This is a genomic window from Oerskovia sp. NPDC057915 (assembly GCF_042887685.1).
Lineage (GTDB): Bacteria > Actinomycetota > Actinomycetes > Actinomycetales > Cellulomonadaceae > Oerskovia.
The window spans coordinates 64,025-121,695 of record NZ_JBHVOS010000011.1 but is presented as its reverse complement, the minus strand read 5'-3'; the positions used below and the strand labels follow the sequence as shown (position 1 = coordinate 121,695).

Genomic DNA, 57,671 nt, shown 5'->3' with positions numbered 1-57,671 from the left:
GGCGGCTGACCGGGGCGCAGGAGCGTGGTGCCGTTGGTCGTGTTGAGGTCGCACACCAGCACGTGCCACCCCTCGAGCTGGATCTCGACGTGCGAGCGCGAGATGTCCTGCTCCGGGCTCGGCACCGCGACCAGGCGCGGCAGGTCGTTGCTCTGCGCTCGCGTCGTGCGAGGGCGGCGTCCGAGCACGACGGGGCGGTCGAGCTCCACGACCTGGCCGTTGGAGAGCGTGAAGCGGCCCAGCGAGGGCCGGGTCACGAGGTGGGCGTCCCCCACCAGGACGTGTGCGCAGCGCCCGCAGGTCTCCCGCGACGGGGGGTTCGCGTGACCGTCCAGGCACGTGCGGGCCAGGATCTGCTGCGAGCCCGGAGGAGCGGGCGGCGCGAAGCTCGGCCCTGCAGCGGAGGTCGGACCTGCGGCCGGGCTGCCGACCGGCGCGGGACCTGCCGCAGGGACGACGGCAGGGAAGGGCACGACGCCGAGCGGTGCGGCCGCTCCGGGCAGATCGAGGGGTGCGGGCGGCGCAGGGACGGAGGTGGCCGCTCCGGCACCGGACACCTGGGCGCGGAGGTCGGCGATGACCGAGGAGAAGACGGTGTGCCCGTCGTGGTCGTCCCCCTCCTGGTCCTGCCCGGGCGCCGGCTCGTACCCGGCCGTCGCTGCGGGCGCCGACCCGCTCCACTCCCGAGGGATCCCGTCGATCATGCTGGCGACGGGCTGGGGCGTCCCTGCGGGCGGTGCCGGGACGGGGGCCGCGCTCTCGACCGACGGCACGGCGGCGGGAGCCGGGGCGGGCGGCGCGTCGACCTGCTCGTCCTCCTCGTCGATGCGGATCGCGGCGTCCTCGACGGTCCGTAGGACGGTGGACTCCCAGAGGTGCCCGTAACCGTCGGCGTCGGCCGCCACTGCGTCGAGGTCGCCGAGGTCGCCGCGGTCGCCGTCGAGGTCGAGGTCGAGGTCGAGGTCGTCGGCCGGGGGGACGACCGTGAGCTCGGGCGCGATCGTCTCCATCGAGACGATCGTCTCGGCCGACCGCTCGTCGACCGGTGAGCGCGTCGGCACGACCTCGTCGTCAGAGGCTTCCCCGAGGCTCGGTACCGCTGCGACCAGGGCGGCATCGTCGTCGGTGCCGCCGTCGACGGCGACGGCGAAGAGGCTCGGCACCGAGGCGAGCGGCGGGGTCAGGGTCTCGTCCACGGTCGGCACCGCGCTCCCCACCAGGACCGGCTCGAACGCGGGAGTCGGGCGGGCAGCAGGCACCGCGTGGACCTCGACGGCGGCCGGCGTCGCCGTTCGCTCCTCGCGGGGGGTGGCCGTGGGCGCGGCGGACGTCCCGGCGAGGTGCCGGACGATCCGCGACACCAGCACCACACCCGCGTCGAGCGGGAGGCCGACGAGCGCCACCTGTCCCGGACCCGCCTCCAGGGCAGGGGCGTCCTCGACCCCGAGCTGGACGGAGACCTCCTCGACGTCGTCCACGAGACGCTCGGACCAGGTGGTCACGTCGTCGCCGTCCACGTGGACCCGGGCCGAGGACGTGCTCAGCGTGACGGAGACCTCGCCACGGACGGCGACCTGCACGCGTCGCCCCGACACGACCGCGACGGCGAACGGCGGCATGGTCCGCAAGGTCGCCCCGAGGACCACGGTCAGGAGCTGGATGACCTCGATGACCTCGACGTCGGTGTCCCCTGCCGCGTCGAGGCCGTCCCACAGGCGTCCGACGAGCTCGCTCGTCGCACCCTCGGGGAGGACGACGATCGCACCACCCCGGACGAACCCGAACGCGCTCCCGGTGTCGTAGCGCAGTCTCACGACCTGTCCCCCATCTGAAGGCGAATCTCTCGCGGCAAGGTGTCCTCGTCGGCGTACTCCAGGTTCTCGCGGGGGGCCGTGGAACCGTCGCTGGTGTCCCCCCACGCCCCGGTCGCGTCGACGACGACGACAGTGATGTTATCCCGCCCTCCGGCGACGATGGCCTCGTTGACCAGACGGTCGGCCGCAGCCTGGGGGTCCGGCTGAGCGAGCAGGATCTCCGCGATCCGTTCGTCCGAGAGCTCGCCCGTCAGGCCGTCGGAGCACACGAGCATCCGGTCCCGCGCGGCGATGGGCACCCAGCAGAAGTCGGGCTCGGGCGGGAGCGAGGCCCCGACGGCGCGCGTGACGACGTGGCGTCGCGGATGGGTCAGCGCCTCGGTCGCGGTGAGCAGCCCCGCGTCCACCATCTCCTGGACCTCCGAGTGGTCCACGCTCAGCTGCTCGAGCACCCCGTGCGACATCTGGTAGGTCCGCGAGTCACCGATGTTGACCACGAGCCAGTACGGCATGCCCTCCATCTGGGCCACGACGACGCCGGTCACGGTCGTCCCGGCGCCCCGGCCGGGTTCGGTGCTGATGGCGCGGACGTCGTCCTGCGCCACGACGAGCCGGTCACGCACGTCCTCGGGCGAGACCGTGGCCAGCGCACCGAGCGGACGGAGGGCGTCGACGGTCGCCGAGCTCGCGACCTCGCCGGCGTCGTGCCCGCCCATGCCGTCGGCGACGAAGAAGACCGAGCCGGCGGCGAGGAAGCTGTCCTCGTTGAGGAGCCGCCGTGCCCCCCGGTGCGAGCTCGCGCCCCAGACCAGGCTCACCCCGGCGGGCCATCCGCTCATGCGCCGGTCCCCGGGTGGACGACGATGCGCCGGTCCCCGACGGTGATCACCGAGCCGACGGGCACGGGTACCCGCACACCCGCGTCGAGCGCCACGGGCGCCCCACCGGGCCGGAGGAGGACGGTCCCGTTCGTCGACCCACGGTCCTGCACCCACAGGCCGCCGGCGTCGAACCCGAGCTCGGCGTGCGTCTTGGAGACCGACCGCGTGGGGTCCTCGACCCGGACGAGGGTCCTGGCCTCGGTCCCCGTCGCCTGCGGGTTGCGTCCGACGAGCGCGGGTCCGGAGAGAGGGACCCGCTGACCCGACTCGAGCTCGAGCACGGCCCCGGGCGCGGGCGGCACCTCGTGCCGGAGCTCCCGGGCGCTCAGGCGCGTCGAGTCCCAGTCGGGTTCCTCGTGCGCGGGCGCCGTCGTCGCCGCGGTCGGAGCGACCACGACGGGGACGGGCGGCGGCGTGACCGGCGCGGAGCCCGACGCCGGCGCAGCGCCTGGCACGCCCGTGATCAGCCCGTCCACGGGCGCGACCGAGGGCTGCTGCGGCTGGTGCGGCTGGTGCGGCCGCTGTGGGAAGGCCCAGGGGTCGCCGACGGGGGGAGCACCGGTCCCCGGCGCCTGGCCGGCGGGCTGCGCGGCGAACGGCCGGGCGGCGGGGACGGGCTCCGACGGCGAGGGAGCGCGGTACCCGCTCGAGGGCGTCGCGACCTGGTGGGTGCTCGGGTGCCCGACAGCACCGACGACGGCGTTCCCGTCAGGGAGCCCTCGGACGTCGAGCACGAGCGCCTTGGCGGCCTTGTCCTGCCATCCCTGGTTCCGCCCCGAGCTGTCGAACGCCGGGGAGAGGACGACGAGCAGCTCGCCGACCCACAGGGCGAGGGCGCCGAGGAAGGTGATGATCCAGCGGAGCGCCGCCCGCCCGAAGCCCAGGGGTGACCGGTCCTCGGCCCGGACGGGCCGGACGCCGGTCGCGAGGTTGCCGAGCGTCCGGCCGGTGCGCCCCTCCCAGACCCAGATGCCGACCCAGCACGCGAGCGACACCGCTCCGGCCACCGCGTACACGGACAGCAGGCTGCCGAGCATCTCCTGGGCCTCGGCCTGGGTCGTGACCGAGGCCAGCGCGGTCGGAGACACCCCGGCCACCGCGCCACCACCGAGCAGCACGGCCGCGAAGACCAGGGAGACCACGGCGGTGTCGACCAGGAACGCGAGGAACCTGCGTCCCGTGCCGGCCACCGGCGCGCCGTCGAGCCCCGCCCGCGGCGCGGCCGCGTCCGCCCCTCGCGGGAACGGGACCGCGCGCTGGGTCGCCGCAGCGACGTCGCGCTCGGTCGTGATCGCGATCGACGGCTCGCGGCCCGACGAGGGTGCGCCGCCGGCGGGCACGCCGTACGGCACCGCGGTGCTGGGGATCTTCGTCCCGCAGACGGCGCAGAACGACGAACCCGCAGGCTGCGCCGTGCCGCAGGCGCTGCAGCTCAGCTGCTCGGACATCAGGACTCCCCTGGCTTCGGGCCGGAACCGGTCGGTGGTCTCGTGACGGTCCGGGCGGACGATCGGGCCGGTCGGCGCAGCGCCGGGACCCAGGAGGGGACCCACGCCGGTCGAGCACCCCGCAGGGATCGTAGCGACACCGCTGCGCGCAGGCGCTGTCCGCGAGGCCTGGTGGACCTCATGCCCACCAGGACCGAGTCCACCTCGCTCCAGAAGGCGTCGACCTGCTGAGGGCTCGGGTCACCGGTGCCGAACACCGTCGCGTCGGCCGAGCGGGCGAGCGTCACGGTCGGCGCCGCGGCGACGGGGAACGCCTCGGCCAGCGTGCCGGCGCCCTCGCGGCGGGTCGCACCCGCGGGGACCGGGGCACCCAGGTCCGTGGCGGCGTCGAGCACCTCGCGCCAGCCGCCGCTGATGCGGTCCACGGGACGGTCTGCGGAGCGCCGCCGCTTCCTGCGCCGCGACTTGAGCAGGAGGACCAGCAGCAGGGGCAGGGCGAGGACGAGGAGCGGTACCGTCACCGCGACCGCGACCAGTGCGGCGCGGCCCCAGTCGAACGCGTTCGACTCGGCGTCGTCCTTCTTCTCCTCGTCGTCGACCGTGCCTGCCTCGGCGTCGGCCGGCTCCTCGGGCGGCTCCGGGTCCTCGAGGACCGGGGGCTTGGGCACCTGGTCGCTCTTGGGCTCGGGCTCGATCTTGTTGTCCTCCTCGGGGATCGCGTCGATCGGGACCCAGCCGTAGCCCGCGAACGGGACCTCGACCCAGGCGTGCACGTCGGCCCCCGTGGCCACGAACGGCGTGCCCGCCTCCCAGGCCTCGGGGTCCGGGTAGAAGCCCATGACGACGCGGGCCGGGATGCCTGCCGACTGCGCCATGAGCGCGAGAGCCACGGCGAACTGCTCGTCGTCGCCGATCATCTCGTCGGCCGCGAGCAGCGTGTCGATGCGCTCGGCCGAGTGGCCCGGCCGGGAGGGAAGCTGGGTCTCGAGCCCGCTCGAGAAGATCCCGCTCGCCTCGAGCCCCGTCTCGAGGTTCTTGAGCTGGACGAGCGGGTCCGTCTCCTCGGCCATGAACTGCGCGGCCTTGCCCCCGACCGAGTCCGGGACGTTGCGCGGCGTCGGGAGCTCCGCGTCGAGGATGTGCGAGGACTGCAGGTCCTCGACCGAGGGGGTCGGTGCGACGATCGCGTCGAGTCGGAACTCGTCACCGGAACGCAGGCCTGCGGTCACGACGCCCGTGCCGGTCTCCGAGTTGTAGTACGTCGTGCTGCTCAGCGCCTCGCCACGGTCCCCCGTGTACCGGACGCCCGCGAGCGCCCCGACGTCGGGCAGCCAGACTCCCCGGTAGTCGCCGATGGTGACCGTCAGGTCGGTGGGGGTGCCCTGGGCGACCGTCGCGATCTGGTCGCCGGCGCGTGTGAAGACCCCCGAGCCCGCACCGCTCGAGACGTCGTAGACCACGCCGTTGTACGTGTCGAGCGTCGCAAGACGTACACGGGCACCGGCGGGCAGGCCGTCGACCGTGAACAGCTCGTCGTCCGTCATCTCCTTGGCGTACTTGCGGAACGACGCCAGCGGGCTCACGTACTCGTGGAGGTCGAGCGGCGGGACGATCTGCTCGCGCAGGACCATGCGCTCGGTGTCCGGCGTCACGACCGGGACGAGCAGGACCGCGGCGACCGCGCCCAGCGCGAGCATCGCCGCACCACCACGCGCCCGGTGCCAGCGCAGGCGCCGGGTCGCGACGACGCTCGCGGCCGTCAGGACCTGGCGCTCGCCGAGCCGCGCCTCGGTCGCGCGCCACGAGCCCCACAGGAGCCCGACGACGACGAGCACCAGTCCCTGGGCCACGGGGAACGCGGGCACGACCGTGCCCAGCAGGACCACCCCGACGAACGCGACGACGACGGGGAACAGCGCCCACTGCCCGGCACGGACGCGCCAGGCGATGGTGCCGGCGACCGTCGCGGTCAGGAAGAGCAGCAGGAAGGGGACGACGGCCAGCTCCGGGAAGGACTGGAGGGGCGGCACCGAGGTGACGATCTCCTTCCACCCGGTGATGGCTCCCAGCAGCAGGCCGCGGAACGTCTCGAGGGTCGGCAGGACCCCGGCGACGGTCGTCGCGGGCAGCGCGAACGGTCCCCCGAGCACCAGGTACACGACCATGGCCGCCGCGGTCACGGTGACCGTGCCCCAGCGCCGCCAGGCTCCGAGCCATGCGACGCCCAGCCCCAGCACGAGGCCCCCGAGAGCGGGCAGGAGGTAGGCCGTCGAACCCCACGCCGGGCCGAGGCCGACCGCGGCCGCCCCTAGCATGACGACGAGCGCGAGGGCGTCGACGGCCCCGGTCGCCCGCAGCGCGCGCGGCCCGTCGGCGCCGCGCAGCCGGGTCGACGAGCGTGCCGTGGTCAGGTTCGACCGTGTGCCGGTCCCGCCCGTGTGGCCGGGTTCCGCGCCGGGACCGGTCGGCGGGGCCAGCCGGCCCCGCGTGTCGTTCTCGGTCATCAGTCGTTCAGCCTCCGCAGCGCGAGGGGGAGGTCGCCGAGCTCCCCGATGGTGAGCACGACGAGCTCGGCGATCCGGTGGCGGCTGACCTTCGCCCCCGGGACGCACTGGATCGCCATGACCCGCACGTCCTGGGGCAGCCTGGCCGACGCGGCTCGCAGCTCGGCGGGAGAGACGGCGCTCCCCACGACGAGCGCGACGACGGACGCGTCCGTGACGCTCGTGCCGGCCACCCGGGCCAGGTCCACGAGGCTCGTGCGCAGCGACCGTGTCTCGACCCGGGCGAGGTCGTCGAGGAGCCGTACGCGGTTGTCACCGCGCAGGCTGCCGTCGTTCACGAGGACCGTCAGCCCGCGGTCCTCCTTGATGGCCTGGAGGCCGAGCGAGCCGCACGAGCTCACCGCGAGCTCGAACTCGTCGGGGTGGGCGTAGTCCTCGGCGCGGGTCGAGAGCACGACCGCGAGGTGCGAGCGCCGTGTCTCCTCGAACTGCCGGACCATGAGCTGCCCGGTGCGGGCGGTGGTCTTCCAGTGGATGTGGCGACGGTCGTCGCCGGGGACGTAGTCGCGCAGCGCGTGGAACGAGACGTCGGAGTTGGAGATGTCCTGGGTGACGCGGCCCTCGAGGTCGCGCAGGAAGCCCGTCGAGGACCCCGACAGGTTCTTCGTCCGCGGGTGCACGAACAGCTCCTCGGGGTTCGTCCAGACGACCTCGCGGCGCAGCAGTCCCAGCGGGTCCGCGCGCACCGAGCGCACCGGGCCGACGGGGATGACCGAGCGGCGGTGCGTCGGGATGGTGAAGATCTCCTCGTGGCTCGCCCCCGACCGCAGCCGCGGCACGGGGAACGACGCGACCCCGGCCCCGACGGGCAGCTCCATGACCGCAGGCAGCAGCGGGCGCTGCGAGGCGTTGCTCACCTCGAGCGTGCCGACGGCCCGGTCCCCCACCGTGACGCGCCGCTGCCCCAGGTCGAGGTGCACGGTGTACCGGAACGTCCCGCGGACGAACGCGACCGCGCCGAGCATCGCCACGGTCGCCACGATCGCGACCGCGAGGAGCTCGACCCACGAGAAGACCAGCCCGGTCCACCAGGCCGCGACGAGCCCCACGAGGACCGCCCAGCCGAAGGGGCTCACGACCGAGGCGACCAGGGCCAGCCCCTTCGCGACCGGACCGGTCACCGGGGCGAGCAGCGTGCGCAGGCGCTCGCCCGGGCCGTCGTCGTCGTTCCCGCCCGACGGCGCCGCGAACGTCGGGCGTGCGGGTGCCGCCGGTCCGTCGGTCGACGCTGCCTTCGAGGCCTTCCGTCGACGGCGCCCGGACGGTGCGCCCGGCGCCGGGGCCGGGTCCTGGCCGGGGCGGGACGTCGTCGGGCCGGAGCCGTTCGTCGGGGCCTCGGCCGGAGCGCCCGGTCCGGTCGGGTTGCTGCGCGGGGCGACAGCGGGTTCGGTCGTGGTCATCGCGTCAGGCCGACCGGCGTTCCTGCGGCGCGGCGACGTCCGCGAGGATGCGCGCGAGCACGCCCTCGTTCGTCGCGCCGGCGAACTCGGCCTCGGGGTCGAGGACCAGGCGGTGCGCCCAGGCGGGCAGCGCGAGCTCCTTGACGTCGTCGGGCAGGACGTAGTTGCGCCCGTGCGCGGCCGCCCACACCTTGGCGCAACGCACCAGGGCGAGCGCCCCACGGACCGAGACGCCGACCCGGCACTCGCTCGCGCCGCGCGTCTCCTCGGCCAGGCGCGAGATGTACTCGAGCACCGCACCGTCGACGTGGACGCCCGCGGCAAGGTCCGCCATCTCCGCGACGGCCTGCGTCGTGATGAGCGCCTGCAGGGTCGCGCTGCGGTCCCGCACCGAGGCACCCTGGAGGATCTCGACCGTGGCGGCGTGGTCCGGGTAGCCGAGCGAGGTCTTCATGAGGAAGCGGTCGAGCTGCGCCTCGGGCAGGCGGTACGTGCCGGCCTGCTCGATCGGGTTCTGCGTCGCGATGACCATGAACGGACGCCCCACCGAGTGCGTCACGCCGTCGACCGTGATCTGCCCCTCCTCCATGACCTCCAGGAGCGCGGACTGCGTCTTGGGCGAGGCACGGTTGATCTCGTCCGCGAGCACGATCGACGCGAAGATCGGGCCCTGGTGGAACTCGAACTTCGCCGTCTTCTGGTCGTAGATCGTCACGCCCGTCACGTCGGACGGCAGCAGGTCAGGCGTGAACTGGATGCGGTTCTGCGTGCCCTGGACGCTCGCGGCGAGCGCACGGGCGAGCGAGGTCTTGCCCGTGCCCGGCGCGTCCTCCAGGAGGATGTGGCCCTCGGACAGCATGCAGGTCAGGACCAGGCGCACCACGTGGGCCTTGCCCAGGACGGCCTGTCCCACGTTGGAGACCAGACGGTCGAAGGTCTGAGCGAACCAGGCGGCCTGCTCGGGGGTCATGGAGGTCATGGGGTGCTGCTCTCTCGTGAGGTCGTGCGGAAGGTCGGAGTCGGGTCGAGCGCCTGCCAGGTCACCACGGCACGGGTGTCACCCAGGCCTGGTCGCCCGCGCCGCTGAGGTTGACGCTCACGAGTCGACCGGGCCAGCCGTACCAGCAGCCGAAGTCGGGCGTCGTCCCCGAGCCGCTCAGGCTGAAGGAGTAGACGTAGCCGCCGCCGATCGTGGTCCACGACCCGTCGGGCTGCTGGTCACGGCAGACGAACCCGTACGTCCCGGCCGGCAGGTTCGTGTAGGCCACGCGGAAGTAGTTCATCCCGCCCCCCGCGCTCGACCCACGGACGACCTTGATGTTGGGCTGCGCGTCGGTGGTCAGCGTGACCGTGTTGCTGCTGCCGCTGCACCCGGCCGCGTTGCAGGCCTTGGCGGACCGGCTGTGCGTCTGGCTGTAGCCGTTGCCCACCGAGATGCTGGTGCCCCCCTCGCCGGAGCTCCACTGGTAGCTCGTGACGGGGCTGCCACCGTCGTCCGCGGGACCCGACAGGTCAAAGATCAGGTTCGTCGCACCGTTCTTCCGTCCCGACACGGACGGCGGTGCGGGCACCGTGTACGCGTTGATCGCGGCCGAGGCTGCGCTCGCCGGGGAGTCGCCCGCGGCGTTCTTGGCCCTGACCGTGAAGGTGTAGGACCCCTTGGGCAGGTCGAACGCGGCCGACAACGTCCCCCCGCCGACGGTCTTCGCCGTGCCGTTGCTCGCCGTGACGGTGTAGCTCGACACGGGGCTGCCGTTGGCGTCGGCCGCAGGCCACGAGACGGTGATGTCGCCCTTCGACTCCGAGACCCCCGGCCTGCCCGGGGCCCCAGGGATCCCGAACGGGACCACTGCCGCGGACGCGGGGCTCGTGGCCCCCCGCCCGGCCTTGTTCTGTCCTGTGACCGTGAAGGTGTAGGAGGCCTCGTTGTCGAGCCCGGTCGCCTGGTGGCGCGTCGCGCCGTTGACCGTGACCGTGGCCCCGTCCTTCGCCCCGTTCTTGAAGCGGTCGACGTAGTAGACGGTGACCGCGTCGCCGTTCTCGTCGGCAGGCTTGGACCAGGTCACGTCGATGGCGCCACCGTTGACGGCGGACGTGACGCGGGCGGCAGACGGCGCCGCCGAGGCGAACGGCACACCCGCGGGGACCATGGCCGCCGAAGGTCCGGACCAGTCCGACGGGTCCGGTGCACCGTTGACCTCCGCGGCGTTCACCGCCTGCACCTCGACCGTGTACGACGTGCCGTTCTTCAGGCCCGTCCACTCGAACTGGGTGCCGGTCACGCACGCCTGGTCCTTGCCCCCGACCGCGGGCGAGATCCGGAGGTTGACGCACTGGATCGGCGACCGGTCGGTGTACGTCTTGTTGACCCACGAGATCTTGAGCGACGTGTCGCCGAACTCCAGGGTCGGGGGCGCGGGCCGGTCCGGCTTCTCGTCCGGCCGCGCCTCGGCCGACGGGACCGACGCGTCCGAGTCGTTGACCTCGTTCGTCGCGACCACCGTGAAGGTGTACTTGACGTTGTTCGTCAGGCCGTCGAGGGTGCACGTCGTGGTGCCGCACGCCTTGCTGTACCCGTTGTTCGACTTCACGGTGTACCCCGTGATCTCGGCCCCGTTGTTGGCGGGCGGCTCCCAGCTCAGGACGACCGTCCTGGACCGGACCTCCTCGACGGTCGGCTTGCCCGGCGCGTCAGGGCGTCCCTGGACGTTGATCTGGATGCGTCCCTCGACCTCGCGGTCGGGGTCCTTGGTGGCGTCCTGGACGCGGTACCGGACCACCATGACGCCGAAGAACGTGTCCTTGGGCGTGACGGTGACCTTGTCGCCGTTGATCGTCGGCGTGCCCTCGCCGGTATCGACGGTCGCCGCGGTGATCTTGAGCGGGGTCTCCGGGAAGGGGTTGCTGTCGTTGGCGAGCACGTCGACCGGCACCGCCTTGCCCTGGTGGGCCTTCTCGACCGTGTCGTCGTTGGCCTTGGCCAACGGGCGCGTGGACGCCACGACCTTGACCGTGAGCGCGCCCTCGACGGGCGGGTGCCCACCGTCGGTCACCGAGACCGGGACGGAGAGCGTGGTGCCCTTGGCGACCTCGGGGGTGGCCTGGACCGTCGCCGTCGAGCCGCTCACGCTGACCGTGAGCCCGGCAGGGACGGCACCCACCTTGAACGTCAGGGCGTCGCCGTCGGGGTCGGTCGCGAACCGGCCGAGGTCGACCGATCCCTCCTCGCCGGCGGCCACGTCGACGTTGGGCGCACCGAGCTCGGGAGGCAGGTTGGCGGGGGGCAGCACCGAGATCGGCAGCGTCAGCAGCACCTTGTGCCCCTCGGGGTCGTCGGGCCCGGAGCCGTCGGTGACCTCGAACGTGATCGACGCGCGACCGACGTACTCCGGGTCCGAGGTGTAGGTGAGGTTCGTGGCGTCGGCGACCACGGCGGTGCCGTTGAGCGGTGCGACCTTGTCCTCACCGGTCAGGCGGGGCGTGCGCCCCTCCATGACCACCACGTAGTCGGTGATGTCGACGGGCAGCGCCTCGCCCGACAAGACCTCGAGCGGCGTGATCCCGGCGCGGAGCACGGGCACCTGCTCGGTCAGCCCGGGGACGTGGACGAAGGCCTTCGACGTGAGCCCGTCGACGTCCGTCACGACGTAGGTGATGACCTGTCGCTGCTCGGTGAGGGTCACCGCCACGGTGCCGTCCGGCCCGACCGTCGCCGTCTCGGCGTCGGTGCTGACCGTGAGCTCGGAGGCGGCACCGTCGAGGTCGTCGTCGTTGTCGAGCACGCTGACGTCGACGCTCGTCTGGCCCAGGATCGCGGACATCGGCACCGTGTCGTCCCGGGCGACGGGCGCGAGCAGCGGCGCGTCCTGGTCCACCAGGACCGTGATCGCGGCCGCGGCGCGTGCGCCCTTGGTGTCCTGGATCCCGTAGTAGAACGTCGTGCTGCCCGCCTCGGTGGGGCTCGTCAGGACCACGCGGTCGTTCCCCACGACCTCGGCGTCGAGCGACCTGTCGGCCTCGAGCGCCGCCGGGACCAGGGAGATCTGGTCGCCGTCGGGGTCGGTGTCGTTGGCGAGCGCCGGGACCGCGACGGTTCGGCCGGGGCGCACCGTGACCAGGTCGTCGACCGCGACGGGGCTCTGGTTCGTGGCCGGGGGCGCGGAGATGCCCACCTGGACCGTACCCGTGGCCACCATGCCTCGGGCGTCGAGGACCGAGTAGGTGAACGAGTCCGACCCGGTCGCGCCGTCGGCGGCCTGGTAGTCGATGAAGCGGTCCGTGACCTCTGCCGTGCCCTGGCCCGGCGGGGTCGCGACCCCCGTGAGCTGGACCGAGTCGCCGTCCGGGTCGATCCCGTCGAGCGGGACGGCGATCCGGACGGTCGCTCCGGTGAGCACGCGCGCCTGCAGCGTCTGCGGCTGCGGCGGCGAGTTCTCCTTGCCGTCACGGATGTGGATCGTGAGCTGGGCCGAGTCCTCCTGGCCGTTCTTGTCCCGGACCCGGTAGATGGCGTAGGCGGTCCCCGCCTCCGTGCCTGCCTTGAAGCGCACCTGCCCCTCGGAGACGAAGAGCTCTCCCTGCTCGGGCGGGATGCCCTGCTCGAACTCGTCCTGGAGGAACAGCTCGAGCCCGTCGGGGTGCGTGTCGTTCCGGAGGACCGGGATCGTGACGACGTCGCCGACGCGCACCGTGGCCTCGTCGGCGACCGCGTTCGGCGGCTGCAGCTTGGTGGGCGACGGCACGGGCACCACCCGCACCTGGCCGACCGTGGTCTGGGTCCCGTTGGAGACCGTGTACTCGATCGTCACAGGAGCGTCGAGGCGGCGGATCTCGGTGATCCGGAGCATCTGGTGGGCCAGGACCGCGACCGAGACGCCTGCGTCGTCGGGCACGTTGACCGACTGGACCACGAGCACGCCGCCCCCGGGGTCGGTGTCGTTCGCGAGCACGTCGACCAGCGTCTTGCCGCCCGAGGGCAGCAGCGCGGTGTCCGAGACCACGATGGGCGGGCCTTCCGCCGCCGAGGCGGGCAGGACGTCCACGCGCACCAGCCCTGTCGTCGCGTTGGGACCGTCCGAGACCTGGTAGGTCAGGTCGTACGACCGAGGCTCGTTCGAGAGGAACTGGAACGTCCCGGACCCGTAGTTGGGCGTGATCTGCGCCGGCGCGGACTCCGAGACGCTCGCGAGCCGCAGCTCGTCACCGTTCGCGTCGTGGTCGTTGAGGAGCGGCTCGACCAGCACCGGCTGGCCCGCGGGCACCACGACGTGGTCCGCGACCGCGACGGGCGGGAGCTGGCCCGCTCCCGACACGTCGACGAGCAGGACGCCCTCGAAGACCCCGCCCATGCCGTCGGCGACGGTCACGTTGACGGTCTTGCGTCCCGTCGAGCCGGCGCCGTCGCGGAACACCACGGTCCCGTCCGGGCGCGCGCGCACCTCGTCGCCCGCAGAGGTCGCCGACGCCGCCGCGAGGTACAGGTCGTCCCCGTCGGGGTCGCGGAAGAAGGGGAGCACCTTGATCTCGGCGGTCTTGCCCTGCTCGACCACGAGGACCGGCTCGCCGGTCTGCTCGGGGGCTGCGTTCTCGCTCCACGGCGACACGTCGAGCCGCACGCTCGCCTCGGCCACACCACCGCGGCCGTCCGACACCGCGTACCGGAACGTGGAGGCCCCCTTCCCGGCGTCCTCCGGGACGATCGCCTGCAGCGCGGCACCACCCAGCACCGTCTGCACCTGGGCTCCGTCGGGTCCGTCGCCCGCGAGGGTCGCCGTCATGACGTCGCCGTCCGGGTCGACGTCGTTGCCCAGCACGGGCAGCAGCGTCGTGCGTCCGGGGCGTGCACCGAACACGTCGTCCTGCGGCAGCGGCGGCTGGTTGGGCTGCGAGCGGTCCAGGACGAACTGGTCGACCTGCTCCGGGGTCGTGAGCTCGGCGTCGGACTCCTCGCCCTCCGCCTGCTCGGGCAGGACGAGCTCCCAGTCGTCGACCTTCTGGTACTCGTCGGCGGCCATCCACACGGTGCCCGCCGACAGGTCGTTCAGCACGATCGCCTTGCGGTTGACCCGGTACTCCAGGCGGCTCTGCGGGTCCAGGCCCTCGAGGCGCTTGTCGAGGTCGCCGTCCGTGCCGTCGCAGTCGCGCAGCACCTGACCGGTCTGCGACCAGGCGCCGTAGGTGCACCCGTTCAGCTGGACGGGTGGCGAGGGCACCCCCGACGCGGCACGCGTGACCGAGTCTCCTCCGTCCAGCGGCTGCAGCACGAGCCCGGAGGCCGTCGCGACGGCGACGTCGGCGGTCTGGGGGCCGGGCTGCTGGAGCCGCGCCTGCGACCCGTCCTCGAGCGCGACGACGTCACCGTCCGGCAGGACGAGCTCCGACTGCGTCCGGTTCAGGACGACGGCGGCCGACCCGACGGTCGTGAGCTCGACCTCGTCCCCCTTCGCGACCGGCACCTTCGAGGTCGTGACCTCCTGTGACGTACCGGTGGCCGCGGTCGAGACCTTCGTCAGCTCGCCCGTCGCCGGGACCAGCGCGTAGACGGTGCCGTCCTGGGACACCTGCACGACGCCCTTGCCGTCGACCTCGGCGACGGGCTCGGTGGTCTCGGGGTCGAACGACGTCGCACCGGCGAACGGCAGCACCCACAGCAGCCCCTTCTCGCCGTCGAGGACCGCGACGCTCGAGCCGCCCATGGCCACGTCCGCCCCCGTCGGGGGGCGCACCGAGCCGGCGAGCTTGAGCCGCGCCACGTCCACGGGGCTCACCGAGCCGGCGCCGTCGTCGACCAGGAGCACCTTGCCCGCGTTCTGCAGCACGTCGAACGACGCGGATCCTGCGAGCATCGAGCCGTCGAGCGCCTGGGACTCGAAGTTGAACCGCCCCAGCGCCCCGCCGGACGTCCGGGTGACCCACACACCGGAGTCGTTGAGTTCGACGTCGGCCGTGGCCTGACCGTCGTACGTGACCGCGAACGCGACCAGGAGCGCTGAGAAGACCGACACGGTGCTCACCGAGGCGATCGACCGTCGCTTGTCGTGGAGCCGGGCTAGAAAGGTCACAGAGTCTCCGTGGGTGCGAGTGGTGCCACCGGTGTCCCAGGGCCCCTCCTGCCAGGTGCCCCTACCTGTCGCGGGTGAAAGGATAGCGGCACGCGCGGGCAGCTCTGTCATCCACTGGATGGAGAGAACTCCCCATCCCTCTACTGACAGTAGACAGCGCGGGAGTATCGCTGCAGGCCGCGGTGCACGTCGCGACGTCTCGGCCCTCCGGTCGAGCAGGGCCGGGACGTCGCACCACGTCCACGGGCCGAGACGCCCGGGCGCTGCTCCGGGCACCGCCGGACGGTACCGCCGCGCGCCTCCCACGAGCCACCGCGCGCACAGCACGAGACGTGCGGAGGGCGGTGCACCGGACCCGTGGGTCCTGCGCACCGCCCTCCGGTGTGTCTCGTGCCCCGACGATGCGGGTCAGGCCGCGCGGTCCGCCAGCGCCTGGGCGAACGCGACCAGCGCTTCCTTGACCGGGCCGGCCGGCAGCGGCTCGAGCTCGTCGATCGCTGCGCGCGCCCACCCGACGGCGAGCGCCCTCGTCTCGCCGAGGACCTCGTGCGCCCGCAGGGCCGCGACCGCGGAGGCCAGCTCCTCGTCCCCCGAGAGGTCCGAGTCGAGGAGGTCGACCAGGGCCGCGTCGGCCGCCGTGCCCGACCCTGCCGCGACACGGGCGCGCAGCAGCAGCGCCGGCATGGTCGGCACCTTCTCGCGGAGGTCCGTGCCCGGGGTCTTGCCGGACTCGGCCCCCGACGACGCGAGGTCGAGCACGTCGTCGGCGAGCTGGAAGGCGACGCCGAGCTTCTCGCCGTACTCGGCGACGATCTCGACGACGGCCTGGTCGCACCCGCCGAACATCGCGCCGAGACGGGCCGAGGTCGCCAGCAGCGACGCGGTCTTGTCCGCGAGGACGCCCAGGTAGTGCTCGACGGGATCGTCGGACGCCGAGGGGCCCGTCGTCTCGTGGAGCTGGCCGAGGCACAGGCGCTCGAAGGTGCGTGCCTGGATGAGCACGGCCTCGGGCCCCAGCGCCGCGACCGTCGACGCGGCACGCGCGAAGAGCAGGTCGCCGATGAGGATCGCGACGGAGTTGCCCCACACGGCGTGCGCCGACGGAGCACCGCGGCGCACGGGCGCGGAGTCCATGACGTCGTCGTGGTAGAGCGAGGCCAGGTGGGTGAGCTCGACGACGACGGCCGCCTCCACCACCTCGGGCCTGGCACCGTCGCCCAGCTCCGCGCACAGCAGCGCGAGGAGCGGGCGCAGGCGCTTGCCGCCGGCGTTGACGAGGTGGCGGGACGCGGAGTCCGCGAGCCCGTCGGAGTGCGCGACGGCGTCGCTCAGCCTCGCCTCGACTGTCGTGAGGCGTGCGGTGAGCGTCGCGGCGAGCTCCGGATCGGTCAGGGGGATCGCCGTCGTGGAGACGGGTGGCACAGTGGTCACGGTCTGAACTTAGCCGCCTCGAAGGCCAGATCGAGAACCGAGGAGGGCAAAACGCCGAGAAGGATGACGCCGATCACACAGATCGTGATGGCGATCGTCGTGAATCCCTCCGACCGGACGACCGTGACACGGCTCGCGAGCGCGGCCACGGCAGCCCCCCGTCCGCCCGTCGCTCCCGGCGTCCCTGCGACCGGTTCCCCGTCGGTGGACGGCGCGTCCGCCCCGGCCAGCGTGGCGGCCTCCGACGAGCCGTCCGTCGTCGCCCGCGGCGAAGGCGTGAAGAACATCAGCACGATGACCCGCACGTAGAAGAAGACCGCGACGGCCGAGGCCAGCACACCGATCAGGGCGAGCGGCCAGGCGCCCACCGCGACCGCCGACTGGAAGGCCGTGAACTTCGCGATGAAGCCCGCCGTGAGCGGGATCCCGGCCATCGACAGCAGGAAGAGCGCGAACGCGCCCGCGAGCCACGGGCTCCGCTTGCCCAGCCCGGCCCACTCCGTGAGGTGCGTGGCCTCCCCCAGGACGACTCCGCCGTCGGGCGACTCGCCGGAGGGCCCGGCGGGCCCGCCCGTCCCGGCCCCCGGCACCGCACCGACCGTCGCGAGCTCCGCCTCGGCAGGGACCACGACGGGCTGCGGGGCACGCTCGCGCACGAGCGTCACGACCGCGAACGCGCCCACGGTCGCCAGACCGTACGCCAGGAGGTAGAACAGCAGCGCCCGGACCCCGAACCCGCTCAGCTCCCCGAACCCGACGAGCGCCACGACCAGGAAGCCCGCGTGCGCGATCGACGAGTACGCGAGCAGTCGCTTCATGTCGGTCTGGATCACACCGATCACGGTGCCGACGATCATCGTGAGGATCGCGACGACCCACAGCGCGACCACGAGCTTCTCCTGGAGGTCGGGCGGCAGCGCCGAGCCGACGACGTACAGCACCCGCAGGAGCGCCCCGAAGGCCGCGGCCTTGGTACAGGCCGCCATGAAGCCCGTGACGGGCGTGGGGGCCCCCTGGTAGACGTCAGGCGTCCAGGAGTGGAAGGGGGCGGCGCCCACCTTGAACAGGAGCCCCGTGAGCACCATGACGAGGCCGAGCAGCACGAGGCCCGTCATCCCGTCGAGGCCGCCACCCTCCAGGAGCGCGCCACGCACGTCCGCGAGCCGCACCGAACCGGCGAAGCCGTACACGAGCGCCACGCCGAAGATGAAGATCGCCGACGCGAAGGCACCCAGGAGGAAGTACTTGAAGGACGCCTCCTGCGACAGGAGCCGACGGCGCCGCGCGAGCGCCGTGAGCACGTACAGCGGGAGCGAGAGCACCTCGAGCGCGACGAACATCGTCAGCAGGTCGCCCGTCGCGGGGAAGATCATCATGCCGCCGACCGCGAAGAGCACGAGCGGGAACACCTCGGTCTGCTCGAGGCCGCGGCGGCGCGCCAGGTCCTCGTACGCCGATCCCGGCACGGCCGCGGCCGTGGGCGCGAACGCGTCCTGCTTGGTCGAGGTGCGGTCCGCGATCACGAGCGTCGCCAGGAGCGCGAGGACCACCACGATCCCCTGCACCGCGAGCCCGAACGGGTCGACCACGAGCGCACCGCCCAGGACCCGCACGCCGTTCTGCGCGAGCACGTCGGGCCAGAGCAGGACGATCGAGGTGAGCGCCCCGGCGAGCGCGGCGAGCGCGAGCACGACCTGCACGACGCGGCGGGCACGGTCGGGCACGAAGGCCTCGACGAGCACCCCGACGACACCGGCGCCCAGGACGACGAGGACCGGGACCAGGTAGGCCCACTCGATCACGGGGGCCACGAAGGCGGCTGCGGGGGTCACGAGTCGCTCCCTTCAACGCTGAGGAGATCAGGGGTGGTGGGCGGGTTCTCGAGCCCCACGGCCGTCATGGTCGCGTCCGCCGGCTCGCGGACCAGGTCGAGCGCGGGAGCCGGGTAGAAGCCCAGGACGAGCAGGGCCACGACGAGGGGCGCGACGACCCACTTCTCGCGCGCACCGAGGTCCGGGGTCCCCACGAGGTCGTGCGGGGCCTTGCCCGTGAAGACCTTCTGGTAGGTCAGCAGGACGTACAGGGCTGCGAGGACGACACCGAGGACGGCCACGAGAGCTGCCGGGTGGCTGCGGGAGAACGTCCCCACGAGCACCATGATCTCCGAGACGAACGTCGACAGGCCGGGCAGGGACAGCGCCGACAGGCCCGCCACGAGGAACGTCCCCGCGAGGACCGGCGTGACCCGCTGGAGCCCGCCGTAGTCGGCCAGACGCTGCGAGCGCGCCGGGTGCCGCGCGACGAGGAACCCGGCGAGCAGGAACAGCGCCCCCGTCGAGATCCCGTGGTTGAACATGTAGAACGAGGCCCCGGAGACGCTCAGCGACGTGAACGAGAAGATCCCGAGGACGATGAAGCCGAAGTGCGACACCGACGTGTACGCGATGAGCCGCATGATGTCGCTCTGGCCGATCGCCATGAGCGCGCCGTACAGGATCGAGACGACCGCGAGCACCACGACCACCGGCGCGGCCCACCGGCTCGCGTTCGGGAAGAGCGGCAGGCACAGGGTCAGCATGCCGAACGTGCCCACCTTGTCCAGGACACCCACGAGGAGCGTCGAGGTGCCCGCGGGGGCGTGCTCGGCGGCGTCGGGCAGCCAGGTGTGGACCGGGAAGAGCGGCGCCTTGATCGCGAAGGCCAGGAAGAAGCCCAGGAAGAGCAGCCTCTCGGTGCTCACCGCCAGCGGGTTCGCGGCGAGGTGGTCGACCAGGTTCTGCGTCAGGAAGCCCTGCTCGCCGCCCGGACCGTTGAGGTACAGCGCGATGACCGCGACGAGCATGACGAGCCCGCCCGCGAGCGAGAAGAGCAGGAACTTCACGGCCGCGTAGCGCCTCTGCGCCCCGCCCCCGAAACCGCCGATCATGAAGTAGACCGGGATCAGCATGGCCTCGAACAGCACGTAGAAGAAGAACACGTCGCGGGCCACGAAGACCGCGACCATGAACGCCTCGAGCAGCAGCACGAGCCCCAGGTAGTGGCGGAGCTTGGCGAGGTCGCCGTCCTGCTCGCGCCACGCCGCCAGGATCACGAGCGGGACCAGCAGGACCGCGAGCCCGACCAGCAGGAGCGCGACGCCGTCGGCCCCCACCGCGTAGCTCACGCCGAGCTGCGGGATCCACGCGTGCGTCTCGGTGAGTTGGTACGTGCCCGCGTCCGAAATGTCGAACGCGCTGATCGCCAGGCCCAGGAGCACGAGCTCGGCGAGGCCGAACACGACGGCGACGGTCCGCAGGTGCCTGCGCGCCGACGTGGCGCCCAGCCCCCAGACGGCGGCCGCACCGACGAGCGGCAGGACGATCAGGAGTGTCAGCCAGGGAATCTCGGTGGTCATCGGTCCCTCAGCTCCCTGTTCCGGTGGTCACGGCGAGGACCACCGCGACGATCACGATCAGGCCGGCGAGCATCGTCGCCGCGTACGACCTGACGAATCCGTTCTGCATGCCGCGCAACTTCTCCCCTGTCGCGCCGACGAGGCCGGCAAGACCCATCCAGCCGCCGTCGACCATCTGCCGGTCCCCGTAGACGAGGGACCGCGTGAGGTACTGCCCGGGCCGCATGAACACGGCCTCGTTGACCTGGTCCTGGTAGAGGTCCTTGCGGGCCGCGCGGGTCAGGACCGAACCGTGCGGCGGGACGATCGGGACACGGGACGCCGCGAACTGGCGCCAGGCCAGGAGCACGCCCAGCAGGACGAGGACCAGGGTCAGCGTGATGAGCGACCACACCGGCAGCACCGGTTCGGCGTGCTCCGCGTGGCCCGTGACGGGCGAGAGCCAGTCGACGAACACGTTGCCGATCGCGAGCAGCCCGCCCAGGGCCACCGAGCCGACCGCGAGGACGATCATGGGTGCCGTCATGAGCGCGGGCGACTCGTGCGGGTGCTGCACCGGACCGTCGGTCGAGAGCGGCCCCGTAGGGCTGCCCGACCCGTCGTTCCAGCGCTTGTGCCCGTGGAAGGTCATGAAGAACAGGCGCGACATGTAGAACGCCGTGATGCCCGCTCCGATCAGCGCCACGCCGCCGAAGACCCACGCGCGCCACTCCTGCCCGTCGACCGGCACGAACGCCGCCTCGATGATCTTGTCCTTCGACCAGAACCCCGAGAAGGGCGGGATCCCGAGGATCGCGAGCCAGCCGAGGCCGAACGTGATCCACGTGACCTTCATGTACCTCGAGAGCGCACCGAAGCGCCGCATGTCGACCCCGTCGTCCATGCCGTGCATGACCGAGCCCGCACCGAGGAACATCCCGGCCTTGAAGAAGCCGTGCGTCACGAGGTGGAAGATCGCGAACGCGTACCCGATGGGCCCCAGCCCGGCCGCGAGCATCATGTAGCCGATCTGCGACATGGTCGAGGCGGCCAGGACCTTCTTGATGTCGTCCTTGGCGCAGCCGACGATCGCCCCGAACAGGAGCGTGACCGCACCGACGAGGACCACGACGAGCTGCGCCGTCGGGGCCCCCTCGAAGACGGGCGCCGAGCGGACGACCAGGTAGACACCCGCAGTCACCATGGTGGCCGCGTGGATGAGCGCCGAGACGGGCGTGGGGCCCGCCATGGCGTCACCGAGCCAGGCCTGCAGCGGGAACTGCGCCGACTTGCCGCACGCGGCGACCAGGAGCGCGAGGGCGATCGCGGTCAGCAGCGCCGTGCCCGCCTCCGGGGCGTCGGCGAAGACCGTCGCGAAGTCGACCGCGCCGAAGCCCGCGAACATGAGCATGAGCGCCACGATCAGGCCGAGGTCGCCCACGCGGTTCATGATGAACGCCTTCTTGGCGGCCACGGCGTTGGCCCGCTCGTGGTTCCAGAACCCGATGAGCAGGTACGAGGCCAGGCCCACGCCCTCCCAGCCGACGAACAGCACGAGGTAGGAGTCCGCGAGGACCAGGACCAGCATGGCCGCGACGAACAGGTTGAGGTACGCGAAGAACCGGCGCTTGTCCGTGTCGTGCTCCATGTACGCGACCGCGTAGACGTGGATGAGCGTGCCCACGAACGTCACCAGCAGCACGAACGTCATGGACAGCGGGTCGAGCCGCAGGCCCACACCCACGTCGAGGCCGCCGGCCGCGATCCAGTCGAAGAGCCGGTGGTCGACCACCCGCTCGTCGGCGGGCAGGCCCAGCATCGAGAAGAACACGACCAGCGCGACGACGAACGCGCCGCCCGACATGAGCACCCCGAACCACGCGCCCCAGCGGTCGCTGCGCCGCCCCGCGAGCAGCAGGATCGCGGCCCCCAGCAGCGGCAGCAGGATCAGCAGCGGGCCGAGCAGGAACGGCCCCGGCACGACCGTCGAGGCCGGGACGATCTCCTGGGTCGGCAGCGCGGCCGGCAGGGCGTGCGCGAGGGCAGGAAGCAGAGTCACCGTTGGCATGCCTGCCCTCTCAGTTCTTCAGCAGGTTGACGTCGTCGACCGAGGCCGAGCGGCGGGTACGGAAGATGGCCACGATGATCGCGAGCCCCACGACGACCTCGGCCGCCGCCACCACCATCACGAAGAAGGCGATGACCTGGCCGTGGAGGTCCCCGTGCATGCGGGCGAACGTCACGAACGTCAGGTTGGTGGCGTTGAGCATGAGCTCGATGCCCATGAAGACGATGATCGCGTTGCGTCGCAGCAGCACGGTCGTCGCGCCGATCGCGAAGAGGATCGCGGCGAGCACCAGGTAGTTGGTCAGCTCCATGTCAGCTCTCCTTCCCGTGCTCGGCGGTCGGCCCGGTCGCCGGTCCGGTCGCTGGTCCGCTCGTCGGTCCGCTCGCCCCGGAGGTCGTGTCGGTCGGGAAGCCTCCCGGCTCTGCGGGCACCGTCGACCCGCCCGACAGGTCCGCGGCGGCCTCCTCGTCGGTGGCGGCCGACAGCTCGGGGAAGCGCCTGCTCACGAGCTCGGGCTCGTGCTCGGCGAGCACGGCCCGCTCCTTGGCGAGGATGCGGCCCGCGGAACGCTCCTGCCCGCGGATGCGCAGGATGCGCGAGACGGAGTGCTCGATCGGCCGCCCCTGCGGGTCGAGCGCGGGGGTGTCCATCGCGTTGTTCTGCGCGTAGACGCCCGGCGCCGGCAGCGGGGTCAGGAGCCCGCCCTCGGCGAGCGCCGCGACCTTGGCGTCGGAGATCTGCCGCTGCCCGACGCGCGGCACCAGCCGGCGCCGGTGCGTCAGGACGAGCGCCGCGATGGCCGCGGTCACGAGCAGGATGCCGACGACCTCGAGCGCGAACACGTAGTCGGCGAACAGGATGCGGGCGAGCGCGACGGGGTTGGACTCGGCGTTGGCCGCCGTGAGCCCCACCGAGGGTGGGAACGTCGCCTGCGCGACGACCCCGACGAGCACCGAGCCGAGGCCCAGCCCGAGCAGCACACCGATGAAGCGCTGGCCGCGGATCGTCTCGACGAGCGAGTCCGACGCGTCGACGCCCACGAGCATGAGCACGAACAGGAACAGCATCATGACGGCGCCCGTGTAGACGACGATCTGCACGACGCCCAGGAACGCAGCCTCCTGCGCGATGTAGAGGATCGCGAGGCTGATCATGACGAACACGACGCAGATCGCGGCGTGCACGGCCTTGCGCGCGAACAGCAGCCCGAGCGCGGCCAGCACCATGAGCGGGGCGAGGACCCAGAACAGGACGACCTCTCCCCCGCTGACGGTCACCGGACCACCTTGCGGACCTCGGGGCGGCGAGCCGCTGCAGGGTCCTCGACGGGCGGCAGGGTCGGGTCGTCGGGCCGGTGCTCACGCACCCAGTCGATCTGCTCGGGCACGGGCCCGGTCACCTCTCCCCGGTAGTAGTCGGTGTCGGTCGTCCCGGGCACCATGGGGTGCGGGGCGGCGAGCATTCCCTCGCGCAGCGGCGCGAGGAGGTCTTCCTTCTCCCAGATCAGCCCTTCACGGGTCGGTCCGGTGAGCTCGTACTCGTTGGTCATCGTGAGCGCCCGGGTGGGGCACGCCTCAATGCACAGGCCGCAGAAGATGCAGCGCAGGTAGTTGATCTGGTAGACGCTGCCGTAGCGCTCGCCGGGCGAGCGGTGCGCGCCGTCGGGGAGGGCGGAGTTGTCCGCGCCCTCGACGTAGATCGCGTCCGCGGGGCACGCCCAGGCGCACAGCTCGCACCCGATGCACTTCTCGAGGCCGTCCTCGTACCGGTTGAGCTGGTGGCGACCGTGGTAGCGGGGCTTGGTCGGCACCTTCTCGAACGGGTACTGCTCGGTCACGGTCGGCTTGAACATCGAGGAGAACGTGACCCCGAAGCCAGCGACGGGCGCGAGCAGACCGCCGAGCCCCTTCCTCTGGGGGATCAACGACTCGTAGTCAGCCACGGGGGACCTCCTCGTCCTGGGCGTCGGGAGCTGCGGGGCCGCCGCCGGGTGGCGGGCTTCCCTCGGGGACCAGGCGCCGGGCCCGGCGCGAGGCGCTGGGCAGGGACTGGCCGGGCAGCGGCGGGACGGGGAATCCGCCCGCGAAGGCGTCGAAGGGCTCGGGCGAGGCGGTGGTCGCCTTGCGGTAGGGGCCCGACGGCGTCGCTCCCCCGGCCGCACCGGGTTCCCCTCCGGGTTCCTTGCGCGCGGGCCACAGGAAGATCGCGACGATCGCGACGGCGCACAGGCCGCCGGCGACGACGAGGATCGTGCGGTTGTCGACGTCGCCGAAGCGGATCATGCCCTGGACGACCGCGAGCACGACGATCCAGGCGAGCGCGGCCGGGATGAGGATCTTCCAGCCGAACTTCATGAACTGGTCGTAGCGCAGGCGCAGGAGCGTGCCACGGACCCACACGAACACGAACATGAACGCCCAGACCTTGGCGAGGAACCAGAGGATGGGCCACCAGCCCTCGTTGAACATGCCGTCGTTGATCGCGGACAGCGGCCAGGGGGCGCGCCACCCGCCCAGGAAGAGCGTGGTCGCCACGGCCGAGACGTTGATCATGTTGATGTACTCGGCGAGGAAGAACCACGCGAACTTCATGGACGAGTACTCGGTCATGTAGCCCGAGACGAGCTCGCCCTCGGCCTCCGGGAGGTCGAACGGCAGGCGGTTGGTCTCGCCGATCATCGCGATGATGTAGATGACGAAGCTCGGGATGAGGATGAGCGCCCACCAGACCCTGGTCTGGGAGTCCACGATCTCGGAGGTCGACATCGAGCCGGCCATGATGAAGACGCTCACCAGGGCCAGGCCCATCGCGAGCTCGTAGCTGATGACCTGGGCCGTCGAGCGGACCGCGCCGAGCAGCGGGTAGGTGGAGCCCGACGACCAGCCACCGAGGACGATCCCGTACACGCCCACCGAGGCGCACGCCAGGATGTAGAGCACCGCGACGGGGAAGTCGGTGAGCTGTGCGGGTGTCGAGTAGTCGGTGAACGGGATCGTGACGTTCGGCCCGAACGGGATGACCGCGAACGTCAGCAGCGAGCAGAACACCGCGATCATGGGCGCCAGGATGTACACGAACTTGTCCGCCGCGGAGACCGTGAGGTCCTCCTTGAGCAGCAGCTTCATGGCGTCCGCGAGCGATTGCAGCAGGCCGAAGGGACCGTGCACGTTGGGTCCGGGGCGGACCTGCATGCGGGCCACGACCTTGCGCTCGAACCAGATCGCGATGAGCACGCTCGTGAGCAGGAACACGATGATGAGCACGGCCTTGACCAGGTAGGTCCAGCCGTTGTCCTGCGAGAAGTCGGCCTTGATCCCGGGCACGCCCGGGGTCTCGGAGACCAGTACCGCCCCGGAGACCAGGTTCAGCAGGCCTGTCATGATGCTCCCCCGTCGGTGCGCTGGGTGGGTGCTGCGGACTCTGCGGCCCGTGCGACGGACGCGGACCCGGCGGCGGGCTCGATGCGGACGAGCGCCCCTGGGGCGACGCCGAGGTCACGGTAGACCTTCGACCCCTGCGAGCCGAGCGGGAGCCACACGACGTGCTCGACCATGTCGGTGATCACGACCGGCAGCTCGATCGACCCGCGGTCGGTCGAGACGCGCACGACGTCGCCCTCGAAGAGGTCGGCCGCGGCGGCGGTCGTCGCGGACAGCCGGGCGACGGGTCGCTTGGCGGTGCCGGCGAGGAACCGCTCGCCGTCCTGCCCGCGTCCTGCGTCGAGCAGCAGGCGCCACCCCGCGAGCACCGCGGTGCCCGGTGCGACGGCGGGCGGCTCGGCGGCGGCCTCGGCAGGCGCTGCCGAGCGCTCCCCGTCCCACGTGCCGAGCTGGTCGATCTCGTCCCGGACCTCGCCGAGCGTCCGGGTGCCGAGCGCGACACCCGCCGCGTCGGCGAGCGCGTCGAGGACACGGTGGTCGGGCATCGCGGTCGTGGCGAGCGCGGCCTCGAAGGTCCGCACCCGGCCCTCCCAGCTCACGAACGCCCCGGCCTTCTCGACCGGCGGCGCCACGGGCAGGACCACGTCCGCGAGCTCTGTGACGTCCGACGCGCGGACCTCGAGCGACACGACGAACCCGGCGGCGCCCAGCGCCCGGCGGGCGTGGTCGGGGTCGGGGAGGTCGTCGGTGTGCAGACCGCCGACGAGCACGCCGTCGAGCTGGCCCACGGACAGGGCGTCGAGGATGCCGCCCGTGTCACGACCGGGCGCCTCGGGGAGGTGCTCGACGCCCCAGGCGACGGACACGTCGACCCGCGCTGCGGCGTCGGGCACGGGGCGTCCGCCCGGGAGGAGCCCCGGCAGCGTCCCTGCCTCGACCGCGCCGCGCTCCCCCGCCCGGCGAGGGATCCACGCGAGGCGAGCCCCGGTGCCCTCGGCGAGGCGCACCAGCGCCGAGTAGCCGCCGGGCACCCCGGCGAGGCGCTCGCCCACGAGGATCACGGCGCCGGGCTGCGCGAGCGCGTCCCGCAGCGCCGCGACCTCGGCGGGCTCGTCGACCGACTCGGGGACGTCGGGGCCCACGGCGCCGTCGTGGCCGAACAGCGTCTGCGCGCCCGAGGCGAGCACGGTGAGCCACTCGGCCTCCGTACCCGGGGCCGCCCGCAGGAGCGTGCCGTCGAGGCGCTGCACGCCCCGGCTCGCGAAGGGGGCGAGGGAGAAGACCCGCAGGCCACGCTTCTGGACGCCCTTGCGCAGGCGCAGGAACGTGACGCCCGCCTCCTCCTCGGCCTCGAGGGCCACGAGGAGCACCGCAGGGGCCTTCTCGAGCTCCTCGAACGTCACGCCCAGGCCCGTGCCCGCGACGCGGTGGGCCAGGAACTCGGCCTCCTCGGCCGAGTGCACGCGAGCGCGGTGGTCGACGTCGTTGGTGCCCAGGACGACCCGGGCGAACTTGCCGTACGCGTAGGCGTCCTCGACGGTCAGGCGACCGCCGGGGAGCACCCCGACGCCGCCCGCCGCGCGAGCCTGCGCCAGGCCGTCGGCCGCGACCTCGAGGGCCTCGGCCCAGCTCGCGGGACGCAGCTCGCCGCGCGTGACCCGGCCCTGCGCGTCGACCTCGCGGTCGCGCACGAGCGGGTGGGCCAGGCGGTCCGGTGCGTCCTGCCAGTGGAACGCGAAGCGGTCCTTGTCGGTGATCCACTCCTCGTTGACCAGCGGGTCCTCGCCCGACAGGCGCCGCAGCACGACGCCGCGACGGTGGTCGACGCGGATCGCGGACCCGCACGCGTCGTGCTCGCCCACGCCCGGGGTCGAGACCAGGTCGAAGGGCCGCGACCGGAAGCGGTACGCGGCACCCGTCAGCGCACCCACCGGGCAGATCTGCACGGTGTTGCCGCTGAAGTAGGACGCGAAGGGCCTCCCCGACTCGTCCTCGAGGGCGGCCCCGACGGGGGCCTCGAACCCGGCCTGCGCACCGTAGGGCAGGGCCCCCGCGGGGGCGGCCTGCTCGGTCTCGCCGTCGGCGAAGCCCAGGACGTTCGCGTCGTAGCGGCCGATCTGCTGCTGCGCGCCGCGCTTCTGCAGGTCGATGAACGCATCGCCCGCGATCTCCGCGGAGAACCGCGTGCAGCGCTGGCACAGGACGCAGCGCTCGCGGTCGAGCAGGATCTCGGTCGAGATCGCGATGGGCTTGGGGAAGGTGCGCTTGACGTCGACGAAGCGGCTCGTCGCGCGCCCGTTGCTCATGGCCTGGTTCTGCAGGGGGCACTCGCCGCCCTTGTCGCACACCGGGCAGTCGAGCGGGTGGTTGATGAGCAGGAGCTCCATGACGCCGTGCTGCGCCTTGTCGGCGACCGCGGACGTGTGCTGCGTCTTGACGACCATGCCGGGCGTGGCCTCGAGCGTGCACGAGGCCTGCGGCTTGGGCATGGGGCGGACGTTGCCCTCGCGGTCGGGGGTCGCGACCTCGACGAGGCACTGGCGGCACGCACCCGCGGGGGCGAGCAGCGGGTGGTCGCAGAACCGCGGGATCTGGATGCCGACCTGCTCGGCGGCGCGGATGACCAGGGTGCCCTTGGGCACGGCCATCTCGATGCCGTCGATCGTGAACGACACGTCGTCGGGGCGGGCGGGGGGCTTCGCGCCTCCCGCCGCGACCGCGCTCGACGGGCCGGGCGTCGTGGTCGTCATCAGTGCGCTCCTGCTGTCAGGGCCTGCGGGGCACGCCGGGGCGTGTAGTCGAACAGGGCCGCGGCCGACGGGTCGAACGGGCAGCCGCGCCCGGTGATGTGCGCCTCGAACTCCTCGCGGAACAGCGCGATGCTGCTCGTGACGGGCGAGGTGGCGCCGTCCCCGAGCGCGCAGAACGCGCGGCCGAGGATGTTGTCGCACGTGTCGAGCAGGACGTCGAGGTCGCCCTCGGTGCCGGTACCCGTCTCGATGCGGCGCAGGATCTGCTTGAGCCAGTAGGTCCCCTCGCGGCACGGCGTGCACTTGCCGCACGACTCGTGCGCGTAGAAGTCCATCCACCGGCTCACGGCCCGCACGACGCACGTGGTCTCGTCGAAGATCTGCAGCGCTCGCGTGCCCAGCATCGAGCCCGCCGCGGCGACCGACTCGTAGTCGAGCGGGGTGTCGAGGTGCGCGTCGGTGAACAGGGGCGTCGAGGACCCGCCGGGCGTCCAGAACTTCAGGCGGTTGCCGCCGCGGATCCCGCCGGCCATGTCGAGGAGCTCGCGCAGCGTGATGCCGAGCGGCGCCTCGTACTGGCCCGGGCGCACCACGTGGCCCGACAGCGAGAAGAGCCCGTGGCCCGCCGAGCGCTCGGTGCCCATGCTCTTGAACCAGTCGGCGCCCTCGGTGACGATCGCCGGGACGCTCGCGACCGACTCGACGTTGTTGACCACCGTGGGCCGCGCGTACAGGCCCGCGACCGCGGGGAACGGGGGCTTGAGGCGCGGCTGGCCGCGCAGGCCCTCGAGCGAGTCGAGCAGCGCGGTCTCCTCGCCGCAGATGTACGCGCCCGCACCGGCGTGGACCGTGACGTCGAGGTCGAAGCCCGAGCCCTGGATGTCCTTGCCCAGGTACCCGGCCGCGTAGGCCTCCTCGACCGCCCGCAGCAGGCGGCGGTACACGTGCAGGACCTCGCCGCGCACGTAGATGAACGCGTGGTCGCACCCGATCGCGTAGGACGTGATGGCCACGCCCTCGATCAGGAGCTGGGGGCTCGCGAGCATGAGCGGGATGTCCTTGCACGTGCCCGGCTCGGACTCGTCGGCGTTGACGACGAGGTAGCGGGGGCCGCCGTCGGGCGCGGGCAGGAAGCCCCACTTCATGCCCGTGGGGAACCCGGCGCCGCCCCGGCCGCGCAGGCCCGAGTCCTTGACGACCTGCACGACGTCCGCGGGCGGCTGCGCGAGGGCCTTCGCGAGGCCCTTCCAGCCGCCGCCGGCGACGTAGGTGTCGAGGGTCCAGGAGCGGTCCGCGTCCCAGGTCTCGCTGAGGATCGGGGTCAGCGGGTCGATCGTCTGCTCGCTCACGGCTGCTTCCCCTTCGAGGCGTCGGGAGTGTCGCCCGTGGCGTCGGCGGGCGTGGTGGGCTTGCGCTCGGCGCTGGACTGCTCCTGCCCGACGGCGGAGGCGCCCTCCGCGGCCGCCGCACCCGCGTCCGTGCCCGACCCGTCGGCCTGCTCCGGGGCCGCACCGCCGGGGGCGGTCCAGTCGTGCTCGCGGGCCAGGCGGAGCCCCGCGAGCGTGGGGCCACCGGCCCCGACGCCCTCGTCGGCGCGGCCGTCGGAGAACCCGGCGAGCACGCGGCTCATCTGCTTGAACGAGCACACCGAGGCCGCGCCGCGCGTGGGGGCGACGTCCTCGCCCGCGCGGAGGCGGTCGGCGAGCTGCGTGGCCCCGGCGGGGGTCTGGTTGTCGAAGAACTCCCAGTTGACCATCACGACGGGTGCGTAGTCGCACGCCGCGTTGCACTCGACGCGCTCGAGGGTGATGGCACCGTCCTCGGTCGTCTCGTCGTGCCCGACGCCCAGGTGCTCCGAGAGCTCGTCGAAGATCTCGTCGCCGCCCATGATCGCGCACAGCGTGTTGGTGCACACGCCCACGGTGTAGGTGCCGTTGGGGTGGCGCTTGTACTGCGTGTAGAACGTCGCGACGGCCGACACCTCGGCGGCCGTGATGTCGAGCTGCTCGGCGCAGAACGCGATGCCGTCGCGCGAGACGTAGCCGTCCTCCGCCTGCACCAGGTGCAGCATGGGCAGCAGCGCCGACCTCTTCTCCGGGTACCGGGCGATGATCGCCGCGGTGTCCGTGGCGAGGCGCGCGTACGTCGCCTCGTCGTAACCGGACCTTCTGGCCTCGAGCGTCATCGGTCCACCCCTCCCAGCACAGGGTCGAGCGAGGCGACCGCGACGACGACGTCGGCGACCTGGCCGCCCTCGCACATCACGGCGACCGCCTGCAGGTTGTTGAACGAAGGATCACGGAAGTGGGCCCGGTAGGGGCGCGTGCCGCCGTCGGACACCAGGTGCACGCCCAGCTCGCCGCGCGGGTGCTCGACCGACTGGAACACCTGGCCGACGGGTACCCGGAAGCCCTCGGTGACCAGCTTGAAGTGGTGGATCAGGGCCTCCATCGAGGTGCCCATGATCTCGCGGATGTGGTCGAGCGAGTTGCCCTGGCCGTCCGCACCGACCGCGAGCTGCGCGGGCCAGGCGATCTTCTTGTCGGCGACCATGACGGGCTGGCCCGCCGTCGCCTCGAGGCGTTCGAGGCACTGCTCGACGATCCGCAGCGACTGGTAGCACTCCTCGAGCCGCAGCACGACCCGCGAGTAGCAGTCGGCCTCGTCCGAGGTGGGGACGTCGAAGTCGTACGTCTCGTAGCCGCAGTACGGGGCGGCCTTGCGCACGTCGTACGGCAGGCCCGTCGAGCGCAGCACCGGGCCCGTGATCGCGAGCGCCATGCAGCCCGAGAGGTTGAGGTGCCCGACTCCCTGGAGGCGCCCCTTGAAGATGGGGTTGGCGAGCATGAGGTCGCCGAGCTGACCGAGGTAGCCGCGGATCAGCGGGTCGGCCTTGCGGATCTGGGCCACGACGTCCGGCGGGACGTCCTGCGCCACGCCACCCGGGCGCACGTACGCGTGGTTCATGCGCAGCCCCGTGACGGCCTCGAAGACCCGCAGGATCTCCTCGCGTGCCGTGAAGGAGATGGTCATGACGGTCGTCGCGCCCATCTCGTTGCCGCCCGTGCCCAGGCACACCAGGTGGGACGCGATCCGGTTGAGCTCCATCATGAGGACGCGGATGATGCTCGCGCGCTCGGGCACGTCGTCCGTGATGCCGAGGAGCTTCTCGACCGCGAGGCAGTACGCCGTCTCCTGGAACAGGGGGGCGAGGTAGTCCATGCGGGTGCAGAACGTGACCCCCTGGGTCCACGTCCGGTACTCCATGTTCTTCTCGATGCCCGTGTGCAGGTAGCCGACGCCGCAGCGGGCCTCGGTGACCGTCTCGCCGTCGATCTCGAGCATGAGCCGCAGCACGCCGTGCGTGGACGGGTGCTGGGGGCCCATGTTGACGACGATGCGCTCCTCGCCGAGCTGCGTGGCCTCGGCGGCGATGTCCGCCCAGTCGCCGCCCGAGGCCTCGAAGCTGGGGACGCCCGGGTCGAAGTCCCCGTACGGCGCCTTCGTGGCGTGGGGGGTGGTGGTGCTCACGAGTACGACCTCCTCTGGTCCGGCGGGGGCACCGTGGCGCCCTTGTACTCGACCGGGATGCCGCCGAGCGGGTAGTCCTTGCGCTGCGGGTGGCCGGGCCAGTCGTCGGGCATCTCGATGCGGGCGAGGGCAGGGTGGCCGTCGAAGACGATCCCGAAGAAGTCCCACGTCTCGCGCTCGTGCCAGTCGTTGGACGGGTAGACCGACGTGCTCGACGGGACGTGCGGGTCCGCGTCCGGGACGGAGACCTCGAGACGCAGGCTGCGCCCGTGGGTCACCGACGTCAGGTGGTAGACGGCGTGCAGCTCGCGGCCCACGTCGTGCGGGTAGTGCACGCCGCTCACGCCCATGCTCAGCTCGAAGCGCAGGTCCTGCTCGTCGCGCAGCGCGCGGGCGACGGTCACGACGTGGTCGCGGCGCACGTGGAGGGTGAGCTCGGCGTGGCGTCCCGGGGGGTCCACCACGACCTGCTCGACCGCGTCCTCGAAGCGCACGCCGCCCTCGGCGAGAACCTCGGCCAGGACGTCGACGGCCTCGTCGAACCAGCCGCCGTAGGGGCGGGCGCTCGGTCCGGGCAGCACCACGGGCCGCACGAGCCCGCCGTACCCGGAGGTGTCGCCCGAGCCCTTGGCGCCGAACATGCCGGTGCGGACCTCGACGACCTCGAGCGGCTCGCGGCCGCCGGCCTCGGGTCCCGCCACGAGCTCGTCGCCGGGCACGTCGCCGTGGGCGACCTTCTCGCGGGACGCGTCGTCGGCCGGACGACCGCCCGGTCCGTCGTGGGTGCTCGTCACCGCAGCAGTCCCTTCATCTGGAAGGTCGGGGTCGCCTCGAGCGCCGCGGCCTCGGCGGCCTTGGCCGCCTCGCGCCGGTTCACGCCGAGCGGCTCGGCCTGGATCTGGTCGTGCAGCGCGAGGATCGCGTTGATGAGCATCTCCGGGCGCGGCGGGCAGCCGGGCAGGTAGATGTCCACCGGGACGATGTGGTCCACGCCCTGGACGATCGCGTAGTTGTTGAACATGCCGCCGCTCGACGCGCACACGCCCATCGACAGCACCCACTTGGGCTCGGACATCTGGTCGTAGACCTGGCGCACGACGGGCGCCATCTTCTGGCTCACGCGACCTGCGACGATCATCAGGTCGGCCTGCCGCGGCGAGGCACGGAAGACCTCCATGCCGAAGCGCGACAGGTCGTAGCGCGACGCGCCGGCCGCCATCATCTCGATGGCGCAGCACGCCAGGCCGAACGTCACCGGCCACAGCGACGCCTTGCGGAAGTACCCCGCGAGGTTCTCCACGCTCGTGAGCAAGAAGCCCGAGGGAGCTTCCTCGATCCCCATCTGCGTTCTCCCTAACTGGTTCCGGCTAGTCCCACTCGAACCCGCCACGGCGCCATTCGTAGACGAACGGCACCGTGATCAGGGCGAGGAAGCTCAGCATGGCGACGAGCCCGAAGGTGGCAAGGACCGTGAAGTCCACCGCCCACGGGTAGAGGAAGACCACCTCGATGTCGAAGATGATGAAGGTCATCGCGACGAGGTAGTACTTGATCGGGAAGCGCCCTCCGCCGACCGCGTGCGGAGTGGGCTCGATGCCGCACTCGTAGGCGTCGAGCTTGGCGCGGTTGTAGCGCTTGGGGCCGATCACGGCGCTCGCGGCGACTCCGCCGAGAGCGAGGACGGCGCCGATGCCCATCAGGACGAGGACGGGCACGTACGGGTTGGTCATCGGTCTGCTCTCCGGGGGGTGCGCGGGGGCGTGTCGAGAGTGCTGCCACCGGGCGACCGCGCGAAACCGCGGGGGCCCAGGTCCGAGGGGGATGACGGTGGTGACTGCAGGTACAGCGAGGACGGCGTCGTTGCCGTCGCACCGAGGACTCTCATGCCGATGGCACCACCCTCGTCAGGCCTGCGATGACCCGGTCGACGACGTCGCCACCACGGGGTTCGTAACAGTCGGACAGCAGCTTGAGGACGAAGCGCATGACGAGCGGACGAGGCAGCCCGTACTTCGTGCACAGCCGCATGATCTCGGGGTGCTCGATGAGCCGCACGAAGTACCGGCCGAGCGTGTAGTACCCGCCCAGGTCGCGCCGCATGATGTCGGGGTAGGTCGCGAGCGTGCGCTCACGGGCAGCGTCGGTGCTGCGGGCCCGGGACTGGGCGACGACGTCGGCGGCGACGCGCGCGGCCTGCATGGCGTACGCGATGCCCTCGCCGTTGAAGGGGCTGACCATGCCGCCCGAGTCACCCACGAGCACGACGCCGCGCGAGTAGAGCGGCTTGCGGTTGAAGCCCATGGGCAGCGCCGCGCCGCGCACGGGACCGAGCTGGTTCTCGGGCGTGAACTCCCACTCCGCGGGGGCGTTGGCCATCCACTTGGCGAACAGGTCCTTGTAGTCCACGTTCGCGGCGGACTGGCGGGCGGGGGTCGAGTTGACCGAGCCGAGGCCGACGTTCGCGGTGCCGTCGCCGAGGGCGAAGATCCAGCCGTAGCCCGGCAGCAGGTTCGACCTCCCGGCGGGCCCGTCCCACAGCTCGAGGTGCGACTCCATCCAGGCGTCGTCGTGACGCGGGGTCCTGAAGTAGGTGCGGACGGCGACCCCCATGGGCCGGTCCTGGCGCTTCTCGAGGCCGAGCGCGAGCGCGAAGCGGGACGAGACGCCGTCGGCCGCGATGACGACCGGGGCGCGCAGCTCGTACTCGTCGCCCGCGCGGCGACCGTTCTCGTCGAGGGGGCGTGCCGTGACGCCCACGACCCGACCGGTGCGCTCGTCGACGATCGGCCCGGTCACGTTGGTGCGTTCGAGGAGCTTGGCGCCCGTGCGCTGCGCGTGCTCGGCGAGGGTCTGGTCGAGGTTCATCCGGGAGCGGGCGAGGCCGTAGGAGGGGTACGCCTTGAGCTCGGGCCAGGGCAGCTCCCACTGGCGACCGCTCGCGACGACGCGCAGGCCCTTGTTGCGGATCCAGCCGTCCTCGGCGCGCGTGGGGACGCCCATGCGGACGAGCTCGCCCACGGCGCGCGGCGTGAGGCCGTCGCCGCAGATCTTGTCGCGCGGGAACGAGGCCTTCTCGAGGAGGAGGACGCTCAGTCCGGCAGCGGCGCAGTAGTGGGCCGCGGTCGCCCCGGCAGGGCCCGCGCCCACGACGATGACGTCCGCGTCGTCGGTCCGCTCACGCACGTTCTCACCTCGCTCGGCCTGGGGGCATGCCTCATGGAGACCCTTGTGAAGTCGCTCACAATGGACATCGTCACTCTAGCCACACATGCTCGCGAATGTGTAGCAAGGCAACCCTTCCTTGCTGCAACGAACAGCCTGGTCGCGGGGACGAGAGGGCAGCACTGAGCGAGGTGCGCCCCGCGTGTCGGGGGCGCACCTCGCTCGGTGGGACGTCAGGCGGGCCGGATCCCGCGGTGCAGCGCGACGAGGCCGCCGGAGAGGTTCCGGTAGGCGGCGCCCTCCCAGCCGGCGTCGAGCATGAGGTGCGCGAGCTCGGGCTGCGTGGGCCACGTCCTGATGGACTCGACGAGGTACTCGTACGAGCCCTTCTCCTTGGTCACGGCCCCGGCCACGACGGGCAGGAGCTTCATGAAGACGTCGGTGTAGAGCACGCGGAACGGCTTCCACGTCGGCTCGGAGAACTCGCAGACCACGATGCGACCGCCCGGGCGTGTCACGCGCAGCATCTCGCGCAGCGCGGCGCTCGTGTCCACGACGTTGCGCAGCCCGAACGAGATGGTCACGGCGTCGAACGACGCGTCGGCGAACGGCAGCGCCGTGGCGTCCCCCGCGACGAACGGCAGGTCGGGACGGCGGCGCTTGCCGACCTGGAGCATGCCGACCGAGAAGTCACACGGCACGACCTCGACGCCCTCGTCCGCGAACGGCTCGCTCGACGTGCCCGTCCCGGCCGCGAGGTCCAGGACGCGCTCGCCCGGCAGCGCCGCGACGGCGTCGACCGTGTGCTTGCGCCACCGCCGGTCCTGCCCCAGGGAGATGAGGTCGTTCGTGAGGTCGTAGCGACGGGCGATCCCGTCGAACATGGAGGCGACCTCGGTGGGCTTCTTGTCCAGGCTGGCTCGCGACATGCCGCCCATCGTTTCACGCCTACGCTGGAGACGATGACTGAGCACTCCCACCTCCCGGCAGGCTCCGACGACCTCGGCGCTCCCCCGGCAGGGTCCCCCCGCACCGGCTCCCCCGGATCCACCGCCGTCCCTCGCCTCGTCGTGCGCACGACCCTGCTGCCCGACGGGCTGCCGGACGACCTCACGGCCCTGACGGACCTCCTGCCCGACGCCCGGCCACTCGCCTGGGTGCGGCGCGGCGACGGCATCGTCGGCTGGGGCGAGAGCCTGCGGCTCGAGGCGTGGGGGCCGGGCCGGTTCGCCGACGCCGAGGCCGCGTGGCAGGAGGTCCTGGGCGCAGCCGTCGTGCACGACGACGTGTCCCTGCCCGGCAGCGGGCTCGTCGCGTTCGGCTCGTTCGCGTTCGACGACACGTCGGGCACCACGGGGGACGCCCGCCCGGGCGGGACGATCCTGGTGCCGCGCGTCGTCGTCGGGCGCCGGGGTGGCCCCCACGGCACCGCGTGGGTCACCAGCATCTCGGCGGGCGACGCCCTGCCCGACGACGTCGCGTCCGTCCTCGACCCGGCGCACCGCACGCCCGTGGCCGGGCCGGGCCGCGTGACCACGGTCGACGGCTCGCTCAGCGCAGACGACTGGACCGCGGTCGTCGCCGAGGGCGTCGAGCGCATCCGCCGGGGCGACCTCGAGAAGGTCGTGCTCGCACGGGACGTGGTCGCGACCGCCGAGCACCCTGTGGACCCCCGCTGGATGCTCGGACGCCTCGCGGCCGCCTACGACGCGTGCTGGACGTTCTCCGTCGACGGCATGGTCGGCGCGACCCCCGAGCTGCTCGTGCGCAGCGAGAAGGGGCTCGTGACCTCGCGCGTGCTGGCCGGGACGATCCGCCGGTCGGGCGGTGCCGAGGCCGACGACGATTCGCTGCTGCGCGCCGCCCACCTGGCCCGCTCGTCCAAGGACCTCGAGGAGCACGAGTACGCGGTCGCCTCGGTCGCCGACGCGCTCGCGCCCTTCTGCTCGTCCATGAACGTCCCCGACGCGCCCTTCGTGCTGCACCTGCCCAACGTTCTGCACCTGGCCTCCGACGTCACGGGCGTGCTCGTGGCCGGGGCCGACGGACGGCCGGCTCCCACGAGCCTGGCGCTCGCGGCCGCGCTGCACCCCTCCGCCGCGGTGTGCGGGACGCCGACCCTCGCGGCGCGCGACCTCATCCGCGAGATCGAGGGCATGGACCGCGCCCGCTACGCCGCCCCCGTGGGCTGGTTCGGCGCGGACGGCGACGGCGAGTGGGGCATCGCGCTGCGCTCGGCCGAGCTGTCTTCCCGGGACGCGCACCACGTGCGACTCTTCGCGGGCTGCGGCATCGTGGCGGCCTCCGACCCCGTGGCCGAGCTGGCGGAGTCCGAGGCCAAGCTCGAACCCATGCGGTACGCGCTCGGGGAGTGAGACGGGCGTCCGCACGGTGGACGCGTATCCACCGCTGGAACGGCGCCAGGACGCCGAACTCCACCCGTGGTTTCGTGAAGTACGCGACGAATGGACCGTTCGACGGACACCTCCGGGAAGCGCGCGGTTTCGCCTGTTAAGTTCACCCCGTGACCGATGCGACGACGATGACTCTGGCCCCCACGCAAAGCGACGTCACCGTACGCCGCGCCACGACCGCAGACCGCGAGGACCTCTGGCTCCTCGTCGTCCGCCTCCAGCCGGACGCACCGGACCGGGCGACGCACGACCGCGTCGTCGGGCCCCTGCTGCGGGCGCTCGACACCCTGCTGCTCGTCGCCGAGGACACGACGGGGGTCGTCGGCTACCTCCTGGCGAGCCAGCGCCTGACGTTCACGGCCAACGGCGCGGTCGTCGAGATCGACGAGATCGCGGTCGACCCCGCCGCCGACCGCACGACCGTCGCCAGCCAGCTGGTCGCCGCCGTCGAGGCCTGGGGCCAGGAGTTCCGCGCGACGCGCGTGACGCTCGCCGACGTCCTGCCCCGCGAGGTGGCCGACGGCCTCGGGTACACGACCACCGAGGTGCGGTCCACCAAGGCTCTCGCACTGCTCGACGCCGACCCCGTCCTCACGTCGCCCTGGGACGGACCGGCCGTGCCCGCACAGCCCACCCCGGACGACGAGGCCCTGCCGGTCCGCGACCAGTAGGCCCGGAACGGGTCCAGCGAGCCCCACGGGCGCGGCCGGGCCGACGCTGCCCGGACGCGACGATGTCCCGGCCCGTACGGCGAACCGTTCGGGCCGGGACATCCGGAGGGGCACCTGCAGGGGAACAGGGCCTCACCTCGGTGGTCCCGCCGGTCGACAGGGGGGAACGCGGACCGGGGGACGATCGAAGGACCGCGGTGGCGTCGGCCGACGGCGGGCACAGGGGGAGGTTCCCACCGTCGCCGCCGACACCACCGGGTCCGGCTGTGCTGCCTCAGCCCTGACCGTTGAACCAGTCGAAGGGGTTGGGCAGGTTGTTCGGGTTGGTCTGGTCGGACTGCCCCTGGCCGGAGCCGTCCTGACCGGAGCCCGGGAGCTGCTGACCGGAACCACCCTGGTCGGAGCCCGAGCCCTGCTGGCCCGATCCGCTCTGGCCGTCCGTGGTCGTGTCGGTCGGCTTCGCGGTGAGCGTCACGTCGACCTCGACGGTCTTGCCGTCCCGGACCAGCGTGATCTTCGCGACGTCACCGGTCGCACGCTCGCGCACGAACCCGGTCAGCGACTCCGCGCCGCTCACGGGGTTGCCGTCGATCGCCACGATCACGTCACCGGTCTTGATGCCTGCCTCGGCGGCCGGGGAGCCGTCCGAGACCGACTTGACCTCGGCACCGCGGCGCGTGACGCCGTCGGCCGTGGCGGTCGCGTCCGTCATGCTCACGCCCAGGAACGCGTGCTCGGCCGAGCCGTTCTCGATGAGCTGCGCGCTGATGTTCTTCGCGAGGTTCACCGGGATGGCAAAGCCCAGGCCGATCGAACCGGACTGGTTCGACGTGGTCGCGATCGACGACGTGATGCCGATGACCTCGCCCTGCGCGTTGAACAGCGGACCGCCCGAGTTGCCCGGGTTGATCGCGGCGTCGATCTGGATCGCGTTCGTGACCACGGTGCTGCCGCCGTCGGAGCCCGACGCGGCGACCGGGCGGTCGAGCGCCGAGACGATGCCGGTCGTGGCGGTGTTGGCCAGGCCGAGCGGGTTGCCGACCGCCAGGACCGACTCGCCCACGGTGACGTCGTCGGAGTCCCCGAACGAGGCGGGCGTGAGGTTGCTCGGCGGGTCGACGAGCTTGACCACCGCGAGGTCGGTCGTCGGGTCGAGACCCACGATCTTCGCCTCGTACAGACGGCCGTCGCTCAGGGTGACCTGGACGGTGTCGTCCTGCGCACCCTCGACGACGTGGTTGTTCGTCAGGACGTGACCCTCGGTGTCGATCACGACGCCCGACCCCTCGGCACCGCCCGCGGCCGTGGTGACCTGGATCGAGACGACCGACGGCGCGACGGCGCTCGTCACCGCCTGCCAGTTCGGGTTCTCCGACGTCGAGTCCGAGACCGGGACCGTCGAGTTCTCCTTGGTCTCCCCGACCGAGGCCAGGGAGCTGCGGGTCGTGCCGTTGCCGTCGAGGACGCCGAGCAGCCCGGCCGTGCCGGCGCTCGCGAGGACCGCGGCGGCAGCAGCAGCGCCGACCACGGGGATCCACGTCTTGCTCCGCCTGGTCGCGACCGGAGCCTGCTCCGGGGTGGGCGACGCGGGCGGCATGCCGGCCGCGGAGTACGGGGTGCTCGTCGGGGTGCCGTGCGGCGCCTGCGCGGCGTAGGGCGCCTGCGCGCCGTACGGCGCGTGCTGCGGCTGCGGCGCGTGCTGGGGCTGCGGGTGCGGCTGCGGCGCGTGCTGCGCGTGCTGCACGGGCGGCGCGGGCACGGGCGCCGGGTGCGGGGCCGCGAAGTGCTGCTGCGCGGGAGCCTGCGGGGCCGGGGCGGCCGGGGTCACGGGGGCGGCCGGGGCCGTCGGGGTGACGGGGAGCTGCTGCGTGGGCTGCGCGTCGATGCGCTGGGTGTCGCCGTCGCGGGGAGCCTGGGGCTCGGGGACCTGCGGGGTGTTCTCGGTCATGGGGTGTTCCCTCCTCGTTCGTTCTGAGGACCACTTCACACCCCGGCGCTGGAACGTCGCTTGAACGATCCTGTGAGTTCGCTGCGAGTTCCGTACGACTCCTGGGAGGGTTCTCAGGCGCCCGGGCCGGTGTCGTCGCACCCGTCGCGCCGCCGCGGCAGCCCGCGCGCGACCGCCGCCGCGACGTCCGCCGCCAGTCCGGCGCCCTCGGCCCGGCGTCCGGCGCGCTCGACGCGGACCTCGAGGACCTCGACCCCACGGGGCGTGCGCGCGAGCTCGGCCCGGAGGTCCGTGGTGTCCGTGACGAGCCGGTGACGGACGCCGTACCCCGCGCAGAGCGCGGCCAGGTCGGCACCGTGCGGCGTCGAGAACACGCGCTCGAACGCCGTCGCCGTCCCGGGGGCCTCCTCGGCGAGCGCCCCGTACTCGAGCGTCGCGAAGATCGAGCCGCCGTCGTCGTTGACCACGACGACCTGGAGGTCGGCGGCCGGCTCGTGCGGTCCGCGCAGGAGCCCGCCCACGTCGTGCAGGAACGTGAGGTCGCCCACGACGGCGCGTGTGCGCCGCCCTGCGCGCGCCGCGGCGAGCGCGACCCCCGTCGCGGTCGAGAGCATCCCGTCGATGCCCGCGAGCCCGCGGTTGGCAAGCACGAGCGGCGAGACGTCCCAGTCGACGACGAGGTCGAGGTCGCGCACCGGGTTGCTCGACCCGACCACGAGCACGTCGTCCGGGCCCGAGGCCTCGGCGACCGCTGCCGCGACGGCGAGCGGCGTCGTCGGGCCCGGGACGGACACCCGGGCGGCGACGACCTTGCGCGCCGCCTCCCCCGCGCCGCGCCAGGTGTCGAGCCAGCCCGGGTCACCGACGGGGCCCGACCACCACTCGGCCGGGACGCCGGGCAGGATCGCGCTCGCCGAGCGCGCCGCGTCGGGCCAGGGTCCTCCCCCGGGCGCGACGACGAGCACCTCGACGTCCGCGCGCGCGAGGAGCTGCTGGACGGGGCGCGAGAGCGTGGGGCGACCCATGACGACGACGCGCTCGACCTGCTCCCCGAGCACGCCCAGCACGAGTCGGTGCGCGGCGACCGCGTGGCTGCCCGCCGCGGCACCCGACGACGCCTCGGCGAGCAGGGGCCAGCCCCGCGCCTCGGCGAGGCGTCGCGCGTCCGTGCCCGCACCGTCGCCCGCGACGAGCACGGTCGCCGGGGACGGGTCGAGCGGCCACGGCCCGACGACGTCGCGCACGCCCGCCACGAGGGTCCGGTCGGGCGGCGCGTGGCTCGCACCGGCGCCGAAGGGCAGCGCTCCCAGCGACGCGGGCGGCACGAGCGGCTCGCGGAACGCCACGTTGAGGTGCACCGGGCCGGGATACCGGGAACGGGTCCCGCGGGCCGCGGCGAGCGCCCGGACGAGGACCGCACGCAGGTCCCCCAGCTCCCCCGGCCGCCCGTCCGGTGCCGGGACGTCGGCCGCCTGGCGGACCGCGGACCCGTACAGCCCGACCTGGTCGGTCGTCTGGTTCGCGCCCGTGCCGCGCAGCTCGTGCGGCCGGTCGGCCGTGAGCAGCACCAGCGGGACCCCGGCGTGGTGCGCCTCGAGCACCGCGGGGTGCAGGTTCGCGGCCGCCGTCCCCGACGTCGTGACCACGGCCACGGGGACGAGCCCGCCCGAGGCCTCGGTGGTCCGCGACCCGCGCGAGAGCCCCAGGGCCAGGAACGCGGCCGCCCGCTCGTCGATCCGCACGTGCAGGGTCAGCAGACCCGCCGCGTCGGCCGCGGCGAGAGCGTAGGCGAGCGCGGCGCTGCGGGAGCCCGGCGACACGACGACGTCACGCACCCCGTCCGCGACGAGGCCCGCGACGATCTCGCGTGCCGCCGCGACGGCAGGGGGCAGGACCGGCGGGTCGGCGGCGTCTGCGGCGCTCATGCTGCGGCCCCGTCGAGGAGGGCACCCACGCGCCGGTACCGCTCGACCCACCGCCCGGCGGTGCCCTCGTCCGCGGACGCACGCGCGAGAGCAGCGACCGACGGCTCGGGACGACGGACCACGATCTCGCCGCCCACGGGCAGCAGCGGCTCGTCGACCACGTCGTGGGTCAGGAGCTGGGACGTCGCCAGACCGCACGCGAAGGGCAGCTCGGGAAGGGCCGCCGCGAGCGCCAGCCCGGCGGCCAGCCCGACCGACGACTCGAGCGCGGACGAGACGACCACGGGCAGCCCGACCCGCTCGGCCAGGTCGAGGCACGCCCGGACCCCGCCGAGCGGTTGGACCTTGAGCACCACGACGTCCGCGGCCTCTGCCCGCAGCACCGCGAACGGGTCCTCGGCGCGACGGATCGACTCGTCGGCGGCGACCAGCACCGACGTCGCGCGCCGCACCGCGGCGAGGTCCTCGACACGCTCGCACGGCTGCTCGACGTACTCGAGCCCGCCGGCCGCACGGTCGAGCAGCGGCAGCCGCCGCAGGGCCTCGTCGAGGTCCCAGCCGCCGTTGGCGTCGACCCGGATCCGCCCGCCGGGGCCGAGGGCGTCCCGGACGGCCTCGAGGCGCGCGATCTCCTGGTCGACGGGTTCGACCGCACCGTCCCTGTCGCGCTGGGCGACCTTGACCTTCGCGGTCCGGCAGCCGTCGGACGACGTGACGATGTCGTGCGCGCGCTGCGGGTCCGTCGCCGGGACGGTGACGTTGACCGGCACGCTCGCCCGGACGGGCACAGGCCAGCCGACCTCCGCCGCCTCCCGCGCCGCACGCAGCCACGCACCCGACTCGGCGTCGTCGTACTCCCAGAACGGCGAGAACTCGGCCCAGCCCGCCTCGCCGCGCACGAGCAGACCGTCGCGCACGTCGAGGCCTCGGAAACGGGTCCGCAGGGGCGTGGACCAGGCGACGAGACGAGGGTTCGCGGTCGAGGGGGACGTGGGAGGCACGGTCACAGGCTATCTCCGCGGCCGTCCAGGGGCGGCGCGACCCCACGTCAGGAGGTGCCGAGCAGCTCCGTGACGCAGTCGACCGCCAGGTCGCGGACGTTGCGCCCCTCGCACAGCGCCGTCACCGCGGCGCCGTCCACGACCGCGATCAGCAGGACCGCGGAGAACCGGACACCGAGCTGCGCGAGCAGGTCGTCGACGACGACGTCGAGCTCCCCTCGGCCCTGCGCGAACGCGGTCGCGAGCACCGGGCTGCGGCCCGCGCGGACCACGTGCTCGTAGAAGCCCAGCAGCTCTCCGTGGTCCCCCGGCGGGAGCACGGCGTCCACGAGCAGGAGCGCGCGCGACCGTGTGCTCAGCGCGTCGACCCCGCCGTCGGCGACCGCGTCCGCGACCGCGTGGCCGATCGCCTGGGCCCGGTCCGCCCAGTCACGGACGATGCGCTGCCCCGCTGCCGCGAGGAGGTCGTCGAGGCCCGAGAAGTAGTAGGTCGTCGCCGCGAGGGGGACGTCCGCCTGGGCGGCCACGGACCTGTGCGTCACGCTCGCCGGGCCGTCGCGCAGGATCAGCTCGGCTGCGGCCGACACGATGGTGTCGCGGCGCTGCGTGCCCCGGGCCTGCCTGCGGGGGACGTGCTTCTCGGTCTCTGGAGCCATCGGGGACTTCCTTCGGGAGGTTTCGAGGCCGACCGTCCCCCACGACGAGGACCGGCGACATGATCTTGAGCACAGAAAGGGCTCCACCGAATTACACGACTGCGCGCACCGCCGTCAAGACTCCAAGGTCCTCACCACCACACCGTAGGGCACGAGTACCGCCCCCCGCGCCCGCGTCCGGCCCCGAGACCGCACCACGGCCCTCCCTCCGCCTCGCGGGCGGCTAGGGTGACGGTCGTGAGCAGCATCCCCGCACAGGTGTCCGAGACGTTCGACCCTCAGGCCTGGCGCACCGTCGCCGGCTTCGAAGGGCTCACCGACATCACGTACCACCGTGGTGTCGAGCGCGGCACGCGCGACGGCGAGGCGTACGAACGCGACCTGCCCGTGGTCCGTGTCGCCTTCGACCGGCCCGAGGTCCGCAACGCGTTCCGCCCCCACACGGTGGACGAGCTCTACCGGGTCCTCGACCACGCGCGCATGACCTCCGACGTCGGCACGGTCCTCCTCACGGGCAACGGCCCCTCGGCCAAGGACGGCGGCTGGGCGTTCTGCTCGGGTGGCGACCAGCGCATCCGGGGGCGCGACGGCTACCGGTACACCACGAGCGAGGACGCGCAGACGGCCGACGCGATCGACCCCGCCAAGGCCGGGCGGCTCCACATCCTCGAGGTCCAGCGCCTCGTCCGGACCATGCCCAAGGTCGTCATCGCCGTGGTCAACGGCTGGGCCGCGGGGGGCGGTCACTCGCTGCACGTCGTCGCGGACCTGTCGATCGCGAGCCGCGAGCACGCCCGGTTCAAGCAGACCGACGCCAACGTGGGCTCGTTCGACGCGGGCTACGGTTCGGCGCTCTTCGCCCGGCAGGTCGGTCAGAAGCGTGCCCGCGAGGTCTTCTTCCTCGCCCGCGAGTACTCGGCCCAGGACGCCTACGAGTGGGGTGCCGTGAACGAAGTCGCGGACCACGCGGACCTCGAGCCGCTCGCGCTCGAGTACGCACGGATCATCGCGACCAAGTCACCGCAGGCGATCCGCATGCTCAAGTTCGCGTTCAACCTCGCGGACGACGGGCTCGCGGGGCAGCAGGTCTTCGCCGGAGAGGCCACGCGCCTGGCGTACATGACCGACGAGGCGGTCGAGGGTCGGGATGCGTTCCTCGAGCGCCGCGAACCGCAGTGGGACGACTTCCCGTACTACTTCTGACGGGGGGCGCTCCCCGGCGGCCCAGGAGCCGCTACGGATCAGGACCCGGACGCGAACGAGGCGAGCATCTCGACGATCCCGCGGCCTGCGAAGGCCACCGCGACGGCCAGGCCGAACAGCAGGACGATCGAGACGACGACCGGTCCGACCGACCCGGCCGGGCGTGCGCCGGTCTCGTCGTCGTCCTGGTCCTCGGAGCGCAGTGCAGGGCGGGTGGGGGCGATCGAGGGCGGGAACGGGGTGACCGTGGACGTCGGCTCGAACGGGCTCTGGGTGGGGTTCATCGTTGCCATGCCTCTACGTTCCCGCGCGCCCCGGGCCGCCCGCATCGGCCCACCGGCTCGACCTCGCGCCCTCGTGGTCAGTCTCAGGGGTGAGCGCGTCCTCCCCCGGGAGGATGAGGTGCGAGCGGCCGGCCGCGGCACCGACCTGCGGCGGACGGCCCGCTGTCCGGTCGACAGGCGATACCGTTCCGAGCATGACCGTTCTCGACGACGACGCCGCAGAGACCGACCTGCCCGTCACGCAGCCCCTCGACGCTCCCCCGCCCGTGACCCGCATCGTGGTCGTGCACGGCCTGGGCGCCTCGGCCGGCAATCACTGGTTCGGCGCGGTCCGCGACCGCTACGCGCCGCGCGGCGTCGCAGTCGTCGTCCCTGACCTGCCTCGCTCGCAGGCGCCCGACCTCGACGTGTGGCTCGAGGCCCTCGCCGACGTGATCGGCCCCCTCGACGAGGGGACCGTGCTCGTGGGGCACAGCCTGGGATGCGTCAGCATCCTCCAGCACCTCTCCGCTCGGCGGGACGACTGGCGACTCGGCGGCCTGGCCCTGGTCGCCGGCTTCGTCGAGGAGGTGCCCGGCATCCCCGAGGTCGACCACTTCGTCGCACGCCCCCTCGACCCGGACGCCGTCGCGGCCCGCACCCTGCGACGTCACGTCGTCGTCGCCGACGACGACCCGGTCGTCCCGCGACACCTCACCGAAGCGCTCGCCAGGGTCCTCGAAGCCGACCTGACGGTCGTCGAAGGCGGCGGACACTTCGTCGCGGGGGGCGGGTACGACCGGCTCCCGGCCCTCGAGGACGTCCTGGACGCCTGGACGCCCCGACCGGCGAGCACCCCGTGACGGCCCGTCAGCCGACCGTGTAGCTCCCGGACCCGCGCGGGACGAGCTCGACCCAGGTCGTGCCCTGCTCCAGGAGGACGGGGGCGCCGTCGGGCCCCGTGAGGACCAACGGCGAGCCGACCGCGTCCTTGGACCACGTGACGGCGACCTGCTTGCCGCCGCTCGCCACGAGCCCCTCCCCCGTGCCGACGAGCTTGGTCTCGGGCACGGGCGTGCCGGCCGGGTCCACGAACTTGGTGTTGACCATCTCGACGCTCAGCACGACCACGTTCGCCGCGGACAGACGCTCCCCGTCGGACGAGACCGCAGGGGTCGTGCCCTCGCTGCGGAGGAAGGCGTTCTCCGCGGACCCCCACTGCCACTGAGCCCGGCTCGAGTGGGTCAGCTTGACGTCGAGGAGCGCGAACGGCGAACCGGCCACCGTGGCGGTGCCCTGTCCCGGGGTCCGGGTGTGCGCGAACTGTGCGGGCGGTGCCTTGCGGTCCCCCTCCGCCTGCGAGAGGAAGTCGGCCATGGTGCCGTACAGGTTGTGCGGGGCCCTCTTGCCCTTCTTGAGGAAGAAGCCGTCGTCGCCCTCGTCGTGGACGATCGACTGCAGGCCTGCGTCCGCGACCGCCGCGACGAAGGGCGGCTGCCCGCCGCTGTAGACGAGGACGCCCGCGGTCGGGCCGAAGATCGACGGGTCCATGGGACGCACGGACCGGATGGGACCGACGGTCTCCGGGACCTGGGAGTGGAAGACCGCGACGAACCGGGTGATCCCGCCCTCGACCACCTCTTCCCAGACCATGTCGGCCTGGTCCAGCCCGGTCTGCGGGCGGGCCGCAGGAAGGTTCTCGATCTTCACCGCCACGGCCGGACGCTCGTCCACCGTCTCGGTGGGGACTCCCGTGAGCGGCCAGGCGACGGGCACGACGGGCGCGGGCGGTGAGGCCTTGGCCGCGTCGACAGCGGCCGGGACCGTCTTCGTCGGCGCGGTCGTCGGCGCACCGCTGCCGCATCCGGAGAGCACCAGCAGACCTGCCACCACCGCCGCGGCCCACCGACCCCGCGACATCCTCACCCTGTCCATCCGTGCCCTCACGCTCGTCGGTCCCGCTGGTTCCTCGTCACACTACGGCGCGATCTACGCTGGAGGGATGCCACGCGCCGAGGGAACCGCACCTGCTGACGTCGCCGACCTGCGGACCGCGGTCGCCGACGCCCTGACCGGGCGCGGACCGGCCGTCACGCCCTCCCCGCTCGCGTTCTCGGGGCCGCTCCCGGCGGGGACGGCGCTCGTGCTGCAGACGTCGGGCTCGACGGGACTGCCCCGCGAGGTCGCCCTGAGCTCGTCCGCTCTCGTCGCGTCCGCGCGCGCGACGCACGAACGGCTCGGCGGGGACGGGCAGTGGCTCCTGACGCTGCCGCCCACGCACGTGGCAGGGCTCCAGGTCGTCCTGCGGTCGGTCGTCGCCCGGACGGAGCTCGTCAGCGCAGACCTCGACTCCCCGTTCACCGCTCGCGGCTTCGCCGAGGCCGCGGCCCGCATGGACGGCGCGCGCCGGTACGTCTCCCTCGTCCCGACCCAGCTCCACCGCCTCCTGCACCCCGGCCCGGCGGGCGGGGCCGCGCTCGACGCGCTGCTCTCGTTCGACGCGATCCTTCTCGGCGGCGCGGCGGCGTCCCCCGCGCTCGTCGCGAGCGCGCGCGAGGCGGGGGTGCGGGTCGTGACCACGTACGGCATGACCGAGACGAGCGGCGGCTGCGTGTACGACGGCGTCCCGCTCGCGGGCGTCCGGGTGCGGGTCGTCGACGGGTCGTCGGGGCACCCGCTCCCGCCCGACGCCACAGGGGTCGTCGAGATCTCGGGCCCGGTGCTGGCCACGGGGTACCTGGGCGACGTGGCGCTCACGGCCGCCGCGTTCCGCTCCGACCCCGACGGGACGCGGTGGCTGCGCACGAGCGACCTGGGCTCCCTCGCGCCCGACGGGGCGCTCACGGTGCTCGGGCGGGCGGACGACGTGATCGTGACGGGCGGGGTCAACGTCGCTCCGGCCGCGGTCGAGGCCGTGCTCGCGTCCGTGCTCTCGGACGTCGACGGTCTCGGCGAGGTCTGCGTCGTCGGTCTCCCCGACCACGAGTGGGGGCAGCGCGTCGTCGCCGTCGTGGAGGTGCGTCGAGCGGCCGGGCAGGGCGGGGACGGCGCGCCCGCCCCCGACCTGCTGGCCCGTGCCCGCCACGCGGTCGCGACTACGCTGGGACCGCCCGCCGCACCGCGCGACCTGCTCGTCGTGGCGGACCTGCCCCGCCGCGGGCCGGGCAAGATCGACCGGGCGGCCGTGACCGACCTCGCCACCCGCACCGCACCACGCACCCACTGAACGGAGTACCATGGCCACCTCTGCCGAATGGGTCGCAGGCGCACGCCTGCGTACCCTCCCCGCGGCGGCCGCACCCGTCCTCGTCGGCTCGGGCGCTGCCGCCCAGGTCGACGCCTTCGCCTTCTGGCCCGCGCTCCTGGCGCTGGGAGTCGCGCTCGCGCTCCAGGTCGGCGTGAACTACGCCAACGACTACTCGGACGGGGTGCGCGGCACGGACGTCGACCGGGTCGGGCCCATGCGGCTCACCGCGTCGGGGGCGGCGCTCGCGTCCCAGGTGCGCAACGCGGCGTTCGCGTGCTTCGGCGTCGCCGCGGTCCTGGGCCTGGGACTCGTGGTCCTCACGGGGCACTGGTGGCTCCTGGCCGTCGGAGCGCTCGCGATCGTCGCCGCGTGGTTCTACACCGGGGGCAAGAACCCGTACGGGTACCGGGGCCTCGGCGAGGTCGGGGTCTTCGTGTTCTTCGGGCTCGTCGCGGTCCTCGGCACCACGTACACGCAGGCCGACCGGGTGACGTGGGTCGCGGGGGTCGGGGCCGTGGCCGTGGGCCTGCTCGCGTGCGCGCTCCTGATGATCAACAACGTGCGGGACATCCCCACCGACGTGCTCGCCGGCAAGCGCACGGTCGCGGTGCGCCTCGGCGACTTCCGGGCCCGGCGCGCGTACGTCGCCATGATCTGGGTCCCGCTCCTGCTGGGCGTGGTGTGCGCGTTCGCCGCACCGTGGTCGCTGCTCGTGCTGCTCCTGCTGCTGCCCGCGGTGCTGCTGACGCTGCCCGTGGTCGCCGGGGCCCGGGGCCCGCTGCTCGTCCCGGTCCTCGCGGGGACCGGGATGTTCGAGCTCGGCTACGGGGTGCTGCTGGGGTTGGGGCTCGCGCTCTAGACGTTCGGAGGCGCTGGACGTTCGGGGGGTCTAGGCGTTCGGTGCCTCGGCACGACCCGAGCGGTCGGTGCGCTCCTGCGCAGGGGCGGCTGCCGCGGCAGCGTCGGCCGTCGCGGCCGACCCGGCAGGCCCGGCAGGCCCGGCAGGCCCGGCCGACGCAGCCGGCTCGGCGGACCCCACCGACCCGGCCGTCTCGGCAACCGCGGCCGCCTCGACGGCCGCGTCCTCGAACGCAGCGTCGTCCTCGATCTCGCGCGAGAACTGCTCGCCGGTCGCCTTGCGCCGCGCAGCACGGTCCGCGAGGTACTGGGCGGCGCGCTCGCGCGGTCCGCGCAGCGTGAGGTAGGAGACCAGGAGCGCCAGGACGGCCGCGATGACCGCGCACACGACCCAGTGCCCCAGGTTCAGGACGTACAGGACGACGAAGAGGACCGCGAAGATCGCCAGGCGCAGCGCGGAGTAGATGACCATAGGCACCCGTCCAGGGTAGGCGCCCGACCTGGGTGCGCAGAACCGCGCCCGCCCGTGCCGCCGGGTTGCCACGACGCATAGGCTGGGGTCATGTCCCGCGTCCTGCTGACCCTGCTCGCCGTAGGCCTCGCGGTCTACGCCCTCTCCGACTGCGCCACGAGCGACGAGAACGACCGGAGCGGGATCCCCAAGGGCCTGTGGATCGTGATGATCATCTTCCTGCCGTTCGTCGGGCCGCTCGCCTGGATCATCGTCTCGCGCACTCAGCGTTCCCGGCACGCGACCGCCGGCGGCTCGCCCGCACCGGGTCGCGCCCGCCCCGGCGCACGGCGACGCCCCGCGGCACCGCTGGCCCCGGACGACGACCCCGACTTCCTGTGGAAGCTCGAGCAGCAGCGACGCCGCGAAGCGCGTGGCGAGGGGACCGACGGGAGCCCGACGACGGGCCCCACCACGCCTGGCGGCACCTCAAAGGGGACGCACGGCACGTCGGACGACGACGCTCCCCGTGGCAACCCGTCGGGCGAGACGGACGGGGCGCCCGGCACCCCGTCGTCGGGCAGCACCGACCCCTCCTAGGCGCGCCGCGCACCTGCCCCCGTGCAGCGCCGCCTGCGCGGCGCCCGCGGACAGGTGCCTCGCACGCTCAGCAGGCGGCCTTGGCGTCCGCCGAGGTGATCGCCTGACCGGGCTTGCGGTCGGCCAGCGGGTCGACCGGTGCTGCGGGCTCGGGGGGCGTCGGGACTGCCGGGTCGGCACCGGTCGGGACGCTCGGCTCCTGGGGCGCGGTCGGCGCGGGGGGCGCCTCGACCTCGGGGACGACCGGTTGGTCGGCTGCGACCCGCGCCCACACGTCGGCAGCCTCAGACGTCAGGACCACGCGGTTGGCGTTGCCCGGCTGGGGGCCCGACGGGATCGTCAGGAACGTCACCGCGTCGGGTCGTACCGACCGCAGCGAGAACGCGAGCCCCTTGAGGTCGACCCCTCCGCTGATCGAGAGCGAGCTCGTCGCGGCGTCCAGGAACTGGAGCAGGTTGGGCAGGTCCGTGAGGACGTTCTGGGAGAGCACCGACTTCGTCATCGCCGCGAGCAGCGCCTGCTGACGACCCATGCGGTAGGTGTCGGACCCGTCGCTCAGGCCGTGCCGGGCTCGTGCGAGCGCGAGCGCCTGAGCCCCCGTCAGGGTCTGCGTCCCTGCGCTGAGGTGCAGGTTCGAGTCCTCGTCGTCCATGTCCTCGGGGATGCACATCGGCACCCCGTCCAGAGCGTCGACCATGGTCTGGAACCCCGCGAAGTCCACGACCATGAAGCCGTCGGTCCGGACCCCTGACATCTGCTCGACCGTCATCTGCGTGCACGTCGCCGCCGACGCGAGGTCCTTGCCTCCGACCCAGCCCCGCGAGAACGCCTCGTTGAACGTCGCCTGGGACGACGCCCGCGTCGTCCCACCTCCCGTGACCGTGCACGCCGGGATCGCGATGCGCAGGTCGCGCGGGACCGAGACCAGCTCGACCCGGGCACGGTCGGCCGAGATGTGCAGGAGCATCGTGGTGTCGGAGCGCATGCCGTCCTCGGCCCCACCGATGGCCGCGTTCTCCCCGGAGCGGTCGTCCGAACCGATCAGCACCAGGTTCACGGGAAGCCCGGCGAGCGGGTCCTCCGGGTCGGGCGCGGGGGCCGGTGGGCGCTCCGCCTCAGGGGCCACGAGCTCCTTGTTGTCGACCTGCTGGACGTTACCCAAGGTCTTGACGAGCACCGCGGCCGCACCCGAGACGCCGAACGCGAGCACGGCCGTCGTGACGAGCCCCACGACCCGCAGCACCCGGTGCTCGCGTCGCGAGCGGACATGACGCAGCCCGGCGCTGCCCGTCGCCGACGTGTCGTCGTCCCTCGCGCCGTCGTCGCCGGACGCTGCGCTTCCCCCACGTGCTTCGCTCACGAGGGGTCACGCTAGCGGTGCCGCGGTCCCGTCCGGGGGACGTCGCACCGCGAACGTGTCGAAGTGCTGTGAAGGTCGAGCGTGGACCGATCCCGGTCCACGCCGCTCACTCCTGCGTCGTGATGCCCGAGTACGAGTGCTTGCCGTTGAAGATCAGGTTGACGCCCGTGAAGTTGAACAGCACGCACGCGTAGCCGACGAGCACGAAGTACGCCGCCCGGCGCCCGGACCAGCCGCGCGTGGTGCGGGCGTGCAGGTAGGCCGCGTACACGACCCAGACGACGAAGCTCCAGACCTCCTTGGGGTCCCAGCCCCAGTAGCGGCCCCAGGCGTGCTCGGCCCAGATCGCGCCGCCGATGATCGTGAAGGTCCACAGCACGAACGCGACCGCGTTGAGCCGGAAGCTCAGGGCCTCGAGCTGTGCGGGCCTCGGCGTCGTGTCGAGCCAGCGCCAGGCCGGGTGCCCCAGGAAGCCGTTGCCGTTCTCGCGCGAGTCGCGCAGGAGCTGGATCGAGGACATGACGAACGCGACCGTGAAGATGCCCGTGGCGATGATCGCGACACCCACGTGGATGACGAGCCAGTACGACTGCAGGGCCGGGCTGACCCCGGTCGCCGCGAGGAAGAACGAGTTCTGCGCGACCACGAGGAACAGCACCGCGAGCCCTGTGACGAAGGCCCCGAGGAACCGCACGTCGCGGCGCAGGCTCACCCCGAGGAAGACCGCCATGGCGACGAACGCGCCGACGAGCGTGAACTCGTACATGTTGGCCCAGGGCGCGCGGCCGGCCGCGATGCCGCGGGTCACGATCGCCGCGAGCAGCAGGATCGTCCCGAGCCAGCCCGTGGAGATGCCGATGCCCGCGGCCTTGCGGGAGACGGGCTTGGCGGGGGGCGCGACCGCGACCTTGACGGAGGTGTCGGCACCGGAGGCGTCGGCGGCCGCCGGTTCGGCGACGGGTTCCTTGGCCCCCAACCGGGACAGGTCGATCGCGAACGCGATGAACGCGACCGTGAGGGCGGTCGCGGCCGCCCACACCAGATCGGAGCTCAGGTCGGCAACGGTCATCGGTCAGCCTTTCGTGGTCGGTCGGGGCGAGCCTGACCGTCGGTGCGGGGGGAGGACGTGGTGCGCGGCGCGGCGGGGCGCTCGGCGGGTGGGTCGGTCGTGGGCGGTGTCCCGGGCAGCGACCCGACGAGCCGGTCGACCTCACCCTGGAGCCCGGCGTCGTCGCCGCGGGCGAGCCCCGCGACACTCACGACGGTACGCCGCTCGGACGTGGCGCCGTCGGGCGTCTCCTCGCTCCACACCCGCAGCCAGACGCGGCGGCGCGGCGTGAACAGCGAGACGGCGAGCCCTCCGAGCGCGCCGAGCGCGAAGACGAGGATCCAGACGAGTGCCGGGTCGTGGCGCAGGTCGAGCGCGACGTAGCGCGGGACCTCGCCGTCGGCGAGCGTGATGGTGCCCAGCCCGTCGGGCAGGTCGACCGTCTCGCCGGGAGCCACCAGGACCCGCACACGCTCTCCCTCGGCGTCGACCGAGGGCGTGAGGGTGTCCGTGTTGAGGCGGTAGACGTTCTGCGGCAGGCCCTCGTCGAGCCCCAGGTCGCCCCGGTAGACCTCGAGGACCAGCAGAGGGTTGATCGGTTGCGGGAAGGTCGAGCGCGCGCCCACCTCGTCGACCTCGGCCGTGGGCAGGAAGTACCCGACCAGGCCGATCTGGTCGAGGCCGGGCGAGGTGTCCGGGACCTTCACGACCCCGCGCGAGGTGTACATGGTGTCCTCGGGCAGGAACGGCACGCGGCCCGCGAACGCGACCTGGCCGTCGGCGTCGTGGATCGTGATCTCGGGCGCGTAGCCGTTGCCCTGGAGGTAGATCTTGGCGCCGCCCGCGACGATGGGGTGGTTGACCTTGATCTGCTCCTGCTCGGACGTGCCGTCGGGGTCGCGCACCGTGACGTGGGCCGTGAAGTCGCGCGACTGCGCGAACGCGACGGCGTCCATCGCGAACTGCGCGTCGAACGAGTCGAGCGTCATGGAGAACGGGACGAGCGAGGCCGGGCTGAACAGCGAGCCGTTCTCGAACGTGTCGTAGTCGACGACCGCGTTCGCGAACCCGCGCCCCTCGGTGATGATCGCCTGCCCGCGGAAGTGCAGGAGCTGACCGGTGGCGACGGCCACGAGCAGCCCGAGCAGCGACAGGTGGAACACGAGGTTCCCGGTCTCGCGCAGGTAGCCGCGCTCGGCGGCCACGGTCCGACGCTCGGGCATGCCCCGGGCCGGGTCGGCGGGCTCGACGCCGACGTCGACGCGGAACGTGGGCAGCCAGCGCATCCGGCCGCGCAGGTGCTTCGCCGCCGCGTCCACGACCTCGTCGGGCGTCGCGGTGCTGGACGTCTCGGCCTTGGCCGGGAAGCGGTCGAAGCGGCGCGGCGTGCGCGGCGGGCGGTTGCGCACGGCCTGCAGGTGCGCCTTGGTGCGCGGCAGGATGCAGCCCACGAGCGAGACGAACAGCAGGATGTAGATCGCGGAGAACCACACCGACGCATAGACGTCGAAGAACCCGAGCCGGTCGAGCCACTCGCCCGTGCCGGGGTTGTCCTGGAGGTAGGTCAGGACGGCGGCCGGGTCCTGGGGCCGCTGAGGCAGCACCGAGCCGGGGACTGCCGCGACGGCGAGCAGCATGAGGAGCATGAGCGCCACGCGCATGCTGGTCACCTGGCGCCACGTCCAGCGCAGCGTGCCGCGCAGGCCGAGCGCGGGGAGCTGCGGGGTGGGGTCGCCGGAGGTGCCGGCGTCGGCGGGCCCCGGTCGCCCCTTGCGGCCCGACGGCGTCGCGCCCCTCGCGGGCGCTGCCTCCTCCTCGGTGGTGCGTGCCTCGGGCTCGGGGTGGCTGTAGGCGTCGTCGATGCCCTCGGGGCGGTACAGGTCCTTGTCGCTCATCAGATCACCGTCTCGAAGCCGGTGATGAGGCCGCTGAGGCGCGCGGTCCACGAGCCCCAGATGCCCGTCACGAGGGCCAGGCCGATGAGGATGAGCATGCCGCCGCCGATGCGCATGATCGCGACGCGGTGGCGACGGAGGAAGGCCACGGCCTTCTTGGAGCGCTCGAGCCCGATCCCGATGAGCAGGAACGGGACGCCCAGGCCCAGGCTGTACGCGATCCCCAGGATCGCGCCGCGGCCGGCCGTGGCCTCGTCGAGCGAGAGCGCCACGACGGCCGTGAGGGTCGGGCCGATGCAGGGCGCCCAGCCGAGGCCGAACACGATGCCGAGCAGGGGTGCGCCCCAGAGACCGGCGGTGGGGCTCAGGTGCAGGCGACGGTCGCGCTGGAGGAACGGCATGGCACCCATGAACGCGAAGCCCATGAGGATCACGACGACCCCGAGGACGCGCGTGATGACGTCCTCCCACTCCTTGACGTGGACGCCCACGGCGCCCGCGGCGACCATGAGCAGCACGAACACGAGCGTGAAGCCCGCGACGAACAGGCCCACGCCGGTCACGACGCGCCAGCGCCCGGTGGTCCGGGACGTCTTCAGGGCGGTGCCCCCGCCCCCCGCACGGGCCCCGGTCGTGCCGGCGTTGGCTGCCGCGAGCCCGCTCACGTAGCCCACGTAGCCGGGGACGAGGGGCAGGACGCACGGGGACGCGAACGACACGAGCCCTGCGAGGATCGCGACGGGCACCGCCAGCAGCATCGAGCCGCTGAACGCGGTCGTCGCGAACGTGGAGCCGACGTCGCCGGCGAACGAGAGGGGACCCATGCGTCAGGCGCTCTCGGCGAGCAGGTCGTCGACGAGGGCGCCGAGCGTCGACCCCTCCGCACGCCCGATGATGCGCGCGGCGACGCGGCCCTCGCGGTCGAGCACGACGGTCGTCGGCACGGCCTGGAGCGGCACGGAGCCCTCGAGCGTCGCGATGGCCTCGCCGCGCGTGTCCTCGATCGAGGGGTAGGGCACCTCGAACGTGCGCTCGAACGCGAGCGCGGCACCGGCGTCGTCGGTGCTGTTGATGCCGAGCAGGTGCACGCCGTCGGCCGCGCGGTCGTTCGCGAGCGCGACCAGGTCCGGCGCCTCGGCCCGGCAGGGTGCGCACGAGGCGTACCAGGTGTTGACGACGACGACGTCACCCAGCCACTGCGAGGTGTCGACGGCGCCGCCCTCGAAGTCCGTGCCGGTCAGGACCACGGGCTCGTCCCGGTCGGAGACGTCCCACGTCTTGACCGAGCCGTCGCCCGACACGTAGCCCTGGCCCACGACGTCGTCGGGGCTCGTGGCCCCCGACTCCTGGGAGCAGGCGGTGAGGACCAGGCCGAGCGAGACGAGGGCGACGATCCCGGAGGTCGCGCGGGCGCGACCCTGCCGGGCACGGGAAGGGCGGATCATGGCAGCACTGTCTCCCACCTGCCTGGGCACAACCTGAGAAGCGGCTGGTGCCTCACGCGCCCGAGACCTTCGCGGCCCCGGGCAGCAGGTCCGCGACCGGCTCGGTGTAGTGGATGCCCACGAGACGGTCGCCGTCGAAGCGCAGCGACGTGAGCGACGCGAGCGAGCACTGGCGGTTGCGGGGGTCGTGCCACAGACGCTTGCCCTCGAAGGCCAGGCGGGAGATCCAGATGGGGAGCTGGTGGCTCACGAGCACGACCTCGCGCCCCTCGGCCTGTGCGCGGGCGTCGTGGATCGCGGCGTGCATGCGCGCGACCTGCTGCTTGTACGGCTCGCCCCACGACGGACGCATCGGGTTCCACAGGTACGGCCAGTGGCCCGGGTGGCGCAGCGAGCCGTCGCCCACGCCGAACTTCATCCCCTCGAAGTGGTTGCCCGCCTCGATGAGACGCTCGTCCGTCCCGAGGGTCAGCCCGAAGGCCTCCGCGACGGGGGTCGCGGTCTCCTGCGCCCGCTGGAGCGGGGAGGCGATGACCAGGGCGACGTCGAAGGGCTCGGGAGCGACGTCGTCGGGCAGCGCGGGTGCACCCTCGGCGGGCTTGCCCGACAGGTGCCCCGCGACGCGACGCGCCATCGTGTGCCCGAGCTCCGAGAGGTGGTAGCCGGGGATTCGACCGTAGAGGATGCCGTCCGGGTTGAAGACTTCACCGTGACGCATGAGGTGGACCGTGGTTGCGACCATGGGGACCAGTGTCCCAAAGTTCTGCCCGCACGGTGCACGCAGACGGCGTGCTCCCCGACACAGGCGCCCTGCGTCGGGACGTCTGCGACCACCGGTCCTCGCGCGCTACCGGTCCTCGCGCGCGTCCGCGTCCTGGCAGGCCGCGGCGATCGCGGCCATGGCCTCGCCGAGGCTGCGGAACTGCTCGGGGGTCAGGACGTCGACCATGAAGCGGCGTACCGCCCGGACGTGCCCCGGCGCGGAGGCGACGAGCTCGGCGTAGCCTGCGTCGGTCATGACGCAGTTCACCCCCCGTCGGTCGGTCTCGCTCGCGGAGCGCCGGACCAGCCCTCGCTGCTCCATGCGGTGCACGGTGTGCGTGACGCGGGACCGGGACCGGGCGAGGCCGTCGGCCAGGGCGGACATGCGCATGGTGTGGTCGCGGGCCTCGGAGAGCCGCACGAGCAGCTCGTACTCGCCGAGCGTGAGGGCCGAGTGCTCCTCGTGGTCCCTGCTCAGGGCCTCGACGAACCGGGCCGTGCCGTCGAGGTACTGGCGCCACGAGTGCTGCTGCCCCGCGTCGAGCCAGGGCGCGTCCTGCGGCGCGACCGCGCGCCTGTCCTGCTGAACCGTCATCTCCGCCTTCATCCGCCACGCCCCCACCGTCCGAACAACCGTCCCAGTCTCCCATCCGAGAACTGGTCCGCCCACCAGGGAATAGAGGGGCGGGGGCTTGCGTTGATGCGTTCGTATGAAGTTGAATCTTCAACTAATGGCACGTCGGACGGCGCGCCTGACGCACACGCACCACGACTTCCACAGGAGAGCACCCATGGCCACGACCCTTCCCGCCGGACTGACCGCAGGCACCTACGCGATCGACCCCTCGCACTCGCAGGCGACCTTCACGGTCCGCCACGCAGGCATCTCCAAGGTCCGCGGCTCGCTCGCGATCGCCGAGGGCACGCTCACCGTCGGTGACGACGTCGAGTCGTCCAACGTCGTCGCGGCGATCGACGCCAAGTCCGTCAACACCGGCGACGCAGGTCGCGACGGCCACCTCCAGTCGGCCGACTTCTGGGACGCCGAGAAGAACCCCACC

General features: G+C 72.9%; 46 protein-coding genes (2 of these 46 running past the window's edge). 8 read left to right on the top strand and 38 right to left on the bottom strand.

The window, feature by feature from the left end; all coding sequences use genetic code 11:
* The 24 genes from ACFVQ3_RS09510 to ACFVQ3_RS09395 form a co-directional block, all read right to left on the bottom strand.
* Positions 1-1,814, bottom strand: partial view of an FHA domain-containing protein gene (locus ACFVQ3_RS09510; protein ID WP_387637942.1) — the 5' portion only. The gene continues 97 nt to the left of window position 1, outside the view; the window shows 1,814 of its 1,911 coding nt (coding positions 1-1,814); it begins with the start codon at positions 1,812-1,814; its stop codon lies beyond the left edge, outside the window.
* Positions 1,811-2,653 (bottom strand): PP2C family protein-serine/threonine phosphatase, encoded by an 843-nt coding sequence (locus ACFVQ3_RS09505; protein WP_387637940.1) that lies wholly within the window; start codon positions 2,651-2,653, stop codon positions 1,811-1,813. The genes ACFVQ3_RS09510 and ACFVQ3_RS09505 overlap by 4 nt, the downstream gene beginning before the upstream one ends.
* Positions 2,650-4,143 carry an RDD family protein gene (locus ACFVQ3_RS09500; RefSeq protein ID WP_387637938.1) on the bottom strand — a complete coding sequence of 498 codons (1,494 nt, stop codon included), beginning with the start codon at positions 4,141-4,143 and terminating at the stop codon, positions 2,650-2,652. The genes ACFVQ3_RS09505 and ACFVQ3_RS09500 overlap by 4 nt, the downstream gene beginning before the upstream one ends.
* Positions 4,143-6,647 (bottom strand): transglutaminase family protein, encoded by a 2,505-nt coding sequence (locus ACFVQ3_RS09495; protein ID WP_387637936.1) that lies wholly within the window; start codon positions 6,645-6,647, stop codon positions 4,143-4,145. Before ACFVQ3_RS09495 ends, ACFVQ3_RS09500 begins: the two co-directional genes overlap by 1 nt.
* Positions 6,647-8,107: a DUF58 domain-containing protein gene (locus ACFVQ3_RS09490; protein WP_387637933.1), complete on the bottom strand. Its 1,461-nt coding sequence runs from the start codon at positions 8,105-8,107 to the stop codon at positions 6,647-6,649. Before ACFVQ3_RS09490 ends, ACFVQ3_RS09495 begins: the two co-directional genes overlap by 1 nt.
* A gap of 4 nt (positions 8,108-8,111) precedes the next feature.
* Complete coding sequence (locus tag ACFVQ3_RS09485) at positions 8,112-9,086, bottom strand: AAA family ATPase (protein WP_387637930.1); 975 nt, start codon at positions 9,084-9,086, stop codon at positions 8,112-8,114.
* 61 nt (positions 9,087-9,147) lie between these two features.
* Positions 9,148-15,168, bottom strand: coding sequence for an Ig-like domain-containing protein (locus ACFVQ3_RS09480; RefSeq protein ID WP_387637927.1), 6,021 nt, complete (start codon positions 15,166-15,168; stop codon positions 9,148-9,150).
* Between the two features lie 408 nt (positions 15,169-15,576).
* Positions 15,577-16,599 (bottom strand): polyprenyl synthetase family protein, encoded by a 1,023-nt coding sequence (locus ACFVQ3_RS09475; RefSeq protein WP_387637924.1) that lies wholly within the window; start codon positions 16,597-16,599, stop codon positions 15,577-15,579.
* Complete coding sequence (gene nuoN / locus ACFVQ3_RS09470; RefSeq protein ID WP_387637921.1) at positions 16,596-18,431, bottom strand: NADH-quinone oxidoreductase subunit NuoN; 1,836 nt, start codon at positions 18,429-18,431, stop codon at positions 16,596-16,598. Before nuoN ends, ACFVQ3_RS09475 begins: the two co-directional genes overlap by 4 nt.
* The gene (locus tag ACFVQ3_RS09465) at positions 18,428-19,993 is read right to left on the bottom strand and encodes an NADH-quinone oxidoreductase subunit M (protein WP_387637919.1); all 1,566 of its coding nucleotides are present in this window, start codon (positions 19,991-19,993) and stop codon (positions 18,428-18,430) included. Before ACFVQ3_RS09465 ends, nuoN begins: the two co-directional genes overlap by 4 nt.
* A 7-nt stretch (positions 19,994-20,000) precedes the next feature.
* Positions 20,001-22,040: an NADH-quinone oxidoreductase subunit L gene (gene nuoL / locus ACFVQ3_RS09460; protein ID WP_387637916.1), complete on the bottom strand. Its 2,040-nt coding sequence runs from the start codon at positions 22,038-22,040 to the stop codon at positions 20,001-20,003.
* A 10-nt stretch (positions 22,041-22,050) separates the two neighbouring features.
* A complete protein-coding gene (gene nuoK / locus ACFVQ3_RS09455; RefSeq protein ID WP_138825647.1) occupies positions 22,051-22,350 on the bottom strand; it encodes an NADH-quinone oxidoreductase subunit NuoK in 300 nt (99 codons plus the stop codon).
* A 1-nt stretch (position 22,351) separates the two neighbouring features.
* Positions 22,352-23,317, bottom strand: coding sequence for an NADH-quinone oxidoreductase subunit J (locus ACFVQ3_RS09450; RefSeq protein WP_387637914.1), 966 nt, complete (start codon positions 23,315-23,317; stop codon positions 22,352-22,354).
* On the bottom strand, positions 23,314-23,982 hold the full coding sequence (nuoI, locus tag ACFVQ3_RS09445) for an NADH-quinone oxidoreductase subunit NuoI (RefSeq protein WP_051703076.1): 669 nt from the start codon (positions 23,980-23,982) through the stop codon (positions 23,314-23,316). The genes ACFVQ3_RS09450 and nuoI overlap by 4 nt, the downstream gene beginning before the upstream one ends.
* A complete protein-coding gene (gene nuoH / locus ACFVQ3_RS09440) occupies positions 23,975-25,420 on the bottom strand; it encodes an NADH-quinone oxidoreductase subunit NuoH (protein WP_387637910.1) in 1,446 nt (481 codons plus the stop codon). The genes nuoI and nuoH overlap by 8 nt, the downstream gene beginning before the upstream one ends.
* A complete protein-coding gene (locus ACFVQ3_RS09435) occupies positions 25,417-28,170 on the bottom strand; it encodes an NADH-quinone oxidoreductase subunit G (protein ID WP_387637907.1) in 2,754 nt (917 codons plus the stop codon). Before ACFVQ3_RS09435 ends, nuoH begins: the two co-directional genes overlap by 4 nt.
* Positions 28,170-29,504, bottom strand: a complete 1,335-nt coding sequence (nuoF, locus tag ACFVQ3_RS09430; RefSeq protein ID WP_387637976.1) for an NADH-quinone oxidoreductase subunit NuoF — start codon at positions 29,502-29,504, stop codon at positions 28,170-28,172. Before nuoF ends, ACFVQ3_RS09435 begins: the two co-directional genes overlap by 1 nt.
* 11 nt (positions 29,505-29,515) lie before the next feature.
* Positions 29,516-30,355 (bottom strand): NADH-quinone oxidoreductase subunit NuoE, encoded by an 840-nt coding sequence (gene nuoE, locus ACFVQ3_RS09425; RefSeq protein WP_387637904.1) that lies wholly within the window; start codon positions 30,353-30,355, stop codon positions 29,516-29,518.
* Complete coding sequence (locus ACFVQ3_RS09420; protein WP_387637901.1) at positions 30,352-31,701, bottom strand: NADH-quinone oxidoreductase subunit D; 1,350 nt, start codon at positions 31,699-31,701, stop codon at positions 30,352-30,354. Before ACFVQ3_RS09420 ends, nuoE begins: the two co-directional genes overlap by 4 nt.
* Complete coding sequence (locus ACFVQ3_RS09415) at positions 31,698-32,420, bottom strand: NADH-quinone oxidoreductase subunit C (RefSeq protein WP_387637974.1); 723 nt, start codon at positions 32,418-32,420, stop codon at positions 31,698-31,700. The genes ACFVQ3_RS09420 and ACFVQ3_RS09415 overlap by 4 nt, the downstream gene beginning before the upstream one ends.
* A gap of 71 nt (positions 32,421-32,491) precedes the next feature.
* Positions 32,492-33,043 carry an NADH-quinone oxidoreductase subunit B family protein gene (locus tag ACFVQ3_RS09410; RefSeq protein WP_138825659.1) on the bottom strand — a complete coding sequence of 184 codons (552 nt, stop codon included), beginning with the start codon at positions 33,041-33,043 and terminating at the stop codon, positions 32,492-32,494.
* A 25-nt stretch (positions 33,044-33,068) separates the two neighbouring features.
* Positions 33,069-33,431 carry an NADH-quinone oxidoreductase subunit A gene (locus tag ACFVQ3_RS09405; RefSeq protein ID WP_030152013.1) on the bottom strand — a complete coding sequence of 121 codons (363 nt, stop codon included), beginning with the start codon at positions 33,429-33,431 and terminating at the stop codon, positions 33,069-33,071.
* A gap of 151 nt (positions 33,432-33,582) precedes the next feature.
* Positions 33,583-34,884, bottom strand: coding sequence for a geranylgeranyl reductase family protein (locus tag ACFVQ3_RS09400; RefSeq protein ID WP_387637897.1), 1,302 nt, complete (start codon positions 34,882-34,884; stop codon positions 33,583-33,585).
* 212 nt (positions 34,885-35,096) lie between these two features.
* Positions 35,097-35,792 carry a demethylmenaquinone methyltransferase gene (locus ACFVQ3_RS09395; protein WP_387637894.1) on the bottom strand — a complete coding sequence of 232 codons (696 nt, stop codon included), beginning with the start codon at positions 35,790-35,792 and terminating at the stop codon, positions 35,097-35,099.
* Positions 35,793-35,825: 33 nt separating this feature from the next.
* Between ACFVQ3_RS09395 and ACFVQ3_RS09390 the strand changes: the two genes are divergently transcribed.
* On the top strand, positions 35,826-37,238 hold the full coding sequence (locus ACFVQ3_RS09390; RefSeq protein WP_387637892.1) for an isochorismate synthase MenF: 1,413 nt from the start codon (positions 35,826-35,828) through the stop codon (positions 37,236-37,238).
* A gap of 149 nt (positions 37,239-37,387) precedes the next feature.
* The gene (locus ACFVQ3_RS09385; protein WP_387637890.1) at positions 37,388-37,948 is read left to right on the top strand and encodes a GNAT family N-acetyltransferase; all 561 of its coding nucleotides are present in this window, start codon (positions 37,388-37,390) and stop codon (positions 37,946-37,948) included.
* Between the two features lie 274 nt (positions 37,949-38,222).
* Here ACFVQ3_RS09385 and ACFVQ3_RS09380 read toward each other — a convergent pair whose 3' ends face one another.
* The 4 genes from ACFVQ3_RS09380 to ACFVQ3_RS09365 all read right to left on the bottom strand — a co-directional run bounded on the left by ACFVQ3_RS09380 (position 38,223) and on the right by ACFVQ3_RS09365 (position 43,478).
* Positions 38,223-39,896 (bottom strand): S1C family serine protease, encoded by a 1,674-nt coding sequence (locus ACFVQ3_RS09380; RefSeq protein WP_387637888.1) that lies wholly within the window; start codon positions 39,894-39,896, stop codon positions 38,223-38,225.
* 113 nt (positions 39,897-40,009) lie between these two features.
* Complete coding sequence (gene menD, locus ACFVQ3_RS09375; RefSeq protein WP_387637886.1) at positions 40,010-41,821, bottom strand: 2-succinyl-5-enolpyruvyl-6-hydroxy-3-cyclohexene-1-carboxylic-acid synthase; 1,812 nt, start codon at positions 41,819-41,821, stop codon at positions 40,010-40,012.
* A complete protein-coding gene (locus ACFVQ3_RS09370) occupies positions 41,818-42,822 on the bottom strand; it encodes an o-succinylbenzoate synthase (protein WP_387637884.1) in 1,005 nt (334 codons plus the stop codon). The genes menD and ACFVQ3_RS09370 overlap by 4 nt, the downstream gene beginning before the upstream one ends.
* 47 nt (positions 42,823-42,869) lie before the next feature.
* Positions 42,870-43,478 carry a TetR/AcrR family transcriptional regulator gene (locus ACFVQ3_RS09365; RefSeq protein WP_387637882.1) on the bottom strand — a complete coding sequence of 203 codons (609 nt, stop codon included), beginning with the start codon at positions 43,476-43,478 and terminating at the stop codon, positions 42,870-42,872.
* Positions 43,479-43,715: 237 nt separating this feature from the next.
* Between ACFVQ3_RS09365 and ACFVQ3_RS09360 the strand changes: the two genes are divergently transcribed.
* Positions 43,716-44,681, top strand: a complete 966-nt coding sequence (locus tag ACFVQ3_RS09360; protein WP_387637880.1) for a 1,4-dihydroxy-2-naphthoyl-CoA synthase — start codon at positions 43,716-43,718, stop codon at positions 44,679-44,681.
* A gap of 38 nt (positions 44,682-44,719) precedes the next feature.
* Here ACFVQ3_RS09360 and ACFVQ3_RS09355 read toward each other — a convergent pair whose 3' ends face one another.
* Positions 44,720-44,974, bottom strand: a complete 255-nt coding sequence (locus ACFVQ3_RS09355; RefSeq protein WP_387637877.1) for a hypothetical protein — start codon at positions 44,972-44,974, stop codon at positions 44,720-44,722.
* A gap of 185 nt (positions 44,975-45,159) precedes the next feature.
* On the opposite strand from ACFVQ3_RS09355, the gene ACFVQ3_RS09350 reads away from it, so the two are divergent.
* Positions 45,160-45,807: an RBBP9/YdeN family alpha/beta hydrolase gene (locus tag ACFVQ3_RS09350; RefSeq protein WP_387637875.1), complete on the top strand. Its 648-nt coding sequence runs from the start codon at positions 45,160-45,162 to the stop codon at positions 45,805-45,807.
* Between the two features lie 7 nt (positions 45,808-45,814).
* Here the strand turns inward: ACFVQ3_RS09350 and ACFVQ3_RS09345 are convergent, their stop codons facing one another.
* Positions 45,815-46,819, bottom strand: a complete 1,005-nt coding sequence (locus tag ACFVQ3_RS09345) for a DUF3048 domain-containing protein (protein WP_387637872.1) — start codon at positions 46,817-46,819, stop codon at positions 45,815-45,817.
* A gap of 127 nt (positions 46,820-46,946) precedes the next feature.
* Here ACFVQ3_RS09345 and ACFVQ3_RS09340 point away from each other — a divergent pair, with 127 nt between their 5' ends.
* Both ACFVQ3_RS09340 and ACFVQ3_RS09335 read left to right on the top strand, forming a co-directional pair.
* A complete protein-coding gene (locus ACFVQ3_RS09340; RefSeq protein WP_387637870.1) occupies positions 46,947-48,170 on the top strand; it encodes an AMP-binding protein in 1,224 nt (407 codons plus the stop codon).
* A 10-nt stretch (positions 48,171-48,180) separates the two neighbouring features.
* Positions 48,181-49,050 carry a 1,4-dihydroxy-2-naphthoate polyprenyltransferase gene (locus ACFVQ3_RS09335; protein WP_387637868.1) on the top strand — a complete coding sequence of 290 codons (870 nt, stop codon included), beginning with the start codon at positions 48,181-48,183 and terminating at the stop codon, positions 49,048-49,050.
* Positions 49,051-49,080: 30 nt separating this feature from the next.
* Here ACFVQ3_RS09335 and ACFVQ3_RS09330 read toward each other — a convergent pair whose 3' ends face one another.
* Complete coding sequence (locus tag ACFVQ3_RS09330; RefSeq protein ID WP_387637971.1) at positions 49,081-49,521, bottom strand: DUF4229 domain-containing protein; 441 nt, start codon at positions 49,519-49,521, stop codon at positions 49,081-49,083.
* A 90-nt stretch (positions 49,522-49,611) separates the two neighbouring features.
* Between ACFVQ3_RS09330 and ACFVQ3_RS09325 the strand changes: the two genes are divergently transcribed.
* Complete coding sequence (locus ACFVQ3_RS09325) at positions 49,612-50,100, top strand: PLD nuclease N-terminal domain-containing protein (RefSeq protein WP_387637865.1); 489 nt, start codon at positions 49,612-49,614, stop codon at positions 50,098-50,100.
* Positions 50,101-50,167: 67 nt separating this feature from the next.
* Here ACFVQ3_RS09325 and ACFVQ3_RS09320 read toward each other — a convergent pair whose 3' ends face one another.
* The 7 genes from ACFVQ3_RS09320 to ACFVQ3_RS09290 all read right to left on the bottom strand — a co-directional run bounded on the left by ACFVQ3_RS09320 (position 50,168) and on the right by ACFVQ3_RS09290 (position 57,205).
* A complete protein-coding gene (locus tag ACFVQ3_RS09320) occupies positions 50,168-51,460 on the bottom strand; it encodes an LCP family protein (RefSeq protein ID WP_387637862.1) in 1,293 nt (430 codons plus the stop codon).
* Positions 51,461-51,566: 106 nt separating this feature from the next.
* Positions 51,567-52,529: a c-type cytochrome biogenesis protein CcsB gene (gene ccsB, locus ACFVQ3_RS09315; RefSeq protein ID WP_387637860.1), complete on the bottom strand. Its 963-nt coding sequence runs from the start codon at positions 52,527-52,529 to the stop codon at positions 51,567-51,569.
* Positions 52,526-54,403 carry a cytochrome c biogenesis protein ResB gene (locus ACFVQ3_RS09310; protein WP_387637857.1) on the bottom strand — a complete coding sequence of 626 codons (1,878 nt, stop codon included), beginning with the start codon at positions 54,401-54,403 and terminating at the stop codon, positions 52,526-52,528. The genes ccsB and ACFVQ3_RS09310 overlap by 4 nt, the downstream gene beginning before the upstream one ends.
* Entirely contained in the window at positions 54,403-55,227 is an 825-nt protein-coding gene (locus ACFVQ3_RS09305) for a cytochrome c biogenesis CcdA family protein (RefSeq protein WP_387637854.1), read from the bottom strand. The genes ACFVQ3_RS09310 and ACFVQ3_RS09305 overlap by 1 nt, the downstream gene beginning before the upstream one ends.
* Positions 55,228-55,230: 3 nt before the next feature.
* On the bottom strand, positions 55,231-55,848 hold the full coding sequence (locus tag ACFVQ3_RS09300; protein WP_387637852.1) for a TlpA family protein disulfide reductase: 618 nt from the start codon (positions 55,846-55,848) through the stop codon (positions 55,231-55,233).
* Between the two features lie 52 nt (positions 55,849-55,900).
* The gene (locus tag ACFVQ3_RS09295) at positions 55,901-56,590 is read right to left on the bottom strand and encodes a histidine phosphatase family protein (protein ID WP_387637850.1); all 690 of its coding nucleotides are present in this window, start codon (positions 56,588-56,590) and stop codon (positions 55,901-55,903) included.
* A 105-nt stretch (positions 56,591-56,695) separates the two neighbouring features.
* Entirely contained in the window at positions 56,696-57,205 is a 510-nt protein-coding gene (locus ACFVQ3_RS09290; RefSeq protein WP_387637847.1) for a MarR family winged helix-turn-helix transcriptional regulator, read from the bottom strand.
* Positions 57,206-57,401: 196 nt separating this feature from the next.
* On the opposite strand from ACFVQ3_RS09290, the gene ACFVQ3_RS09285 reads away from it, so the two are divergent.
* Positions 57,402-57,671: the 5' end (the start) of a YceI family protein gene (locus ACFVQ3_RS09285; RefSeq protein ID WP_387637844.1), read on the top strand. Its footprint extends 282 nt past the window's final position; only the first 270 of its 552 coding nucleotides appear in the window; its start codon is at positions 57,402-57,404; its stop codon lies beyond the right edge, outside the window.

What these genes read in the sequence shown, in the direction of transcription:
- ACFVQ3_RS09325 (WP_387637865.1), top strand. Translation starts at nt 49,612, where the DNA reads ATGTCCCGCGTCCTGCTGACCCTGCTCGCCGTAGGCCTCGCGGTCTAC.
- ACFVQ3_RS09305 (WP_387637854.1), bottom strand. Translation starts at nt 55,227, where the DNA reads ATGGGTCCCCTCTCGTTCGCCGGCGACGTCGGCTCCACGTTCGCGACG.
- ACFVQ3_RS09410 (WP_138825659.1), bottom strand. Translation starts at nt 33,043, where the DNA reads ATGGGGATCGAGGAAGCTCCCTCGGGCTTCTTGCTCACGAGCGTGGAG.
- ACFVQ3_RS09290 (WP_387637847.1), bottom strand. Translation starts at nt 57,205, where the DNA reads ATGACGGTTCAGCAGGACAGGCGCGCGGTCGCGCCGCAGGACGCGCCC.
- ACFVQ3_RS09355 (WP_387637877.1), bottom strand. Translation starts at nt 44,974, where the DNA reads ATGGCAACGATGAACCCCACCCAGAGCCCGTTCGAGCCGACGTCCACG.
- ACFVQ3_RS09300 (WP_387637852.1), bottom strand. Translation starts at nt 55,848, where the DNA reads ATGATCCGCCCTTCCCGTGCCCGGCAGGGTCGCGCCCGCGCGACCTCC.
- nuoL (WP_387637916.1), bottom strand. Translation starts at nt 22,040, where the DNA reads ATGCCAACGGTGACTCTGCTTCCTGCCCTCGCGCACGCCCTGCCGGCC.
- ccsB (WP_387637860.1), bottom strand. Translation starts at nt 52,529, where the DNA reads ATGACCGTTGCCGACCTGAGCTCCGATCTGGTGTGGGCGGCCGCGACC.
- ACFVQ3_RS09295 (WP_387637850.1), bottom strand. Translation starts at nt 56,590, where the DNA reads ATGGTCGCAACCACGGTCCACCTCATGCGTCACGGTGAAGTCTTCAAC.
- ACFVQ3_RS09350 (WP_387637875.1), top strand. Translation starts at nt 45,160, where the DNA reads ATGACCGTTCTCGACGACGACGCCGCAGAGACCGACCTGCCCGTCACG.
- ACFVQ3_RS09465 (WP_387637919.1), bottom strand. Translation starts at nt 19,993, where the DNA reads ATGACCACCGAGATTCCCTGGCTGACACTCCTGATCGTCCTGCCGCTC.
- ACFVQ3_RS09330 (WP_387637971.1), bottom strand. Translation starts at nt 49,521, where the DNA reads ATGGTCATCTACTCCGCGCTGCGCCTGGCGATCTTCGCGGTCCTCTTC.
- nuoE (WP_387637904.1), bottom strand. Translation starts at nt 30,355, where the DNA reads ATGACGCTCGAGGCCAGAAGGTCCGGTTACGACGAGGCGACGTACGCG.
- ACFVQ3_RS09485 (WP_387637930.1), bottom strand. Translation starts at nt 9,086, where the DNA reads ATGACCTCCATGACCCCCGAGCAGGCCGCCTGGTTCGCTCAGACCTTC.
- ACFVQ3_RS09380 (WP_387637888.1), bottom strand. Translation starts at nt 39,896, where the DNA reads ATGACCGAGAACACCCCGCAGGTCCCCGAGCCCCAGGCTCCCCGCGAC.
- ACFVQ3_RS09395 (WP_387637894.1), bottom strand. Translation starts at nt 35,792, where the DNA reads ATGTCGCGAGCCAGCCTGGACAAGAAGCCCACCGAGGTCGCCTCCATG.
- ACFVQ3_RS09490 (WP_387637933.1), bottom strand. Translation starts at nt 8,107, where the DNA reads ATGACCACGACCGAACCCGCTGTCGCCCCGCGCAGCAACCCGACCGGA.
- ACFVQ3_RS09335 (WP_387637868.1), top strand. Translation starts at nt 48,181, where the DNA reads ATGGCCACCTCTGCCGAATGGGTCGCAGGCGCACGCCTGCGTACCCTC.
- ACFVQ3_RS09340 (WP_387637870.1), top strand. Translation starts at nt 46,947, where the DNA reads ATGCCACGCGCCGAGGGAACCGCACCTGCTGACGTCGCCGACCTGCGG.
- menD (WP_387637886.1), bottom strand. Translation starts at nt 41,821, where the DNA reads ATGAGCGCCGCAGACGCCGCCGACCCGCCGGTCCTGCCCCCTGCCGTC.
- ACFVQ3_RS09390 (WP_387637892.1), top strand. Translation starts at nt 35,826, where the DNA reads ATGACTGAGCACTCCCACCTCCCGGCAGGCTCCGACGACCTCGGCGCT.
- ACFVQ3_RS09310 (WP_387637857.1), bottom strand. Translation starts at nt 54,403, where the DNA reads ATGAGCGACAAGGACCTGTACCGCCCCGAGGGCATCGACGACGCCTAC.
- ACFVQ3_RS09405 (WP_030152013.1), bottom strand. Translation starts at nt 33,431, where the DNA reads ATGACCAACCCGTACGTGCCCGTCCTCGTCCTGATGGGCATCGGCGCC.
- nuoH (WP_387637910.1), bottom strand. Translation starts at nt 25,420, where the DNA reads ATGACAGGCCTGCTGAACCTGGTCTCCGGGGCGGTACTGGTCTCCGAG.
- ACFVQ3_RS09495 (WP_387637936.1), bottom strand. Translation starts at nt 6,647, where the DNA reads ATGACCGAGAACGACACGCGGGGCCGGCTGGCCCCGCCGACCGGTCCC.
- ACFVQ3_RS09365 (WP_387637882.1), bottom strand. Translation starts at nt 43,478, where the DNA reads ATGGCTCCAGAGACCGAGAAGCACGTCCCCCGCAGGCAGGCCCGGGGC.
- nuoK (WP_138825647.1), bottom strand. Translation starts at nt 22,350, where the DNA reads ATGGAGCTGACCAACTACCTGGTGCTCGCCGCGATCCTCTTCGCGATC.
- ACFVQ3_RS09435 (WP_387637907.1), bottom strand. Translation starts at nt 28,170, where the DNA reads ATGACGACCACGACGCCCGGCCCGTCGAGCGCGGTCGCGGCGGGAGGC.
- ACFVQ3_RS09500 (WP_387637938.1), bottom strand. Translation starts at nt 4,143, where the DNA reads ATGTCCGAGCAGCTGAGCTGCAGCGCCTGCGGCACGGCGCAGCCTGCG.
- ACFVQ3_RS09505 (WP_387637940.1), bottom strand. Translation starts at nt 2,653, where the DNA reads ATGAGCGGATGGCCCGCCGGGGTGAGCCTGGTCTGGGGCGCGAGCTCG.